Source organism: Megasphaera massiliensis, assembly GCF_036305205.1.
In the GTDB taxonomy this organism is placed as follows: Bacteria; Bacillota; Negativicutes; order Veillonellales; family Megasphaeraceae; genus Megasphaera; species Megasphaera massiliensis.
In genome coordinates, this window is the sequence record NZ_JAXIXE010000014.1 from 173015 (window position 1) to 230685 (window position 57671).

Here is a 57671-nt window from a genome sequence, read left to right on the forward strand (position 1 = left end):
GCATGTCCTTGTCATAGGCCATGGGAATCCCCTTCATCATAGTGAGGACGCCCATGAGGTGGCCGTAAAAGCGGCCGGTCTTGCCGCGGACGAGTTCGCAGATGTCGGGATTCTTCTTCTGGGGCATGATGGACGAACCCGTGCAGTGAGAATCGTCTAGTTCAATGAATTTAAATTCCGAGCTCGACCAGAGGATGAATTCTTCCGACAAGCGGCTGAGGTGCATCATGAGAACAGCGGCAAATTCCAAGAAAGCAATGATATAATCCCGGTCGCTGACGGCATCGAGACTGTTGTCATAGAGCTTCCCAAACTTGAGCGTCTCAGCGACAAAGGGCTGATCAAGGGGATAGGTCGTCCCGGCCAGGGCACCGGCGCCAAGGGGCATCATATCGGCCATCTCCCAGGCATATTTCAAGTGGATGAAGTCACGGGACAACATCGAGAAATAGGCCATGAGATGGTGACTGAAGAGGATCGGCTGAGCCCGCTGCAGGTGCGTATATCCCGGCATGATGACGTCGCTGTACTTTTCAGCAGCCTTCACCAGGGACTCTTGGAGCTTGACCAAGAGGTCGGCAATGGCAGCGATTTCCCGGCGAATATAGAGGTGCATATCGAGGGCTACCTGATCGTTGCGGCTCCGCCCCGTATGAAGGCGTTTTCCCGCTTCGCCAATGGCATCGGTAAGTCTCTTTTCAATATTCATATGAATATCTTCGAGTTCGACAGAAAAATCAAAATTCCCGTCCTCGATTTGCTGGAAAATAACCTTCAAGCCTTTTACGATGACGTCCTTATCCGCTTCCGAAATGATGCCTTCTTTGGCCAGCATCGTCGCATGGGCGATGCTGCCGCAAATATCTTCGGCGTACATCCGGCAGTCGAACTGAATGGATGCATTGAAGGCTTCTACACTTTTATCTGTGGCCTTAGTGAACCGGCCGCCCCATAACTTCATATCATTCGCTCCTTATTATTTACCCTGCTTTTCAACATGCTGCTTCATCAGGGCCCGCATCTTGAGGGGCAGTCCGAAGAGGTTGATGAACCCTTCGGCATCGGTCTGGTCATAGACATCGTCTTCACCAAAGGTGACGAATTCTTCATTGTATAAAGAATAAGGCGACGTCGAACCGGCACTGATGATATTGCCCTTGTAGAGTTTCAAAATAACCTGACCGGTAACGGTCTGCTGCGTTTCATCGACGAAGGCCGAAAGAGCTTCGCGAAGCGGCGAGAACCATTTACCGTCATAGACGAGTTCGGCAAACTTGTTGGCTGCCGTTTCTTTATAGTGGAAGGTGTCGCGGTCGAGGCAGAGGTATTCCAATTCTCTGTGAGCATACATGAGGATGGCACCGCCCGGGTTTTCGTAAATACCGCGGCTCTTCATGCCGACCAAACGGTTTTCAACGATATCGACGATGCCGACACCATTGCGGGCACCGATTTCATTGAGGACCGTAATCAAGGTAACGGCGTCGTGTTTTTCACCATTGACGGCGACGGGAATCCCTTTTTCAAAATCGATGGTAACGTATTCCGGAGCGTCCGGAGCCTGTTCCGGCGTCTTGGTGACCATGTAGACCATGTCTTTCGGGGCATTGGCCGGATCTTCGAGGTCATCACCTTCATGGCTCAAATGCCAAATATTCCAGTCCATGCTGTAGGGATAGGGATTTTCTTCCGATTTATAGTCGATAGGAACGTTGTGGGCTTCCGCATAAGCCAGTTCGTCTTCACGAGATTTGAGGTCCCACATCCGCCACGGTGCAATCAAGGTCATTTCCGGAGCCAGGGCTTTGACCGTCAATTCAAAGCGAACCTGATCATTCCCCTTACCCGTAGCACCATGGGCAATGGCTTCGGCCCCTTCTTTTTTAGCGACTTCAACGAGTTTCTTAGAAATGAGCGGACGGGCAAAGGACGTGCCGAGAAGGTATTTTCCTTCATAGACGGCGCCGGCTTTTACCGTCGGCCATACGTATTCTTCCATAAATTCTTTCTTGATATCCATGACGTACACTTTAGAAGCACCGGAAGCATAGGCTTTCTTTTCAATGGCTTCAAAGTCGTCCGGCTGGCCGACGTCAGCACAGGCAGCGATGACTTCAGCGCCGGGGTAGTTTTCTTTTAACCAAGGAATGATGACGGATGTATCGAGTCCGCCGGAATAGGCAAGGACAATTTTTTTAATCTCTTTTTTCGTATTGCTCATGATAAGTTCCTCCTCTATCGAATGAACGACTGCGATTGTTGGTAAGTTTTGTTCTGTCTACGTTTGATAGTATACATCAGACAGAAAAATTATGCAAGTATTTTGCATAAAAATTTTACATGTTTTTTTTAAGCCGTCTCAAAGTTCCATCGGCCTCTAAAGTATAGTATAATAGGGATGTTTAATAGGAGGAATGTGATGAAACGAAAATACATCGCCATTTTCATCTTGGCCTTTGTCCTCTGCGCCGGCTGGAATATCGTCTTCGACACCACGAAAACGACGAAGCCGCCGACCGGGACAACGAGCCGGATAAAGGAAACAACCGAGCCCCAAGGGACTTGGCCGGCCCCGCTCCAACCTCTTGAAGCCAGTCTTTATCCCTATTTACACTTTCATCAGGCCATGGATGCCAAAATCAAAAAGATCCCCGTCTATGTGGCTATCGGAGCCATCTCAAAACCGATGCAGCACGCCGTCGTCGCCACCGAAGACCGCCGCTTCTATTCCCATGGAGCCATCGACCCCATCGGCATCGGTCGGGCTATTTTGACCAATATTCAATCCGGTGAAACCGTAGAAGGCGGCAGTACCCTGAGCCAACAAGTCGTAAAAAATGTCTTTCTGTCCCAAGACCGGACCATCGCCCGAAAAGCCCAGGAATTCGTCATGGCCTTCTTATTGGAACAGAATTACAGCAAAGATGAAATTTTAGAGATCTACCTCAATACGGCATATTTCGGTGCCAATGCTACGGGCATCGATGATGCCGCCCGGACCTATTTTACAACGTCGCCGGAAAAATTAGACCTGGCCCAAGCCTCCATGCTGGCCGGCCTGGTACAGGCTCCGACCTATTATAACCCCCTGCAAAACTATCAGGCTGCCAAAGCCCGTCAAAAAATCGTCTTGACCCTCATGACCGAACAAGGCTACATCAGCCCGGAACAAAGTAATGATGCTTACAAAAAAGACCTCGGATTACAACGGTAATCTGAGGTCTTTTCACAGCCTTAAGGGCTACTGTTTTTGAACACGGCTCATCGTATCTTGCGCAAAAGCCCGAGCCTGATCGAGGTTCAATTCGCTTTCATCGACGGGAACCTGCATGTATTTATCTTTATCCGTCCAGGTGACATAGGTTCCGATGACGCCACTGCCGGGTTTTAAGAGTTCCACAGCACCGCGCAGGTGTTTCGAAGCCTGGTCCGAATAGGGATCATCATGAAGGGTTGCAAAAACAGCTACGTTGTTGTTTTTAATCTGTCTCAAAGCTTCCTGGCCTTTGGGATCAGCCTGATCTTTATCGCTCCAAAAGCCGACGAAAACGCAGTCATAACCGGAAAGATCTTTCGGCATTTCATCGACGCTGACGCAGGGCGTCCCTTCCGGAAGACCGGATACAACGGCCTCGGCAATCTGTTTGGTGCGGCCGGTCTGGGATGAATATACTACAATGGCGTTCATCTCAACATCTCCTTTTACTATGTAATATTTTAATACTATTTTAATATTCATTGATATTTATTATCGTTTATTGTAGTATATCATGAAATGGCCGCATTTGTCCAATAGTTTTTTTATTAACAATAAGTTTATTTTTTATAATATTAAGTACAAACTTTAAACAATAAAGTACGTATAGCTTATACCTGCTTTATGAAAATAAATTCTCAAAAATTAGAGGGTTGTTCAATAACCTTGCCCGGATTCAATATCCACTTAGGATCTACGGCGCTTTTCAAGGTCTTCATCAGGTCGAGTTCAGCCGGATCCGTATATTCTTCCATATACTTGAGCCGCTTCAAACCGATTCCGTGTTCACCGGACAGACGGCCTCCCAGATTATATACATAAGTATACGCCGTCGACCGGAAGTCCTTCAATTGCTGTTCCCAAGCTTCATCGCTCATGTCACATTTTAAAATCTGGAAATGCAGGTTGCCGTCACCGGCGTGGGCCAGGCAGAAAATACGAAAGTCGTATTTTTTACTTTCGTTGACCAAATGCTGAATGCAGTCAGCAATCTTAGGAACGGGAACGACTAAATCTTCCGACGTAGCGACTTTTGAAAAAGCCCTTGTGCTTTCCAGACAGTTGCGGCGGACCTTCCATACCCGATCGTCGGCTTCGACGATATCTGTCGCTCCGCATTCTTCACAGACGGCCGCCAGTTTTTCCATCTTGTCGTCCAATTCATCTTCGTTGAAGGTTTCAATGGAAATGATGTCATAACAGCCGTCTTCGTAATGGGGCAGCTTCAAGTCACTGTAATCGCTGGCGCTGCGGACGAAATTGTTGTCCATGAATTCGACCGACGTCGGATTGAGGCCGGCCTTAATGAGTTTCGGGACCAGGGCTGTCGCCTTGGCAAGGTCGGTAAAGACGGCCAGGACATCGAGTTTATACGGCGGCAGAGGCACGAGTTTCAGCGTCGCTTTGGTAATGATGCCCAGCGTCCCTTCGGAACCGATGATCAGCTGATCCAAACAGAATCCCGTAGAACATTTCTGAAGATTCGCCCCAAGGTTTACGATTTTCCCCGTCGGCAAGACGGCTTCGATGGCATAGACCTGGTGGCGGGTCGTACCGTAACGGACGGCCTTATTGCCGCCGGCATTGGTTGCCAAGTTGCCGCCAATGAGGCAGCTGTCGGAACTGCAGGGGTCACCGGCGTAGAGCAGTCCCTTTTCGCGGGCTGCATTTTGAATGTCAATCGTCCGAACGCCGGCTTCAACAGTCATATACATGCCGTCTTCGTCCAGCTCAAGGATTCTATTCATCCGTTCCATGAGCAGGACGATGCCTTCATAGGCCGGAACGGCACCGCAGCTGACGCTGGTACCGGCACTGCGCGGCGTGACCGGGACGCCAAATCGGTTGGCAATCTGAAGGACCTCAGAAACCTCTTCGGTATTCGCCGGCAAGACGACGACTTCCGGTGTCCTCCAAAAAGACGGCGCCAGGCTTTCATCCGATTTATACACGTCGAGGATGGCCGGATCGGTCTTGACGTATTTATCGCCAACGGCATTTTTTAAAGCTTCTAACACTTCATCCGTAACCGGATTATATTTTTCCATCGTAAAATCCCCTTTGCTGTTTCGCAGAAATGGAACTGAGGTTTCGCCCAGCGCAACTGCTTTTTTTAATTTTATGACTATTATAGTACAGGCGCCCCTATTTGTCTCTAAAATTTCAAAAAAAGGATATATCCCTTTATCATTTTATTTATATCTTCCCTATATCTTAAAGAACGGTTAAATCCATGGGTTTTATATAAAAAAAAGAAGCTGTCTAAAAAGACAGCTTGCTGTATCTATCGTGCGCGACGGCAGATGCTGAAAAAGATTCCTTATAGTACGGGAAAGGTCGCTGCCGCATGGCCCATGACGGTAACGGTATAATCTTCAGGAAGGTTTTCCTGTGCTTTTGCCCAGGCCTCTTCCAAAGACGCCGCCGGGATGAGACCGCTCTGACGAATGATATCAAAGTTTTCAGGCCGGGTTACGACATAGACAGCCTGCATGGAACGGAAAATACAGTGTGACTTGAAGGCTACAAAGGCCGGAATGGAAAAGTCGGCCCGCAGGTCCCGTTCAAAAGCCGTCATGTCGCTGCGGAAGAACCAGTCCGTAAAGACGGCCGGTTCTTTGATATCGGGGCAGTCGAGGGTGAGGATCATCGTGCCGCCGGGTTTCGTCGCAAAGACGGCATTCATAGGAGCCTTCATGCTCTGATAGAGGTTCATATCCTTAGGATAGCCGCCGGCCGAGGCCAAGGTGATATCTGCCCTTTCAGCAATAGGCACGCTGGCAAAGGAAAGAAGGTCATCACAGCCCTTCTTCCAGGCGGTATACCAGTGACCGCCGACGACTTCAGCCAGCTCCCCGTCTGCCGAAAAGACGGTATTGACCAGGAAGCAAGGATTCAGCAATGCCGCTGCCTGCTTCATATCGTCGTGAAGGGGGTTATCCTCTAAGAGGCTCGTTTCACAGCGTTCATTGCAGCCGCCGCCAAAATCTTCAGTAAGCGCCAAGGCATGGTTGCGCATAATCGTTTCATAGCCGGCAATTCCCGGCAAGACAGCTTTACGGCCGCCGCCAAACCCGGCCATAGGATGGAAGGATACGGCACCGGTCACGATAACCTTATCGGCCCGAACGGCTTCGGCATTAAGCCAGACCTCATTGCCGTGCGTCGTCGTCCCGACTTTTAAGAGGTTTTCCTTATCGCGGCAGTCATGATTGATGATGGTAAGACGACGTACCATTTCTTTACCGCAGACCACTTCATCTTCTTCCGGCGTATGAGCCCGGTGAGTCCCTTGGGCCGTAATGACCTTAATCTGCTCATCAGGAATACCGGCCAGATTCAATTCGTTTACAATGACCGGCAGCATCTGTGCCGTATGGACGGGGCGGGTAATGTCGCTGACGATGATGGCTACGGTGTCCCCGGGTGCTACGACGTCAGCCAAGGGAAGGCTGTCAATGGGTTGGCGCAGGGCCTTTCGGACAGCGGCGGCCTCATCGGAGACGGCTTTTACATGATTCCCATGTAAATCATATAATATGTGTGTTTCATCAAGGAAAATCTGCTGTTCCCCTTTCCCAAAAGGAAGTGAATAGGTTTTCATAAAAATATCCTTCTATTAAAATAGATTCCAATGTCCCATATACAAGGCGACAAGGGAGCGAATGAATAAACAGACAAACAAAATATAGGTCAAAACATAGAGAAAGTTTTCAAAGTCTTCCATGTGCTCAGAACGTTCATGAATTTCGTGAAAATGGTCGAGTAAAAAATGTCCCATTTGAAAGTCCCTTCCTTATCCGTCTTGATGAGGGAATAATTCATGGACGCGTCGAGCCGATTCTTCATCTTGGCGAATCCCTTTCAGCAGGGTGCGTTCTGAATTTTCCATATGTTTTTTAGCCACTTTTCGCGCCATGGCGCTATTATGATCGGCAATATTTTCTACCATCTGCCGATGTTCCTCCCAGGTCGCCGCCAGACGGCCGGGATAGTGCATGGAAATAGAGCGAAAGCGAAGCATCTGTTCGCGTAAATTGTTCAAGATATCAACTAAACGCTGATTGCGGCTGGCGTGGTACAAAACGTCGTGGAAGCGAATGTCAGCATCGACGATCTTATCAAACTGGTCATTATCAATATATTCATTGATTTCGACGAGGATCCGTTCCAAATATTCTAATTCATCCGGCGTAATTCGCTCGGCAGCAAGGCCGGCTGCCAGTTCTTCCAAGGCGCTTCGGATTTCGAAAACCTGCGCGATATCCTTTAAAGAAATATCGGCTACATAGGTTCCGCGCCGCGGCACCATGACGACGAAGCCTTCAAGTTCCAATTTTCGGATAGCCTCGCGAATCGGCGTCCGGCTGACGCCCAATTCCTCAGCCAGTTGAATTTCCATCAGCCGCTCACCGGGCTTCAATACGCCATCTTTAATGGCCTGACGCAAGGCCTCGCTGACGACTTCCCGCAGCGGTCGGTAAGCATCTAATTTTATCGGTTCTAAGGCATGCCTTTTCGTTTGCTTTTGCATCGATCAGTATTCACCATCCTCTCGTTTCACTATGGTAGTCATATAGGTATCAACATCAGTCCATGTCATCACCTGACGTCGTACGTCCTCTTCCCGCAGTGGCGGAACCAAAGCAAAGACCGTAGGACCACTGCCGGCCATGAGCGGCTGCAGTCCCAGAGAAGCAAGGCGTTCCCGGCACCGGATCACTTGAGGCACGTCGGGCATCACCAGTTCCTCAAAGGTATTTCCCATGGCGGTCGTCACAGATTCGAACTGCCCTTGACGGATAGCGGCTTCGACGGCGTCGACATCAATGGTGCCGGTCTTTTTTTTGCCGTCAAAGAGGGCATAGGCTCGTTTCGTCTGTACCGCAACGCGTGGGTGAAGCACGACGACAGGCCAGGACGGCAGTGACGGAAGCCTTCGAAGCTGCTCGCCAATCCCGGTCCCGCGCATGGTCCCGCCGCAGATGCAAAAAGGCACATCGGCGCCGAGTTTAGCACCGATACGGCATAGTTCCTGCTGCGATAAAGAGAGCTCCCACAACCGATTCAGCCCGCGCAAAACAGCGGCACAGTCCGTACTGCCTCCGGCAAGGCCGGCGGCAATGGGAATCCTTTTTTCAATATGGATAGCCACGCCATGATTGTCCTTTTTATATGGACAGAGCGCCTTCCATGCCCGGTAGGCCAAATTCGTTTCATCGCAAGGCAGTGACTCGACGGAACAGGTTAACTGAAATTCCCCCACTTCCCTTAGCGTTACCGTATCACAGAGACCGATGGATTGAAAGATCGTATCGATATTGTGATAACCATCCTCTCGAGCGCCTGTAATCGCCAACGCTAAGTTAATTTTTCCATATCCGGTTTCTACTATTTCAGTCATACTGTCACTCCATGTATAAAATGTGCCCTGCCTTATTGATTAAAAAATTCTCTATGTTATAATGAGACAAAGCAGGGATTTACTGCCTTCACAGCATCCTGTACGAATGCACAGAAACTTCAATTATGCTATCATGATTATACCGTTTTTTCCTTTGCTTTACAATTGTTCATTCAAACTGGGGGAAAAATTATGAAAAACTTACTACCGGCACAAAATTTGTTACCAGCCCAGACTCTTTGGGAATTAGCGGTTCCTTACATTGCTTCCTTCGTCGGAAGCCTGGTCGTCGTCGTCGGGATGAATGCTTTCTTCATCCCCTTCCATTTATTGAGCAGCGGCATCAGCGGCGCAGCAATCATGATTTATTTTGCAACGGGTCTTCCTGTCGGGACCGGGATATTCATCCTCAACATCCCGATCATGATCGCCTGCTACAAATTCATGGGGCGCCGTTACACCCTCCTCAGCATCGTCGGCACCATTATGCTTTCGATTTTAGCCGACGCCACGGCCTTCTTATCGACGTGGAAGATCATGGATGATCCCATGCTCTCGTCCATTACCGGCGGCATCCTGTCGGGTATCGGCTTTGGCATCATTTACAAATATAACGGCAACAGCGGCGGCCTCGACGTCATCGGCGCTATCGTCAAAAAATACTATTCCCTGGAAATGGGTACGGTCACGATGATTCTCAACCTGGTCATCTTGTCGGCAGCAGCTTACATGTTCTCCTTGGAACGAGCCGTCCTGACCTTCGTCGCCATCTATATCGCCGCCTTCATTACCAATAAAGTCGTTCTCGGCCTGAAACAGCGAAAAAGTGTTCTCATCATTTCCAACCGCTCGACACCCATCGCCCAGGTCCTCATGCGCTACATCGGCCACGGCGCCACCTATATCCACGGCCAGGGAGCCTATACCATGCAGGACAAGCGAGTCATCTACGCCGTCATCAAATTGACGGAAGTAGCCAAGGTCAAAGAAATCGTCAACAAACTCGATCCCCAGGCCTTCATGATCATCAGCGATGCCTCGGAAGTCGTCGGCCGCGGCTTCACCTCCTCTCCGGTCAAATATCACCAATACCCGGGCGATGCACTCTCCATGCCCCATACCCAAAAGAATATGCCTCCGGAATATTGATTAAAGCCTGATCTGATTGGCGCCAGCCCCCATTTATAGTGCCCCAAAAAGGTAGACCTAACCACCGCAGCAAAAACGCTGTGGTGGTTTTTCTATGCAGCAGAATGACGAAAACAGTATGCTGCCGGTCTGCAGCACCAGCCAAGGTTTCCTTTCTGCTTCGTTCATTATAGCATTTGATAGAAGACCGAAAAGCTTTTTCATGATGCTTATGCTGTTGTAAAAATAAAAAACGGATCAAGGTAAAGCTTTTTCGTGACTATGCGTCCTTTTCAGTGCTGACTTACAATCATTTCTACGTCAGAATTGTATTTCCGACTCCTATGATTAAGGTTGCGACGTGAAGTCCCACCTTCATACTCGTAGTTTTATGAATGAGTTTAATTATTTCAAGCAGCATCTTTTGAAGAGCGATTAAAACTCTTCGGTGTTGCTTCTGCCTCTAAACGCAATCGTCTCAATCAAAAAAACAAACAGGTTCTAGCCTTAGATGATTATTTTCTTTTTTCAATTGGTTCAGATAGTCTTGCTGTTCATTTTTCGTTTTCTTACTCTCGATGGTTTAACCATTGGAGGATTTCCACCTTTTCCCTGAAGATGAAAGCTCTATGCCAACAGACCGATAGCAGCTGACATAGCACGCAAGAACGGATAGAACTTTCATACGTAAGTCAAAGGTGAAATTCTCATAGCGGGTCTCTGTGCTTAAGTATAATTTTACCGCATGACGTTAAAACTTAAAAGTGTGCTTTGCCAAAAAACGTCTCCTGAAGCTAGATTTTCAGGTCCCCTGCAAGGGCTCCGTTCAGTTCCGCTCCGGATATCCTCCGAATTGAGCACCTTAAGACAAGAAGAACCTTTTCTAATATATTCGGAACAAAATGAAGAGAACCGCTTCTGTAACAGGAGCGGTTCTCTTTCCGTTATACCTCAGTTATGATTGAGTATTAGAGGAGTTTATAGCCATTGTTATACATCTGGTCTTGGAGTTTACGCGTCTTATACAACTGCGTCGTCGTATCCAATTCAACCATATCCAGTGTCAAGAGCTGACCTTTTTTAGCATCCTTCTTCATTCTCGTATTTTTGTTGATCAAACCGTATACGACATAGCCTTTAGCATAGCAATCTTCTGCCGTTGTAATGGAGCCGTATGTAGTATAACCGCCGATACCGTCAATGGTCTGACCGGCTTTCAAATCTGTCTTAGCTACGGTAATGACTTCACTGACCGGCCCGTCAAGCGGTACAATTGTCGGTTCATGGTCAAGAATAGCTTTAGCAACCGTCAACGGAGTTTCAAGATTGCAGAGATGGTACGGACGGTACAGCGTCCACAACGGGCCAGGGCCCATGCTGTGATACTGCATCTGATAAGCAATTTCTTCATTCGGAGTCGAAACGGTAACAAAGACGCCCGGTGCAATGCCATTTACATATTCTACGACACCGTGTTTATTAAGAATACCACCGTCTTGTTTCAATTTGAAAATCTGATTCAACTCAGCGCAGCGATCTTTAGGTGAAGCTTCCGGACCATGACCACCAACTACATCAGGAATCAATCCGGTAGCATTCGACATAGCCGTCATTTCAACCATTGTCTTTGTGCCGTCTTTAAACGAGCAAAGCATGCGCGGGCTCATCTTACGTCTCGTAGCTTCTTCTAAGACAGTATCAGGATTGCAATCATAATCGAGTTTATTATTTTTACCCTTGCCCATAACTTCTACGGTCATTCCCATAGCCCGTGCAAAGGAATACAATTCCATGACGGCACCCGGTTCGTCACCGGCAGACCCGGTATAGATGACACCATTCTGGTCGCCCAGTTTTTTCAGATAGGAGCCGATAACAACATCGGTTTCAACGTCCATCATGACGACGTGTTTATGGTTGTTCATGGCATCAACGGCAATTTTTACACCGACTTCAGGAACACCGGTAACATCAATCGCGCAGTCAACTAAATTAGCCCGAGCAATGATGTCCGAGTTATCGGTAGCAACAAATTTGCCCATTTCCATGTACTTATTGGCTTCTTCTAACGTATGCGCTACAGCAATATCTTCATCTTTAATTCCTGCATAGTGGAAAGCATTGATTACATTTTCAAATTTAATATCGGAAACGATGGCCGGCATCATCCCTTTCATAAGAGCCATCTGCGTAACCATGCCACGTCCCATCTGACCGGCGCCAACAATACCGGCACGAATAAGCTTACCTTCTTCTTCCAGTTTTTCTAACTTCTTGTCCATGTTTAACATATGAATTAGCCTCCTTAAAATTGGATCTTATATATTTAGTGAAATGTAACTACTACCTAATGAATTTCAATGGTTGTACCGACTTTTATATCAGCTGCAAGCAGTGCTTCATCTCCTTCCACCATAATGCAGCCCGGTCGTTCAGGTTCATTTCCACCTTTGAAAACAATCGTGCAATGCCCCAACGTACGAAGTGTCTCTTTGGCTTCCTCCCCGACAGCCGTAATGGTAAAGATTTTATCGCCAATGATAAGCGTGTCATCCGGAGCCGGCACCTGCGTCAGATTCCCGACTGTATGAAGTATCGAAATATCAGCCAGCTCTTCTGGAGCATTTTCATTAAAGAGAATGATGAAGTTTAAATCCGGTTCCTGCAAAAACTGAAGCGCTTCATCTCCCCAGCCCGTTACACTGCAGTGAAATTTCATAGACATTATCTCCTTCTATAAATTTATGAATACATGCCAATACTGGCAACATAAGCAATAACAACAGCAATGGGGCCCGTCAAAACGCGAGAATACAATACGGCCGGCACACCTAATTCAATCGTTTCCGGTTCAGCTTCTCCCAAACTTAGGCCAACCGGGACGAAGTCACAACCGGCCTGTACATCGATAGCGAAAAGTGCCGGCAGGGCATACTGCGGAGGGATATTCCCCAAACCGATCTGAGCACCGAGTAATGTTCCGACAACCTGCGCAATAACGGCACCGGGGCCAAGGACCGGAGAAATAAACGGCATGGCACAAATGAAGGAAATGATCAACATCCCCGGAAGCGTACTTGCAACAGGCGAGATGACGTTTGCAATGACATCACCGATACCGGACGCTTGAATAAGCCCTAAAATCATACTTACGAAAGCCATAAACGGCAGGATGCTCTTCAAGGTGACATCGATGGTTTCACGGCCGGCAGCATAAAACTTACTGATGATACTGCCTATGCCAATGCCAATCCGAGTAAAGATATTTTTCTTGGCTTCCGGAGCCTTTTCCTGTGCGGGAGCAGCCTTCACTTCCGGTGCCGGTGTTGCCGGCGTTTCCACCTTCGCAGCTTCCGCTTCATCAAGATAAGCAAAGCACGATTCATCGACAGCCGATACGTAGATATCTTCCGTAATATATTTGGCTAAGGGCCCTGTCTTACCGACAGGCATTACATTCAATGTATTGATTCGTTTTTTCGGATAGACCCCGCAGCGAGCCGTACCGCCGCAGTCAACAACAACCGCTAAGATTTCATTATCCGGCACCCCGTTCGTAAATCCATCGATAACGTCACAACCGGTCATCGTCGCCAGCGACGTCGCTACCGGGTGAATGCCACCGCCTGTAATACTGACAATTTTATGTCTTTCGTCACTCGGGACCAACGTCAGAGGGCCGCCCCAACCGCCTTTACCAGCTACAATCTTTACCGCTTTATACATAACTTATTCACCTCCGACAGCTTTTTTCTTCTGCTGACTATTGTACATATAGCTGTAAATCCGTTCGGTAATGACCCCTCGAATAAAAATGACGACAATACCGACTAAAAAGTAACGAACCGCTAAATCCCCCAACGACAGTCCCTGCTGCGTTAATCCGGCTGCAATCCCCATGTAGACGAACAATTCTGCGGGATTTGCATGCGGGAATAGGCCGGTTACCGGATGTATAAAGCTTACAGTTGTATCATAGAAAGCCGGTTTATATTTTTCTTTTACAAACCGTCCCAACGTATAGCACATCGGATTTCCCAAAAATACAACCGCTAAAATCGGCAAAATCGTGTATCGAGTAATCATATATTTCGTCGATTTTTCGGCTAGCCGATTGACTTTGTCTTCCCCGATCAACTTAATCAAAGAGTTGAACGCTGTCATCATAACGATAACCAGCGGGATGATCCCTGCAACCCATCCGGCAAAAATTGTCGCACCGGATTTAAATAATTCAATAAACGCATTTGCAAACCAAGCAATTGATTCCATAAAAGCCACCTTTCTTTCTCAAAATACTATCCGTTCAGTTAATCTTTCCGAATCCCAGCGGCAATCACACCTCCTGGCAGCCGGGCAATCCCAATCGCTCTTCTAAAACATCAAGAGCTTGTATATACCCTTTATAGAGATTTTGTTTGCGCTTCGATAAGTTCATGTATTCTTGCTTCAATTGAGAGATATGTTTTCCAACAATCCCTTTTTCTTTTTTGAAATGACTGAAGATGGTCATCCCCTTCATGATTTCCGAATCGATAATCATGCCTTCGTTATCACAGGCTATGATGATGACATAACCGGGACCTAACTTTCCTCGTCGTCCTCCGATTCCGACATTGCCTTGTCGGTGCAGACGCCGTATCGCCTTATGATAAGCTCGAACTTGTAACCTCATACCGATGAGCTGCATTAAGACCAGTAGGAAAAAAATTCCAAAGATCGTATAGATGTCCATTATTGCCTCCTTTACATAGGATCTTTCGTTTGATTAATTATCATCTCGTTAATGATAATATATCATTTATTTTTAATTTTTACAATATCTTCGAATAGAACATATGTAAAAATGTAAACAATGGAGGATTATTTTTACATATGTTCAGATTAGGAAATATTAAAATAAAAAGCCAGGGTATCACTTGTCAGAAAAATTCATCCTTCAAGTCATATCCTGGCTTCCTTATTATTTTATTCACTGATTTCCAACAATCGTTGAGCGCAATCAATATCCGTAATCAAGACGTTGATGTATTTTCCCCGAATAGCTCCGAGAACAGCCGCAGCCTTTTGCGGCCCGCTGGCAACCCCTACGCGATACGGCACTTCGTTCAGCTCCTCGATCGATATACCTGAAACGCGGCTGTTAAATTCGTCAAAGGGCTCCATATTTCCATTGATATCAAAAAACCGGAGGGCAATGTCTCCGACTGCACCATTTTCGGTAAAAGTCTGGAGAATCCTTTTATCGACATATCCGGTTCTTAAAATAGTCGAATTCTGCGTATTGGGAATGCCGATGCCCATAATGACCAAATTCAGTTTCTTATATAGCTGAGTCACGTGACGAATGGTCTGTTCCTGCAAAAAGCCTTGAAGAACTTCTTTCTGTGAAAATACAGCCGGTGAAAAAAACTGTATGCATTTCCCTCCAAAGAGTGATGCAAAGCGTTGTGTCAAATAATTAGAATGTATTTCTAAGAGGCTGTCGCCGATGCCGCCTAAAATGGGAATAAAGGTACAGGGGATTTTTTCACTGATAAAGTAGTCCGTCCGCACGATGTTCTGAATGGCAAACCCCATAGAGACCCCGACATAATCTCCCTCATGCAAAACACGTTCCATATAGTGGAGCGTCCCTCGCCCCAACTCAGAATTAATCGGTTTACTTCCCCCGACCAGCGGACTCGACGGCACAATGTTAACTTCTTGCAGCTGAAACCGCTCTTCTATATCTCGTTCCAGTTTTCCATACATGACGTTCTCCGGATTCTTCAGCTCGATTTGCACGATCCCCAATTCTTTGCCACGATTGAGCATCCGAGAAACAGTAGGTCTGGAAATGCCTAACTGATTGCAAATCTGCTGTTGACTCTTATTGTCCTGATAGTATAAGTAACAACATTTGTAAATGAGCCGTACGTCATCAATTAGTTTTTTCATACGCACCAAAATCCTTTGCAAGTGATTCACACACCTAAAAATCATAACCCATATATATTTTTATTATATACGAAATCCTCTAAAAAATGGATAAAAAAAACATCTCATTAATTTTGCCGACAAATTGCCAGCAAAAACAACGAGATGTTTCTAACCAAACGTATGCTTACTCTCCCATGACGACAATGTGGCACTTTCTCGTCCGACTCCGTGTGCGGTCAAAATCGACGAAGTAGACATATCCCGTCGTGCCGACGCCCAGTTTCCCCTGGTCAACTAAAAAGGTTTCACTCGAGCCGATCAAAGTCGCTTTCAAATGAGCATCCCCATTCAGCAGCGCCGTCCGATCGCCGTTCGGCAAGTAGGCCTCCGCATCCGGCCAGGATGCAACAGCCTGATAGTGCTTTTCTCCTGGATAGCGATATTGACCTTCCTTCAATTCATCGGGAATCAGCTTTTTCAATATATCGTTCAAATCAAGCTGCAAAAATTCGGTTCCCTTTTCATCCGTATCATGGACATATTCTTCAAAAAATACAGCACAAGTCGTATGCGGTGAAATAATCGTGCAAGTCCCTTCCTGAATGCCGCTATCGGCAATAGCCGCCTTTACTTCATCCGTAATATTAATAAAAGTCGGTTCGCCGCCATTAGATTGAAGCTTAATCGTCGTCTTGTATACACTCATTTTATACAGCCCCCTTTTCCTTTTTATCACGATTGGCTTGTACAATAGCCTTTGTCATTTCTTCTACACGTACAGCCGGATCCGGCGCATTTAAAATACCACTGGTCGCACCGGTGCCCTCAGCCCCTAGGAAAATGACGCGATAACAATCTTCTGCCGTCGTAATACCGGAAGCAATCATGACAGCAATATCCGGATTTACGGCCTTGATTTTACTGCAAGAATCAAAAATGTAGTTGTCCCCGGCTGTTTCTCCCGTTCCAATCAAATCGGTCGGTTCACACAGCAGTATATCAGGATTGAATCGTGCGAGGGCTTCACCTTCCGTAACGGAATCTGCACAGACAATCGTCAATAATCCTAATTCCTTCGCCCGCTGAACAGCCGCATACAGTTCATGAACGGTCAACGGATTTTCTGCATGGTTCAAAACAACAGCACCTGCACCGGCAGCTTTCAGTGATTCGGGGAGTACATGCCCCATACCTCGTCCCGGTTTTAAGGATTCCATATGCTGAGCTGTAACAATAATGTGTTTCGTATGCTCCTTAATATAACGGATATCCGAAAAAGGGCAGGAAAAGAACATCGTTAAGCCGTACTTTTCAGCAATCACATCAGTCGCCTTGGCCAGTGCTAAAGATTCATCGCCATATAAATAAGATTTAGGGTTCACTAACAGAAAGGGATATAAACTTTTTTCCATGAAGAGCACCTCCTATTTTTTTACCTTTGGTAATTTAAATATACCAAAGGATAAAAAATAAATCAAGGTTTAAAAAAAGTAATTTTAATATCACCAGTGGCTATCTATTTTCCCTACATCCATGGTAAAATAAATGTAATACGTAGCATCAGACTATATTCATCATTCGATAATAGAGGAAAATCCATGAAAAAAGAATTACTTCACACGCAAATACAGAAAAGATTAAAGGAAAAATTCGATGAACTTCCGTATATGTCCCCATTGACTAGTGAAAGAGAGCTTTGTCAAGAATATCAAGTAAGCCGACCAACAATTCGAAAAGCCTTAGCTGCCATGGAAGAAAATGGCCAAATTATCCGTATTCCGGGAAAAGGCTCCTTTTACATCGGCAATAAAATCCCTATAGACTATTCTAATGAAAAAAGACACGGCTTCGGATTGTCTCAAACCCTGATGTCCGTTGGTAAAGTCACGCACAGCCGTGTTTTGCAGCAAGTTATCGAAATTGCCGATGAAGATATTGCCGGCCATCTTCATATAGAACCGGGCGATCTCGTCTTTCACCTACAGCGTCTTCGGTATGTAAATAACGAATTATACTCCTTATCTAATGACTACCTTCCACTGGCATTGTGCCCATCATTAATGGAAATCGACTTTTCTAAAAATTCACTGATGCAGACCCTTCAGAAGAATCAAATTCATCCGAGGCGAACAGACAACATTATCGAATTCTCCAAAGCGGATTCTCAAACGGCCGCTTATTTACGCTTAAAGAAAGGAGCCCCTGTTTCAGTAACACGCATCACCATTTATGATGATAAAAATAAAATCATACAATATGCCATTTCACGATCGGATGCCTATAAAAGCCGCTTCCACGTCATATCTACACTGACAGACTGATTCACATATTTCAAATCCCATATTGACATATTACCACTGGTAAATTATTATATAGACAAATGGTTATATATTGTTCAATAGTGAGGTGGCTTATATGTTAACAAGTGCTAAAGAAATACTTACCCACGCTAAGGAAAAAAAATATGGCGTCGTTGCTCCTGATTTATGGGATTTAAATACAGGACGTGACTATGTGCAAGTCGCAGCAGAGTTAAACGCTCCTCTTATCTTGTCTTTTGCCGAAGCACATCAACACTTAATCTCCCTGGAAGAAGCTGCTGCCATTGGCAACTATCTAGTATCTTCCGTCAAGATTCCCATAGCGCTTCACCTAGATCATGGTACTGACTTTGAATATATCAAAAAAGCCATCAGTCTGGGATTTAATTCAGTTATGATTGACGCTTCCATGCACAGCTTTGAAGAAAATGTGCGCCGTACAAAAGAAGTCGTCGATTATGCGCACGCACACAACGTATCCGTTGAAGCAGAAATCGGCCATGTCGGCGGAACAACCGAAACCTTGGTAGAACAAGCATCAGGAGAATCAGTCTACACCACCGTCGAAGAAGCTGCCGCTTTCATTGAACAAACCCATGCCGATTCCTTGGCCGTGTCCATAGGAACTTCCCATGGCGTATATAAAAATCAAAAAAATCCAACGTTAAACTTTGAACGGCTTCATGAATTAGCCACAGCCGTTCCGGTACCCCTAGTCCTTCATGGCGGATCCGGAACCGGTGATGATAACCTAAAAAAATGCGTCGCCGGAGGCATCACTAAAGTAAACGTTTTTACCGAATTCACCACAGCCGCTTTAACCGGAGCCCAGAATGCTATTGCTGAAGGCAATCTGAAAAGTTTCATGCGCGTACAGGAACTGGCTGATACGGAAGTAAAAAAAGTACTCCACCACTATATTAAATTATTGACGTTGAAAGAAATCTAGAATAAAGAGGTACCTTCGTGGACTTAATCAAAGAACGGATATGTGAACATGCAGCAATATTAAATCAAGTTCATAACTTAATCCCGCAAATAGAAGCAGCAGGAAACATCATCACAAAAGCCATTCAACAAGGCAACAAAATCATCTTTTGCGGTAACGGAGGCAGTGCTGCTGATGCCCAGCATTTAGCGGCCGAAATCGTAGGACGCTTTCAGAAAGAACGCCAGGCATTACCGGCACTCGCATTGACAGTCGATACCTCAGCACTGACAGCAATTTCTAATGATTACGGCTTTGAAAATGTTTTTAAAAGACAGCTGGAAGGCCTTGGAAGAAAGAACGATGTCCTTATCGGAATCTCTACCTCGGGCAATAGTATAGACGTAATTCGAGCTGTAGAATACGCAAACCAACATGAAATCGTCACAATTGGTTTCACCGGAAATGGCGGAGGCGCATTAAAAGACATGTGTGATATTTCGATTGACATTCCCAGCAAAAAAACTACACACACTCAAGAAATGCATATTATGATTGGTCATATTTTATGTGAAATAGCCGAACTCGCCTATTGAGACAAATTTCAAAAACTTCAATTTACAAAGGCCATCCAAAAGGAAAAAAAGAATCCCCCATAAGGCACTACGAACGTGCCTTATGGGGGATTCTTGCTTATCAAAATCCGTATCTCTTAGATTCGAATTTCGTTGGTATCGCGATAGATGAGCCATTCAGCAATGTTGTTTGCATGGTCAGCCATTCGTTCGATGTACTTAATAACCAAGACTAAGTCGATGTAATCTTTGGAATTTTCCGGATGCTTGGTCATTTCGGCCGACAGGTCGAGCATCAGGTTGTTGAAAGCCTGGTCGACGATATCGTCTTTATCCCGCATGAATTCTGCCTGGGACGACGTGCCGCGTTCTTTGTAGAAGTCGATGACGTCACTGACCATAGAGGACATGACACCGTACATTTCCTTTACGCCTGCCGGCAAGGGTACGTCATGGTTAGTCTGTTTCAAGTGGATGACGTAGTGGCTGATATCAGCGCAATGATCGGCAATGCGTTCTAAGTCGGAGAGGATTTTCAGCGTCGCCATCAAGCTCCGATAATCAGCCGCCACGGGACCTTGCATCAAACTAATCGTCAAGTCTTTTTTCATGCACGATTTGACCAGTTCATCGATGGCATCGTCGCCATCGAAGATACGCTGAGCCAATTCGACATCTTTGCGTTCCAAGGCCTTCCACGTGCTTTCTACGGCCTGTTCTACTTTCATGCCCAAGCCGATCATATCCTGCTTCAGCTCGGCCAATTCTTTTTCATAAATTTCCAGCATAAGTCCCTTTCCTCCTCTTAGCCGAAACGGCCGGTAATATATTCTTCTGTCTTGGGATTCGACGGATTGGTGAACATATCCAGTGTATTATCGTACTCAATAAGTTCCCCTAAGAGGAAGAATGCCGTTTTATCAGAAATACGGCGAGCTTGCTGCATGCTGTGGGTAACGATGACAATGGTATATTTTTCTTTTAATTCCAAGGCCAGATCTTCGATTTTCTGCGTCGAAATCGGGTCCAAAGCCGAAGTCGGTTCGTCCATGAGGATGACCGACGGATCTGCCGCCAAGGTACGGGCGATGCACAGACGCTGCTGCTGACCGCCGGACAAGCCGAGGGCGCTCTTATTAAGACGGTCCTTCATTTCATCCCAGCAGGCAGCCTGGCGCAGGCTTCTTTCAACGATTTCATCGAGTTTCTTCTTATCGTTGATGCCCTGGACGCGGGGACCGTAGGCAATGTTTTCATAAACGCTCTTCGGGAACGGCGTCGGCTGCTGGAAAACCATGCCGACACGGTAGCGAAGGGCCAAGGGATCGACTTCTTTGAAGATATCCTGACCTTCAAAGCGGATGTCGCCGGTGACACGGCAGCCTTCAACCCAGTCGTTCATACGATTCAAGGTTTTGAGAAAGGTCGATTTCCCGCAGCCCGAAGGGCCGATGAGAGCCGTGATTTCATTTTTACGGATTTTCATGTTGATGTCTTTTAATGCCTGGTACTCATCGTAGAAGAGATCCATGTTGCTGACATCAAAGGTGTATTCCGCTGCACCGGTCGTGCTCTGTGCGCCGTCCTGTACAGCGTCAGCAGCCTGTTTCTTTTCAATAGTAGCTGCCGAAAAACCCGTCAGGGTCGTAGTAATTTCTGACATTAGTTGTTTCCTCCCATTTTCTTATCGATTCGATAGCTTAAATAGCGTGCCAGTAAGCTGAAGACCAAGACCATGATCATCAGGATTGCAGAAGATGCCGCAGCCTGCTGCGCTGCATCAGGATGAAGGGCTTCCGTACGCAGAGCCCAGATGTGCAGGGCCAAGGTTTCGCCGGGACGGAAGGGGTTAAGAGGACTCGACTTGGTCGTAATATCCCAGTTGGTCCAGTCAATATCCGTCGACATACCGGCGGTGAACATCAAAGCAGCAGCTTCACCGAAACCACGGCCGGCAGCCATGATAAGGCCAGTCATGATACGGGGGAAGCAGGCCGGCAAGAGAACGTGCCAAATGGTCTGCCAATGGGAGGCGCCGAGGCCCAAACTGCCGTTGCGGTAGCTCGGCGGCAAGTTGCGCAGAGCATCTTCTGTAACCGACGTAACCAAGGGCAAGGTCAGAATGGATACGGCCAAAGCACCGGCCATGAGGTTCCACTGGGAACCGGTCATGACGATGAAGACCAAGTAACCGAACAAGCCGACGACGATAGACGGCAGGGATGCCAAGGTTTCAACAGCCATGCGGACCCAATGGGTAATGCGTCCTTTTTTCGCGTATTCAGCCAGGAAGATACCTGCAGGAATACCGATAATCGCACTGGCAACCAAGGCTAATACGACTAAATAGATCGTATTAAAGAACATGTTTCCTAAGCCGGCACCGGTAAAGGATAAGAGTTGCGGTGTCATGCCGCTTACGCCGCTGACGACGACGTACAGAACGAAGGCAATCAGCAATACGACAGCAAAGGCTGCGCCACACGTAAAAAGTGCGGTCATCATTTTATCTTTACTTTTTTTGGTTTCAATACTTGTCATATTAACTCCGTCCTCCTTTTAATTCGGAAGCGGCATTGATCTGGTGGATAATAAAAATGAACAGGAACGACAACAGGAACAAGAGCAAGGCCATCGTCCACAATGCGGCATTGTATTCGCCGCCTTCCATCGCGCCCCCCATATCCGCAGAGATTGCCGTCGTAAGCGTGCTGGCCGGCAGGAACAAGGACGTCGGGAAGACTTTCATCTGACCGATAACCATAGCAACAGCCAAGGCTTCGCCCAAGGCACGGGCCAGGCCCAGGATAATGCCGGTGAAAATACCGCTCTTAGCCGCAGGAAGTACGACGTGAGCAATCGTTTCCCAGCGAGTCGCGCCGAGGCCGTAAGAAGCTTCGCGCCACGATTTGGGAACAGCCGCCATCGCGTCGGCAGACATCGTCGTAATCGTCGGGAAAATCATGACGGCCAAGACGATACCGGCAGCTAAGACAGAAAAGCCAAACGGCATGGGGAATATATGGCGCAGGGCCGGAATGAGCACTGTCATGCCGACAAAGCCATAAACAACAGAAGGAATGCCCGTAAATAATTCGATAGCCGGCTGAATCAGGCGGCGCCGCTGGGGCGTCGCGATTTCAGTCATATAAATTGACGAGGCCAGGCTGAAGGGCAAGGAAATAAGTAACGCCAACAGACACGTAACCAGTGAACCTGCCAAGAACATAGCAGCCCCGATTTGACCGCCGCCTTCGGCCGTATCGCTCGGTTTCCATTGACCGGAAAAGAGAAATTCAGTTACGCTGTGGCCAAAAGTGAAAAACGTATCTGTACCTTTAACAAAGAGAAAAGCGCCAATGAGAAGCGGCACCAGTGCCATACCGATGCCGCAAATGGTGATGAACGTTTTGGCTGCTTTCTCGTTACGATGGGCCCTTTGGACCACCGTTTCGATTGCATTCATACCCGTTCCTCCAATAAATTAATGAACTTCTTTCGTCTGCATCTTCGAGCTTACGCCGTAGCCAAGTTCTTCGATACGTTTGCCGTATTCGGCACCTGTGATGTATTCGATGAAAGCTTTAACAGCCGGTTTCGGATCTTTGCTCGTGTAGATATGTTCGTAGCCCCATACGCTGTATTTACCGTTGTAGGTATTTTCCAAAGTAGGTTCTACGCCATCGATGGAAACGACGCCGACGGAATCATTGTTCAGCAAGTACGGCAATGCGACATAGCCGATAGCACCGGGGTTCTGGGAAACGCTCTGAATAAGAATGCCGGAGTTATCCGTTTCAAGGGATTTGTTATCGGCTTCTTCAGCACCGTTGATAGCATATTTCTGGAAGAGTGCACGAGTACCGGAGGTCTTCGGACGCGTTACCAATACGATCGGCATATCCTGACCGCCAACATCTTTCCAGTTCGTAACTTTAGCCGTGAAGATGTCCTGCAGCTGCTGACGCGTCAAGTTTTTAACGCCTACGTCTTTATTGATGATCGTAGCAACGGTCATAACAGCGACTTTATGGTCTTCCAATTTGTCGGCTTTTTCTTTATCGAGTTTCGTTTCGGCCGGTACGTCGGAGTTCCCCATATCAACAGAACCATCAGAAACCTGTTTCAGACCCGTACCGGAACCGCCGGCATTGAGGGTAATGGTGACGTCTTTGTTCGTTGCCTTGAATTTTTCAGCTGCGTCTTTAACTAAAGGCAGCAAGGCCGAAGAACCAGAGCCAGTAATACTTCCGGAAACGCTCGCTTGTTTGGACGAATCACTACTCTGCTGCTGACTTCCGCAACCAGCGACGCCAATAGCCATAGTGGCTGCCAAAGCGATGAGAACTAATTTTTTCAACTTCATAACGAAATCCTCTCCTTTAAATAAAAGAATCTGAAAGATGTTCCTGATTCTGAATACAGTCTTATCCTATCAACAGGATGTAAGGTTTGGATGTATGTATTGTAAAATATTGTAAAAAAATCACCACTCCCCGCCAGGCCTGATCAGGCCTGGAAGGTAATGGTGATTTCAGTTCCTTCGTTTTCTTTACTGGTAAGGGCAATCGTGCCGTGATGCTGTTCGACAATGTGTTTGACGATGGCAAGACCCAAACCGGTACCCTTGATTTTCTGAGAGCGACTGGAGTCAGCACGGTAAAAGCGTTCGAAGACTCGCTTCTGCTTATCTTCCGGAATGCCGATGCCCGTGTCGCGAACAATCAAAACGGCACGGTGACCGTCATGACGGACGGTAACGTAAACGTGACCGCCCGGGCGGTTGTACTTCACGGCATTGTCGAGGAGGTTCATAATGAGTTCCCGGCACAGGCCGCGGTCGCCGAGGATCGTCGTATCATCCATCGTACAATGGATGGTTACCTTTTTCTCCATGAGGACCGGTTCCATAAATTCGACGATTTCTTGAATAAGTTCGCGAAGGTCTACGTCTTCCATCTTTATCTGGCGTTTACCATCTTCGATGCGGGCCAGGTGCATGATTTCTTCAATCATCTGCAAGAGGCGCAGGGCTTCTTTGCGAATGAGGGTACCAAAATGGACGATATCGTCCTTATTAGTACAGATCCCCGTCGACAGCACTTCGGCAAAGCCGCTGATCGACGTGAGAGGTGTCTTTAATTCATGGGATACATTGGACGTAAATTCCCGCCGCAGCTGTTCCCGCCGTTCTTGTTCCGTCACGTCGTCGACGATAAACAGCATCCCATAAAAATCATCATCTTTATAGACCGGCTGAATCGTCAAGAGATAATGGCGGTCCGCTCGGATCAATTTTTCTTCGCAGACCCCTTCCAAATGCTGCAAGTGGCTCCACGGCGCATCGGGCATGAGTTCCTTTAAGTTGCGCTGCAGCAGCGCCTGGGTATGATCGGCGCCTAAAAAGTGAGCAGCCCTCAGATTGAGACCGGCAATGCCGTACGATTTGTCGGTCAGGATGACGCCTTCCTGAAGGTTTTCCATGATAAGGCGCATCATGTTCCGCTGCTGCTCCAAACTTCGCAAGTTGTCGGTAATGGTCTGACTTTGGAAGAAGATCTTATCGACCAAGGGCTGCAGCTCATGATCGACCGACGGCGGTTCCGTCATCTTAACGTTAACATCATTGATTTGGCGAATAAAAAGTGCCGTCTGCCGCAAAGGACTGAGAAGACTGGCTGTCAGAATACGCGACGCTCTGACACAGGCCAGGGCCGACAGACCTAAGAGAAGCAGAGTCCAAGGAAGGAGGTTCAAGAAGTGGGCATAAAAAGTATCCCGCTCGAGACTGACCCGTAAAATCGTTCCGTCAGGCAATCGCTTGGCATAGTAGTACAAGGCCTTGGAAACGGTCTGCGAATCGCGGACGGCCATGCCTTCCCCATTGGCAATAGCGGCTCTTACCTCAGGACGTTCTAAATGATTTTCCATGACGCCCTTATCATAATCTGATTCAAAGAGGACGACACCATACGTACTGATCCAGGTAATGCGCAGGCCGTCATTATTATGAAAGCCCATTTTTTGCAGGTACAGCGTCGTATCATTGCCTTCTTCAATCGTCGTTTCCACGACATTCATCGTCATTTCCAATTCCTGCTGGATTTGGCGTTGCGTAGAGTTCCAAAAAAACCAAGTCGATATGAGCAGCGTGACGGCCATGCAGGCCAGCCCCATGACCAGCAGGCTGGCGTAGACCTTACGCTTCATAGGCCGCCTCCGATGACATAGCCTACGCCGCGAACGGTATGGATGATCTTGCCGCCGTCCCCGAGTTTCTGCCGCAGGCTCTTGATATGCATGTCGATGGTCCGGCTTTCCCCTTCATAGGTAAAGCCCCAAACGGCTTCCATGATCTGTTCTCGTTTCAAAACGATGTCCGTATTGACCAAAAGGTACCTGAGAAGTTCAAACTCCTTAACGGTCAGATGACAGGGCTTCCCGTCGACGGAAACGGTATGTTTTTCCTGATCGAGGGTCACCAAGCCATAGGTATAGACGTTGGTTTCCGTACTCTGTCGTGTCGACCGGCGCAGGACGGCGCGGATACGGGAAATGAGCTCGACGATTCCAAAGGGTTTGCAGACGTAGTCATCGGCACCGCCGTCAAGGCCTTTGACGATATCATATTCGCTGGTCTTGGCCGTCAGCATAATGACCGGCAGAGACTTATACTGCGGCGATTTATGCAGTTTGTCGAGGATGTCATTGCCGCTTTCACCGGGCATCATGATATCGAGCAGCAACAGGGCCGGCATCCGATTTTCAAGAGCCGGCCAAAATTCCCGGCTGTCGGCAAAGGTTTCTACCTCAAAATCCTGGCTGCGCAGGGCATAACCGACGAGTTCACGGATATTTTCATCATCTTCCACACAGTAAATCAAAGGCATAGGAACACATTCCTTTCATAAAAACAATAAGGCTATTTTATACTTATTATAACCTAATCGCGAGAAAATCGGCTGTAAAATTACCGTAAAACTACAAATAAAGGGACTGCCTTCATCGGACAGTCCCCCTCTATAGCTTTTTACTTCCATATCTTACAAGTCAAAGTCCTTAGCCTGTACCTTAACTTGCCACTCTTTTTCAACCTGCTTGTAGGTAATGATGGCGATAAAAGAGTGGAGGTCGCGGACCCACGTATAATTCCGGGTTGCAATATCATTGTTATCGAGATTCTGAGCCAAGGAGAAGATGACCGTATCCCGCGGGGTCAGGACATATCCGACGGAAAAGCCTTTCTGTCGCGGCTTGTCCAGTGTATCGAAGCGATACGGTGTGTAGCCGCTGACATTATGCTTCTTGTACCAGAAACTGGTCCACAGACGATCGTTGATGCCTTGGTTCAGGATGACCCCTGAATAAGGATCGCGGCGCTGGGCATCTTTGGTCGAGTACAAGTCCTTACGGTAGCCGGCAAAGAACCTGAGGTTCGCCTTGGTCCACAAGTGAATGGGAACGTGAGTGATTTCCGTCCGGAACCCCTTGTGAGTGCCGGTCTTGACGCCGTCTTCGGCCCAGCGGCCCCAACTGGCTCTGGAGTCGATGTATATCCCCGTCGAGCCGAGATTGATGCGAGGCGCAAAGTACTCGAGTTCCGGCCACTTCGTAGCCCAGATATTATCGTCGTTATCGGTACTTTCTTCTTTGCTGTAGCCAAAGCGGAAAGTACCGTACTTTGTGTTCTTTTGAATACGCGCTGCCGGTTTGAATCCAATCTTGCTGCCTAAGGCATAGCTGGCATAGAAGCTCAGATCCCCGGACTCATTGAGGGGTATATTGGCATAGCCTCGGACGCCAAATCCGTCATCGCTGTTATAGGTCGGACGGGGCAGCAAGGTAAAGAGATAAGGCCGCGTATTCTGTCGATTATCGAGACGGCCTTCGTAGTGTCCATACGTAAACAAGCGGACGTGTTTAAACCACAGTGCCGTATTTTCAGACGTAAACTTTTCGCCGGGATAAATGCGGATATCGTCACCGGTAATGTAATAGTCCGGCGTCTTGGCGACGGCATGAGGCGTCGTAATGAGGCCGTGCTTCACATAGCCGATGTTGTCGTACATTTCGGCATCGGTGCCGCGAATATACGTCGTCGGGCCGATAAAGCCTTCGATGTTATCCATATTCATGCTGCTGGTCTTACTGTTATAGGTAACATCTTTGCCCGTCAAGGCGTTGGTCTCGTTGACATAGACGACGGGACCTGTCGTATGATAAATGCCGGTATTGGTATTTCCTTCGACATAATTCGCATGGACTTCTTCCATCCCCTGCTGAATATCGACATTGCCCCGGCTTTTCACATACCCATCGGAATTGCGGACTAAAAGGTTATCGGCCGTCATATGGACCGGCTGCTGAGGCAAGACGACATCCTGAGCCGTCGCAGCCTTATCTAAATCGACGGGAATAATCGTCTTTTCCGTCACCGGAACGGCCATGGTCTTATCGGTATAAAGTTGATCCGTATCGGCTGCCCTGATAGAAAAAGTCAGCGGCAGCAAGGCAGCGACCATTGCCGCTGTCCATGTTTTATTCATTCGCGTCACCTGCTGTATTCGATTGAATCTGGACGACTGTTTCATCATCGTGGCCGGTATTTTCTAAATCGACAGGCGTGACCGTCCCTGCTTTGAGGCCGGCCTGCAAATCACCTTCACTGCTGTCTCCGTCATGTTCGGCCTCTGCACTGTCATCAACATCGCTGTCACTGACGGGATTAAACGACGGAACGGTTACGCCGCTGGCCGCCATATCGGCCGTTTCCATATCGTCCATGACACCGTTTTCTTTAAAACCGACGACTTCTGTATTTTCCTTCGTTTCGGCATACATCGTCGTGCCGGTCGGAATATCGACTTCATTGCCGTGGACAAAGAGACCTCCGACTAAGCCGACAGGGCCTAAGATGACGGCACCGGCAGCCGAAGCACCGACGGCACCGGCTGTCCGTTTGTATTGATCCTTGGTCTTGTCGCCGACCATGAGGGCCACGGGCGAACCGTCCGCTGCGCGAACGTGGTCGTACATGATTTCGATTTTGCCGTCTTTGCCAAAGCGTCCTGATTTACGGGCTTTGGTAACCGTCCCGTTTACTTCCATGCCGCGGGGAATGGCAATGACATCGCCGACGAGGACGTCATCGGAAACGGTAAAGCGTACGACATCGCCTTCTTGAATCGTCTTTGAGTTGAGTTCATCAAGATTGGTCATGGTAACTACCATATTGGCCGGGATGATGACTCGCTGAGAAATATATTTCGTATTGCCCAAGAGTGCCCGCCGAAGAGCCATGACTCGCCCTTCCAAGGAACCGGTCATGACCTTGCCGTCGATATCCTGTTCCATCGATTCGACGCGGACTAAAATCGGTTCCGCCGTAATCTGACCGGAGTACTGCCACTGCAGGAGATTGACCGCCGTGAGCAGAGATAAATCCGCCCCGGAGTTACCGTATACATCTTTATATAACGAATTGGCTTTGTCCTGTAAACTGCCGGAAACAGTTGACTTTCCGTTGAGCAGTTTATCGACCGACGCAATCCGTTCATTCAAGGAACCCGTCTGAGTCGTCCCATAAATCGTCGTTTCTACTTTATCGGCCTTTTCCAAAACCGTATAATCTGCTGCACCGGCAGCCATGGTACCGCACAGGGCCAGCACGGCTAACAGGCAAGAAACTTTTTTATTCCACATAGGCGTACCTCCACGTCAAAATTTACATCTATATACGAACGGCATCGTTCTCTGTTTTATGGATACTATCCTTATTATATAAGACTGATGTATAAAATGCAATAAAAGGCTTTTTCTCTGTCCCTTAGCTTTCATTATTTAATCAATAACGCTTATCAATTAAAATTATTTACAAATTATCCTTGATTTTGCCCGGTCCCTTTGTTATAATAATTCCGTAACAAATACGTTCTATTTGTTACGATTACATGAATATACAACCATAAAGCAATTCAGGAGGAATGAATGATGAAAAAATTTGTATGCAGCATCTGCGGTTTTGTTTATGAAGGTACGGAAGCTCCGGAAAAGTGTCCTCAGTGCGGTGCTCCGAAATCGAAATTCACAGAACTCGTTGCCGGCGTTAAAGAATATGCAGACGAACATCGCGTAGGTGTCGCTGAAGGCGTTGACGAACGCATTATCGAAGGTCTCCATCTCAACTTTACCGGCGAATGCAGCGAAGTCGGCATGTACCTCGCTATGAGCCGCGTTGCGGACCGCCAGGGCTATCCGGAAGTTGCTGAAGCTTACAAACGCATCGCTTTTGAAGAAGCTGAACACGCTGCTAAATTTGCTGAACTCCTCGGTGAAGTCGTTACCCCGGATACGAAGAAAAACCTCGAACTGCGTGCAGCTGCTGAACAGGGTGCCTGCGCTGGTAAAAAAGAATTGGCAACCCTTGCAAAACAGCTCAACCTCGACGCTATCCACGATACGGTCCACGAAATGGCAAAAGACGAAGCTCGTCACGGCCGTGTCTTCGATGGCCTCTTGGCTCGTTATTTCGCAAAATAATCCGATTCAACCGGATTCTAAAGAACTGTCGCTGCGCGGCAGTTCTTTTTTTATGCCGTTCCCACTTCCGGAAAAGGAAGGTAAACGCCTTGCATCGAAAAAAAGCGCTGTCTTTGAGAGACAACGCTTTTTTAGGACCGTTCTTTACTGCAGTAAGGGCGCTTTTTTTTGATGTATCGCTTCCGCCACCAGATAATGCCGTAAATAAAGGCGACGATAGCGACCAGGACGATAAGGCGGCCCCAATGTTCCTGAATGCGGAGCAAATCATGACCGAGCCACACTTCGACTAAGACGGCCGGGAACTTCCCCAAAACGTTAGCAATGAAGTGGTCCCGGTAAGAGATATGGCTGAGGGCGCTGAAAGCCGTAACGACGACATTCGGTGCATACGGAATGGCCCGCCCCATCATGACCGTCTTGATACAGCTGTACGAATCGAGTTTCTCGAGCATCTTACTCCGCGAAATAACCTTCTGTGCCTGTTTACGGAGCAAGGTCCTCGTCAGGCGGAAACTGATTTCAATCCCGATGACTTCGCCGACCCAGGAGATGAGGATCCCCGGAATGAGGCCGAAGATGATGCCGTTTACCGTCAGGAAGGGAATCGACGGCAGGCCGATGGCATTGACAAAGGCAATCAGGAAAATACTGAGCCCGACGGCATAAAATCCGAAGGAATCAATATAGTCCGCCAAGCCATCCAAATCACCACTGACCGTCAAACGGTACATGATCGAGTAGAAATCAGGCGCCATGAGTTGAATCGACAGCAACATTAAAATGACTAATAAGCCCCCACCGATATGAAGGAGCCAGCCTAAATATTTATCATTCATAGAAATGCGATCCTCACGTAATAATCAAATTTTCATTACCCTTCATTATATCATATCTTCAGGGTCTCTGTCTGCTATGATTTCCATTTTTTCAGCCTCGCCCAGGCGATGGCTCATGACGATGAAGTCGTCCAATTTCTGGCGGGCCGAACCGCTGTCGATGAGTCGGGCCGCTTTACGGACACCGGAGGCAAAATCCTGCGCTTGCCCGCCGATATAAAGACCGGCACCGGCATTGAGGAGAACGGCCGTCCGGGCACCGCTCTTTTCCCCATCAAAAATACGCCTGGTAATGAGGGCATTCGTTTTCGGAACCCCACCTTCCAAATCCTGGCGCGAGGCCACGGGCAAGGTAAAGTCTTCGGGCCGCACTTCATAAGTGGAGAAAGAGCCCGGTGTAAATTCACAAATCGTCGTCGGTGCCGCAGCCGAGATTTCATCACTGCCGTCCTTACCGTAGACGACCATGCCGTGACGGACGCCGAGAGCGGCTAAGACGTGCGCCATGGGCTCGACTAAATGGGCTTCGCTGACGCCGAGGATTTCATAAGCGGCATGAGCCGGATTGGTCAAAGGACGAAGGACGTCAAAGACCGTGCCGATTCCCATCTGTTCACGAACGACATCAATGCGCTTCATCATATAGTAATAGTACCGCGTATAAAAGTAGCAAAGGCCCAGATCTTTCAACATAGAAAGGCAGCTTTCGGGACTGAGGAAGATATTAGCACCCAAAGCCTCGAGGAGATCCGCCGACCCGCTGCGCGACGTCTTCGCCCGATTGCCGTGTTTTGCGACGCGAACACCGCCGGCAGCAATGACAAAAGCGGCCGTCGTTGAAATATTGAAGGTCTTCATACGGCCGCCGCCAGTGCCGACGATATCGAATACATCGTCGCTGCAAGGTACATTCATGCTGTATTCCCGCATCGTCCTGGCGAGGGCGATCACTTCCCGCTGAGAGGCTCCCTTCGTCGTCAGGGCAGCCAGGAATGCCGCCAACTGAATATCTGACATGGCGCCTTCCATGATTTGTTCCATCACAAAAGAAGTTTCTCTATCGCTAAGATCCTGTCCCTTAGTGATAGCAGCTAATAAACTCGTCAGCATGTTCCTCACCTCCGGCAAAAAAACGGGATTGTTCTATTTGCATTTATTATACCATATTATTTTGTTATTTTGTTTTTTATTGGCAAGAAATACCGCAAAACAGCCATAAATGATTAATTTTCCAGCGATTTGATACGCAAAGTCAGTTCCTGTTCATCATAAAAGACCGTTTCTAAGCAAAGTCCCTGAGCCGGCGCCGTGGCACCGAGCTGTGTCCGGTCGCCGCTTTCCAAGATTTCCCGAAACCGCACCGGCGTAATTCGATGGAGTCCCAAATCGACGAGACCGCCGGCAATGTTGCGCACCATATGATATAAAAAACCGTCGCCGACGACATCGATATCGAGGAGATGTCCCCGCTCATGAAAGGTGATGGAATAGAGGGTCTTTACCGGATTCATGGGCGTCGTATTCTGCCCTTCAAAGGCCGAAAAATCATGGGTGCCCAAAAGGACCGCTGCTCCTTCCTTCATGGCCTCCCTGTCGAGGGGCTTGCGAATGAACCAGGCGTAGCGCAGGCCAAAGGGATCGTGCATCCGATTGTTGTCGATGGTATAACGATAATGCTTGCCGACGTTGTTATGACGGACACTGAAGTGTTCCGGCATTTCTTTCGCCGAGAGGACGGCAATTTCCGGCGGCAAATAGCCTTTCATGGCATAGGGAATCTTTTCGGTCGGAATCGAACCTTCCCCGTAAAAATTGACGACCTGACCGCGGGCATGGACGCCGGCATCTGTCCGAGCCGCCCCGTAAATCGTAATCGGCGACTGGAAGATGGCCGACAGTCCCTGTTCGATACAGGCCTGGATCGAAGCGGCATTGGTCTGGCGCTGAAAGCCGTGGAAATCCGTGCCGTCATAGGCAACGACGAGGCAAATATTCTTCTTGGCCATTACAGCCACCGCATGGCCGCCAGGATGGCCGTCACGATCAGCACGGCCGCCATGGCGATGGCATCACGATAGGTGCAGGACAATTCATTCATCCGCGTCCGCCCTTCCCCGCCGCGATAGCAGCGAGCTTCCATGGCTGTCGCCAGGTCATCGGCCCGCCGAAAGGCACTGACAAAGAGAGGTACCAAGAGAGGAATCATGCTCTTGCCGCGCTGAATGAGGCTGCCGCTGGTAAAGTTAGCTCCTCTCGCCGTCTGGGCTTTCATGATGCGGTCCGTTTCTTCCAACAGGGTCGGAATAAAGCGCAGAGCAATGGTCATCATCATAGCCAGTTCATGCGCCGGCACACCGATTCGCTTAAAGGGATTCAAGAGATGTTCGATGCCATCGGTCAATACGATGGGCGACGTCGTATACGTCAACAGGGATGAAAAGACGATGAGGAAGACTAAACGGGCCGTCATCAAAGCGCCCTGATACAGCCCTTCTTTGGTAATGTGCAGTACACTGTACTCCCAAAGGACTTCGCCGGGCGTCGCAAAGACGTGGACGGCCATGGTAAAGATAATGATGACCCACAAAGGCTTTAAGGATTTAAAAATAAACCGAACAGGCAGACGGGAAATGGCAAAATTCAAGGCCACAAAGGCTGTGACAATACCGTAGGACTCCAAGGAATTGGCCAAAAAAATGGCGACGATGAAAATCATAACGGCGATTATTTTTACCCGCGGGTCGAGTCGGTGCAGGAAAGACGTCCCCGGGAAATACTGACCCAGTGTAATATCAGTGAGCATGACCCGTCCCTCCCTTCAGGCAGTCATAGATAGCCGCGGCGCCTTGTTCTACCGTCCGTACCCGGTCGTCAACGGCAAGGCCCCGGCCTTTCAGATATTGAAGCACACCGTTCACCGGCGGAACGGCTACGCCGGCTTTTTGCAGTTCATCACCGTGCTGCGCAAAAATCGACAAGGGGTCGCCGTCAAGGACGATACTTCCTTGAGAGAGGACCAAAAGGCGGCTGGCCATCTGGGAGATATCTTCCATATTATGGGACACCAAGATGACGGTAACGCCTTTTTCCTTATGCCAGCGCTGGATTTCAGAAAATATTTCCCGCCGCCCGACAGGATCCAGACCGGCAGACGGTTCATCGAGAATAAGGTAAGCCGGATGAATGGCGATGACGCCGGCAATGGCAACACGCCGCATCTGACCGCCGCTTAACCGAAAAGGCGAGCGATTGGCATAGGTATCGTAGTCAAGGCCGACAAAATCCATGGCTTCCTTGACCCGGTCCTCCACTTCTGTCTCGCTAAGGCCGAAATTTCGGGGCCCGAAGGCGATGTCGCGAGCAATCGTTTCTTCAAAGAGCTGATATTCGGGATACTGGAAGACCATACCCACTTTATGGCGTACCGCCAGGGCTTCTTTCGTATTCTTCCCGATATCGGTACCGTCGACGGTTACGGAACCGTTCGTGGGCTTTATGAGGCCGTTTAAAATTTGAACCAGCGTCGACTTGCCCGATCCGGTATGGCCGATGATACCGATGAATTCACCTTCATGAATCTCTACATTCGTATCGCTGAGGGCCGTCTTTTCAAAAGGCGTTCCCAAGCCATATGTATGGGTCACGTTCGTTAACTTAATTGACATAATGCGTCTCCCAATTCCTTTTCCGTTATAATCGATGCCGGAAGGGGTATCCCTTTTTGGCGCAGCCGTTCCGCAAGTTCAGCGGCAACAGGCACATCAAGGCCCATATCTTTCAGTTCCTTGACCTTTGAAAAGACGTCCCGCGGCGCGCCATCCATCTTGACTTCCGCCTTGTCGATGACGACGACCCGTTCCGCTTGGACGGCTTCTTCCATAAAGTGTGTAATGATGATGACCGTAATACCTTCACGGTTCAACTGATGGAGGGTATCCATGACTTCCTTACGGCCTACGGGATCGAGCATAGCCGTCGGCTCATCGAGGACGATACAGTCACACTGCATAGCGAGGATGCCGGCAATGGCAATGCGCTGTTTTTGGCCGCCGCTCAAGAGGTGCGGGCCGTGTTTAGCATAAATCGTCATCTTGACCCTTTTTAAGGCATCGCTGACACGGGACTTTATCTCATCGGACGGAATGCCCAGGTTTTCCGGCCCGAAGGCTACATCTTCTTCGACGACAGCCGCTACGATTTGGTTGTCCGGATTTTGGAAAACCATGCCGACGTGCTGGCGTATCTTCCATATATTCTCAGCCTCGTCAGTCCGCATACCACAGACTTCACACGTGCCTGACGTCGGCGTCAGCAGGACGTTAAAGTGCTTGGCAAGGGTCGACTTACCTGAGCCGTTGGTGCCGATAATGGCGACGAACTCCCCCTTATCGACGGTCAGCGAAATGTCCTTTAAAGCATAGACGACCTTGCCGTCCTCATCTTCATAGGCATGGCACAGGCGGTCTGTCTTTATCATAGGTATTGTCATACTACGTCTCCTCACGTAAGAAAAAAGGCTATATTCTTGAATATTATACAGTCAATAGCAGTCCCTGTCCATAGATACACGCAAAAAGGCCGCGCCTCATGACGCACGGCCTTTTCAAATCAGCTTATAAACAAGGGATCATACAGATTATTACCGCGCCCGTTCGGGACCATAGGCATTGTCACCGTCAGTCCCCTTCACCGTCGCCAGCCCTAAGTAGCAAACGGCCATGATCGACTGTGCCGCCAAAGCTGCCGTATCCAAAGCAAGGACCGGCAGTATATAACTTGCCAAATAAGCCATATACGGAACAGCAAACAAGGCCCCCGGTTTATTGAGGTCGTGGAAGCGCCGGGTACCGAGGGATATATGGGCCCACACCGTGGGAACCGTCAATACCAAAAAGATGAGCCCGAAAATAATGGCATAATCTTCATGACCAATTAAAATGGATTCGATGATTTTGCTGTAAAGGATAAGGGAAAACATAAATTGGGCCACCATCAAAATCAAAGTCCGCGCCAAAAAGGGGCGGCGCTGAATGCGGCCGGTAAAACGGAAATATTTAGCCTTCAGGTCGGCAAAGTCGCGAAAGCTGACCAAACTGTTTTCACTGCCGGGACCGACAGGCATGGCAAAGCCGCGATGGATCCGGGCCGACTGGCGGGAACGTTTCTTTAGTTGAATCTTTTTGTTTTTTTGAGCCACCAAAACTACCTCCTACATAGGATTCTCCTTACTATCGTACTATATTAAGGGGCATGATTCAATTCATTTCTGCTAAAATATGGTATAATGAAAAAAATTACCCTCAAGGAGGCTTCCATGGAATCTACTGTTTTTACGAATCTGAAGGGCTCAGAAGGAGCCCTGACCTTCAATTTTTTCTGCGAATCCCTGATTACATCGCTCCACACCTTGACGCACATCATGGAGGACGAAGGACTTACCGTCCCGGACAATCTCGCCGATGTCACCGATGCCCTCAGTGAGATGGGCGGACACCTCATGGACGATTACGCTCGGGGAGAGCTCGATTTAGACCGCTTCAAAAATGAAATCCTCGATTTTTATGACCTGAACTTTGCCGTCAATGACGCCTTATCGGCAACCATCATGAGTCATGACGATCTGCAGTATTACTACTATATTTACATGCAGGGACTCTATATTTTCTTCCCCAATATGATGGAAGCCTTTCATGCCGACATCGATGACGACAACGTCGCCTCCGTCTTAAACCAACTCATTGCCGAGTTCGAACAGTTATCGAGCAGCGGCTCCTAAAAACGCCATCAAAAAAGACTGCCCCCGGGAAACTTTATCGGTAAAGATAGAGTTCCACAGGAGGCAGTCTTTTTGGTTAAAAGATAAAGAAATAAATGAAAGAAATAGCGGCAACGATAAACCGATAGTAAGCAAAAGAGGCCAGCGTCGACCTATTCATGAATTTAAGGAACCACAAGACCGATACATAAGCTACGATAAAGGCCGTAATAAAGCCGATGACAATCATGATCAAATCATTGCTGTTAAGATCGCTCAGGCTCTTCAACAGGTCGTAGAAACAGGCCACGATCATGACCGGTACAGCAATAATGAAGGAAAAGTCGGCCGCTGCCTTACGACTGAGGCCTAAGAACAGACCGCCGGCGATGGTCGATCCGGACCGGGAGAAGCCGGGCCACAAAGCCAAAATCTGAAAGATTCCCGTTAAAAAGGCTTGAGCAACGGTCATCTTTTCAACATCGTCACAGACCGTTTTCGTACCGTGTTTTTCAGCCATCAGCATGAACAGACCGCCGATAATGAGGCCGATGATAACCGTTCCGGTCGAGAAGAGATAGGTCTTGATGGCATGATGAGCCAGATATCCGATGCCCATGACGGGGATGATGCCGGCAGCGATATGAGCCAAAGTCAGGCCGGTATCATTGCGGAACCAGTTTTTCGGCTGCAGGAGGTTCCAGCAGCGGTACTGATGGAGCATACGGGTAAATTTTTCTTTATAAATAATGACCACCGACAGAATGGCACCTAACTGGATAAAAATCTCAAACACGCTGGCCCGGGGACCGGTAAAGCCTAACATATCCCCGACGAGAATCATATGTCCCGTTGAAGATACGGGCAAATACTCGGTGAAGCCTTCAACAATCCCCAAGATAATGGCAATAATAGAATCACTCATTGTTTTATCTCCTTTTCGCTTTAATCGTCCTACCAAAAGCCTTACAATACTAAAAGAGTATACCACACTAGCTGACAAAAAAAAAGGCTGTCCGCGAAGGCAAACAGCCTTTTAGACAGCCCTTATTCTACATGGGATTTATGAAAAAACGATTGCGAAAAGGTAACTATTTTTTAAATTACAGGATCATCTTAGTCGTCAAGAGAAATGACGTGATTGGGATTGTCGATGACAAACTTGGCGTACTTGGGATCACCATTGTGTTCGAAATACAGGGTATTGCCTTCCAGACTGCCGCGCCAGCTGACGATGATCGGGCATTCGCGGCTCAGTTTCTTCAGCATTGCTACAGGATCGAGATTCAAAATAGGCGCAAACATAAATTCAACGTTATCAATCATAACAACACGGGCATTGAGACGATGAATCGCTGCGGAGACAAGGGTAATGGCTTTATCCGGACGGTCGGCACGAGGTATTTCCAAAAATTCGTCATCAAAGAGTTCACGGGCTTCACAAATTTTCCAACCGTCTTGATACGTCAGTTCACGGATGAGCTGGCTCTTACCCGAACCGGGACTGCCAATAATAATTAACAGTTTTTCATCGTCCTGGGCAATGTACTTCCATCGTTTTAAAACATCTGCATCTGTAACCATGAAAATCACCTTCGTTTTCTTAAGATATTTAATTTATTTATTTTATTATACCGAACTTTCATCATATAAGTAAAGCATTTTTACTATTTTATTGACACATATGCCAAAACGGTACGCATCCCTACTTCAATCCGTAACGCTCCATCGGGTCTTGGATATTCTTAATCGGCGTCGACGTCAGGATGACATCGTCGACATAAGGCTCATTGTGGCGCATGATGATGACCAGGGATACGCCTTTTTGGTAAGGGCTGTCATAATAATAGGCGTCGACGGACTTTTCCTTATCCGGGCCCCATTCGACGCGGTCCGGACGGCCGTATAGCGCCAGGATGGTCGATACGTGATAGCCCAGGGTCGCACCGCGGCTGGTATAGCCATTGTTGGTCAGAAGGAATACCTTCTGCACCATATTGCGCCGGTCTACTTCGACACCATAGTCACCGTAGAGCCAAAAGCTGCTGTTGTTGCGCTTGACCAGTTTGTTCCACATATTGTACTTATTGGCTTCAAACGGTTGGTTGAGGCCAAAACCCATGAGGGTGAAGTCCTTCTCGGTCAACTTCATCGGATCCTTCGACGGCTCACCGGTAATATAAGGCGGACGAACCGGCATGAGGGCCACTCGTTCAATGCGTCGATTGCCGACAGCAAAGACGTACATGGCATCCTTTTTGGGGCTTTCATAGGTCACGTAATAGACGTTGGCATCAGTATCGCGCAACACGGAATCGGGAAGGCCGAATTGGCGCAAAAGCACTTCAATGGGATACTTCAAACGCATGTCACGGCCGATGAGGATATTGGTCCCCGTCGTCAAAAAGGCAGACTCGACACCGGGACGGACGCTTTTTCGCGAGTCGCCGCTGGAGCGCAGGCTGTCGGCCAATTTATTGCGAATGACAAAGCGCAGCTTAAGATCTTTTCCCGTATACTGCATCGACGTGTAGTGCATGCTGGTCGAGTATTTACTGGGATTGCCGAAAATCCGCTTCACCTTCATCGGACTGTCACCGCTGTGGATGCTGCCAATGTAAAAGTCACCGGCTTCTAAGGGGGCAATCTTCAACGTATCCAGCGAATCGAAGACGCGCTGATCGTCTGACGTCAAAGCGTGGACACTGGCTGGTGCAGCGTTGTGATAACCGGCTTTTTTACCGTCTTTGGCATCGTCTTTTTTAGCATCATCAGCCTTGTCCGGTTCCGTTTTCTCTTTGGCGGTAGAAGACGGCTGAACCTTATCGGATTTTGCCGACTTTTTAGCTGCGTCTTTTTTGGCGGACTCTTTCGGTTCGGCTGACTTCGACGGCTTTTCAAGCGATGCCGTTTTATCGGCACCATCGGCATTATCGAGAAGAAGTTCTTCCCCAATCGCTGCTGCAAGGGATGTCGGCGCATTTTTCAGAGAGCTTTCCCAGTTCTCTGTCGACACAGCACCGGCTGCCGAATTGCAAGCTAGAAAAGCAGAGCAGACCAATGCAGCTAATGCGGTACGTTTCATAGCGTTCCTCCTTTTTATGGGTTGTGATAAAAAAGGGCTGTCCTACGACAGCCCTTTTCTTGCCATTGACATGGGCAAAGGGTGCAAAAATTATTTATGCTGTTCCGGACGGCTCAAGGGGAAGAGCAGTACGTCGCGGATAGACGGACTGTTGGTCAAGAACATGACTAAGCGGTCGATGCCGATGCCAAGGCCCCCTGTCGGCGGCAAGCCGTATTCCAAAGCGCGGCAGTAATCTTCATCCATCTGATGGGCTTCGTCATCGCCGTGTTCGCGTTCCTTCATCTGTTCGATGAAGCGGTTGCGCTGGTCGATAGGGTCATTCAATTCCGAGAAGCCGTTCGCCAGTTCGCGGCCGTAGATAAAGGCTTCAAAACGATAGGTAAGAAGCGGGTTATCCTGGTCCTGTTTGGTAAGCGGCGAGATTTCCAAGGGATGGCCGGTAATGATCGTCGGCTGAATGAGGTTTTCTTCAACAAAGGCTTCAAAGAAAGCGTTGATGATCTTGCCGACACCATCATACTTACCGTATTCGACGTGATGTTCATCGGCCATTTTGCGGGCGACTTCGACGTCGGTAACGTTTTCAAAATCGGCACCGCTGAATTTCTTAACGGCTTCGATCATGGTCATACGGTCCCAAGGCGGAGTTAAGTCAATTTCTTTATCGATATAGGTCAACTTCATCGTACCGTAGAGCATATCGGCCAATTTCGAGACCATGTCTTCCGTAATGTTGATGACGTCTTCCAAATCGCCATAAGCCTGGTACAATTCGACCGTCGTAAATTCCGGATTATGGCGGGTATCGATGCCTTCATTACGGAAGCAGCGGTTCATTTCAAAAACCCGTTCCAAGCCGCCGACGAGGAGGCGTTTGAGGTGGAGTTCCGGCGCAATGCGCAGGAAGATATCCATATCGAGGGCGTTGTGATGCGTCTTAAACGGACGGGCTGCGGCACCGCCGGCAATGGTATGGAGCATCGGCGTTTCAACTTCGAGGAAGTTGCGGTCATCGAGGTACTTGCGGATGCCCTTGATGATTTTCGAACGCTTAACGAAGGTATCTGTAACTTCCGGATTGACGATGAGGTCGAGATAACGCTGACGATAGCGTGTTTCCTTATCCGTAAGGCCATGGAATTTTTCCGGCAGCGGACGGAGCGATTTCGAGAGGAGCTGCCACGATTCAACGCGAATCGTCGTTTCACCGGTATGGGTAACGAATACCGTACCGCCGACACCGACGATATCACCGAGATCGAGGAGTTTAAATAAGTTGTACGATTCTTCTCCAAGGACGTCTTTACGGAAGTAGAGCTGGATTTCACCGCTCAAATCACGAAGGACGCAGAAGGCGGTCTTACCGTGACGGCGAATGGCCATCAGGCGGCCGGCGACACTGACGACGGTTTCATTTTTTTCTAAGGCTTCTGCCTGGTCCTTTACTTCCTGGGCATGGTGGTCCCAATTATATTTCTGACCGAAGGGATAGACGCCGGCATCGATGAATTCCTGCATCTTTTCACGGCGAACCTGCATCTGGTCATTTAATTTTTCTTCTTCCATCATGGGCATTTCTTTTTCTTTCGTATCCGACATGAATATTCCTCCTACAGTTTATTTTGCATCAGGCGGCAAGATCCGGTACTGGAGTTCACCAGCCGGTGCCTTTACGGTAACGACTGCCGGATTGGATGGATTGATGTTCTGACCGAGAATCGCTTTTCCTACCGGAGATTCATTCGAAATCCGGTTGTTGAAGGGATCGGCTTCAGCCGTACCGACGACGGTATAGTCGAAGCGGTCACCGGTTTCGACGTCTTCCAAAATGACGTGAGAACCGATGCGAACTTTAGCAGCGCCGTCTTCCGTTTCCTGGATAATTTTTGCCGTCCGGATCTTTCCTTCCAATTCGGCAATACGGCCTTCGATAAAGGCCTGTTCATTTTTAGCATCATCGTATTCCGAGTTTTCGCTCAAGTCACCGAGGGCAATCGCTTCTTTAATACGCTGCGAAACGTTAATACGGCGGACTGATTTCAGTTCATTTAATTCATCTTTTAATTTCTGCAACCCTTCTTGGGTAATCAGCGTTTCATTGGTCATTGTCTTCCTATTCCTCCTGCGATAGAATCGCGTCTCACTGTTATAGCTTAATTTATACCGTATCTTTAATTATATTCACATCTGTCTTTTATGTCAACAAAACCGCGGCTTCACCGTCCGCGCAGCCGGTCCATCATCTCGCCGACGACAAGGCGAAATTCCTCAGCCGACCGGGTCCGGTTGATCCGCTCCCGAAGGGCGGCTGCCCCGTGAAGGCCGTGAGTATACCAGGCCGCATGAGTCCGCATTTCCCGTATACCGATGTATTCTCCCTTATAAGCCAAAAGGGCTTCAAAGTGAGCCAACATCTGGGTGTACTTCTCTTCAGGAGTCGGCGGCGGCAGGACTTCTCCCGTTTCAAGATAATGGCGTATTTGTGGGAAAATCCAAGGATTTCCTTGAGCCCCGCGGCCGACCATAACGGCCTGGCATCCCGTTTCTTTCATCATGGCAGCTGCAGACGGGCCGTCGATGACATCCCCATTCCCGATAACCGGAAGGGATACGGCGTCGACGACGGCCTTGATTTTCTGCCAATCGGCCTTACCGCTGTAAAACTGCTCCCGCGTCCGACCATGAACGGCAACGGCAGCCGCACCGGCAGCTTCAGCACGCTTTGCCAGTTCCGGGGCCACAAAAGAATGGTCATCCCAGCCGGTGCGCATCTTAACGGTAACGGGAATGGACACAGCCTGTACGACGGCGCGTATAATTTTTTCTGCCAACGGCAGGTCCTTCATCAAAGCCGAACCATCGCCGTTTTTAACGACTTTCTTTACCGGACAGCCCATATTGATATCGACGATATCGGCACCGGCTTCTTCAACGACGGCAGCGGCCTCGGCCATGACGTCCGGGTCAGAGCCGAAAATCTGCATAGACAAAGGGTGTTCCCCGTCTTCGATGTGGAGCAGTTCTGCCGTATGCTGATTGCTGTAGCGGATGCCCTGGGAGCTTACCATTTCAGCGCAGACTAAAGCTGCGCCATAGCGGTGAGCAATAACCCGATACGGCGCATCACAGACCCCTGCCATAGGTGCTAAAATAATCGGCGCGTCGAGGACGACATTACCGATGGCAAAAGGCTTAATTGTTTCGGTCATAAATGATTTTCAGCCCTTCCAGCGTCAGCATCGGTTCGACGACATCGATGGCGTCCGTCGCCGGTGCTACGATGACGGCAAGACCGCCTGTCGCAACGACCTTTGCCTTACAGCCCAACTCCCGTCTCATCCGGGTAACGATGCCGTCGACTTGGCCGACGAAACCGTAAAAGACACCGGCCTGCATGCTTTCAACGGTATTGCGGCAAATCACTTTCTCTGCCTGGACGACTTCAATACGCGGCAGCTTAGCCGTACGCTGTACGAGGGCATCCGTTGAGATTCCGATCCCCGGGCAGATAGCCCCGCCGAGGTAGGTTCCCTTCTTATCGACGGCGCAAAAGGTCGTCGCCGTCCCGAAGTCGATGATGATGACCGGACCGCCGAACTTTTCATAGGCTGCGACGGCATTGACGATGCGGTCGGCACCGACTTCACGAGGATTGTCATATTTGATATCCATGCCGGTCTTGACGCCCGGGCCGATGACCAACGGCGTCAGGCCAAAATAGCGCTGGCACATCCGTTCGAGAGTCGGCATGACCGGCGGAACGACAGAGGAAATGATGATGGCATCGATTTCTTCTGAATTGACGCCGTTCAAATAAAAGAGATGGCGAATAAGGACGCCGTATTCATCGGTCGTGCGAAGCCGATCCGTCGATACGCGCCAATGGTCCACGAGTTCTTGATCTTTAAAGATCCCGAGGACGATATTCGTATTCCCTACATCAATGACTAATAGCATAACTTTATCTCCTGCTTAATCTAAGTTGATAATACGCCTATTATAATAACAGAGTTTGCCCGTCTTGAATAGTCTTTCGGCACAATTAGACGGGACGAACATGGACATCGCCGGCCATGACCTTCTCCATCCCGTCCTCCGTTTCAACGATGAGATTGCCGTCGTCATCGATATCGGCTGCCGTCCCCGTAAAGGATCGGTTGACAGAACTCACAGAAACCTTCTGTCCGAGCATGCACGAAAGGATTCTCCACTGCGCCAGGATCGGGGCAAAACCTTCCTGACAGACCGTATGATACAACTGCTCTAATTCAAAAAGAATCGTCTGCAGGAGTTCGGCCCGATGAACGGCAACGCCTTCCATGGCAAAGCTGGTAACGATATCTTTTAAGTCTTCCGGAAGATCACCTTCCGTGATACCGGTATTGACGCCGATTCCCATGATGATGTAGTTGACCTTTTCCGCCGAGCCGTTTAATTCCGTCAAGATGCCGACCATCTTACGACGGTGGATCAAAATGTCATTGGGCCACTTGATACCGCAGTCCGAAAGGCCGTGAGCACGCAGAGAGCGGGCCAGGGCGACAGCTGCCAGCAAGGTCATCTTAGAGACTTCCATCGGCGGAATCGCCGGCCGCAGGATGACCGAGAACCACAACCCCTTGGCAAAGGGAGAGTGAAAAGAACGGCTTAAACGGCCGCGGCCGCCAGTCTGTTCTTCGGCAATGACGACAGTCCCTTCGGTCGCTCCGTCGTCGGCCAGTTGTTTGGCGACGTTATTCGTCGAATCGACCCGTTCCCGATAGACGATATGCTGTCCGAATTCGGACGAAGCCAAGCCTTTTTCCAGGGCTTCCGGAGACAAGAGTTCCGGTGCTTCGCGCAGGCAATAGCCCTTTTTCGTATACGATTCAATGACGTATCCCTTCTGCTTCAAGGCCCGTATATGCTTCCACACCGCCGTCCGAGAGACGCCCAGCTGCTCAGAAATCTGCTGGCCCGATACGAATTCATTTTGGTGTTTTCGTAAAAAGTTGAAAATATCTTCCCGCATATTCATTCGTCCCTCCTACTGCCGCTTTTCAGACCATGCCCATGAGGTATCGTATAGCGGCCGTAACATGCTCATCATTTATTTAAAAATTGTATCATACCCCATATGCCTGTCAAGGCGTCACGCAAAAAGACTGCCGCATGAGGATAAAGCTCATACGGCAGTCTTTAAACGGCCTTGAACTAAGCCATGATAAACTTATTTATTCGTATCTTTGTCAGACTTTTCATCGTCCGAATCGATTACGCCATCCGTCAGACCGCCCTTAGGAACGGGGTTGCCCCAAGGACTGATCTGGACTTCCGTCTGTTCCTGCTGAGGAGCTTCATCGACAGGCGTTTCACCTTTCGATTCCGAAGCCGGTTCTTCTGCAGTCGGTTCGGCATCGGCGGCTTTTGTTTCGACAGTTTCTGCCGGCTGGGCTGCCGTATCGGCAGGTTCCGCATCGACGGCTTCGGTCGTTTTTTCTTCGGGGGCTTCGAGGGTCCCGTATTTGACCAAATTATCGACTTGCTGACGGTTGATCGTTTCGACTTCTATGAGGGCGTCGGCCATCTTATTCAGTGTATCGAGACGTTCGTGCAGCATATGGAGGACATCGGCATAGGCTTCCGATACAATATCGTGCATTTCCTTGTCGATCAGTTCAGCCACACTGTCGCCGTAATTGCGTTCGTGGCCGAGACTCTTGCCAAGGAAGACCTGATCCTGCTGTTCGCCAAAGACCATGGGGCCCAATTTAGGACTCATGCCCAGGCGGGTGATCATCTGGCGAGCAATGCGGGTAACGCTCTGGAGGTCGCCCGATGCACCGCTGCTGATTTCGTTGAAGACGATTTCTTCAGCAGCCCGGCCGCCGAGGGCGACGCGGATCTGTGCCAGGTAGTAGGATTTCGTTTCATACGACCGGTCTTCTTCCGGCAGCATCATCGTATACCCGCCGGCACGGCCTCGAGGAATGATCGTGACCTTGTGTACCGGGTCAGCGTCCGGCAAGAGGTAGGCAATGAGGGCGTGCCCCGATTCATGGACAGCGGTCAGGCGTTTTTCCTTATCGCTGATGACGTGGCTGCGCCGTTCCGGCCCGAAGCTTACCTTTTCACTGGCTTCTTCCAGTTCCGGCATGTTGATGATTTTCTTATTGGCTCTGGCAGCAAGGAGCGCCGCTTCATTGAGCAGGTTCCCCAGGTCGGCACCGGTAAAGCCCGGTGTCTTCTTGGCGATGATGTCGAGATCGACGTCCTTGCCTAAGGGCTTACCTTTAGCATGGACTTCGAGGATAGCCCGACGGCCGCGTAAATCAGGACGGTCGACGGTAATCTGACGGTCAAAACGGCCGGGACGAAGAAGGGCCGGGTCAAGGATATCCGGACGGTTCGTCGCAGCAATGGTAATAATGCCTTCGTTGGAACCGAAGCCATCCATTTCGACCAACAGCTGATTCAAAGTCTGTTCGCGTTCGTCATGACCGCCTCCGAGGCCGGCACCGCGCTGGCGGCCGACGGCATCGATTTCGTCGATGAAGACGATACAGGGGGCATTTTTCTTGGCCTGTGTAAATAAATCACGGACACGGGATGCACCGACACCGACGAACATTTCGACGAAGTCAGACCCGCTGATACTGAAGAAAGGCACACCGGCTTCACCGGCTACGGCACGAGCCAAGAGGGTTTTCCCGGTGCCCGGAGGGCCAAAGAGAAGGACCCCTTTCGGAATCTTGGCGCCAATGGCATTATACTTGCTGGGGTTGCGCAGGAATTCGACGATTTCAGCCAATTCTTCCTTGGCTTCATCTTCACCGGCAACATCTTTAAACGTGACTTTGATCTTTCCTTCACCATGCATCTTGGCATGGCTTTTGCCGAAGTTCATGACCCGGCCGCCGCCTCCCTGGGTCTGCTGCATGATGAAGAACCACACGGCGATGAGTACTAAAATCGGCAGGACTGCCGTCAGCATATTCATCCACCACGACGGTTGTTCAGGCGGCTTGGCAATAACATTGACATCAGCATCTCGCAGGGCCGGTAAGAGCGCTGCATCCGTCGGGGCATACGACGTAAAGGACGTTCCGTCTTTCAGTTGACCGACGATGGCGTGATCGGCGGTAATCTGGACGGCATCGACTTTTTTCTGCTGGACCTGACTCATGAAATTCGTGTAAGAAATTTCCGATTTATCAGTCTTGTTGCTCGTAAGGGCATCTATAATCGATACGGCGACGATGATGATGAGTAAGTATAAACTTACATTCCGCACAAATTTACTCAAAATACTGCTCCTTTCACCTAGTTTATGACATTTTTTTCTTTATTCTAACCAACACAATTTTATATTACCACACTTCTTTAAAAGCAACAACTTATTTTATACAAAATAGGTAGACTTCCTTACTTGGAGTATACTTCTTCCTTCAAGACGCCGATGTAAGGCAGGTTGCGGTAGCAGCTGTTATAGTCGAGGCCGTAGCCTACGACGAAGGCATCGGGAATTTCAAAACCGTTGTAGTCGACAGGGACTTCAACCTGGCGCCGAGCGGGTTTACTTAAGAGGGTAGCTAATTTCACCGAGCGTGCCCCCCGTTCTTTCAGCATCGGGACGAGATGGCTCAAGGTAATGCCCGTATCGATGATGTCTTCAACGATGAGGACATCCTTCCCTTCGACGTCGTTATCGAGGTCCTTACGAATTTCGATGTCCCCCGACGATTCCGTCGAAGCGCCATAACTGGAACAGCTCATGAAGTCGAAATAGACAGGTCCGTCGATGGCGCGGGCCAAATCGGTAAAGAAGGTGACGGCTCCTTTCAAGATGCCGCAAAGGAGGATCGTCTTTCCGGCATAATCTTTCGTAATCTCGGCGCCTAATTCGCGAACGCGGGCAGCAATCTGTTCTTCTGTAAGTAAAATTTCTTTGATATCCTGATGCATCTTGATTCCTCCGAAAAAAATTAAATTACCGTCGCCCCTTTTGGCGGGGAACGGCCGGACCCATGCAGAGTGCGGTCCGTGTCGTATAAGCACAAGCTTTGCCGCACTGAAACTGTTTACCTGTTTCCTTGGCAGCTAAAGCCCGTATAATTTCAACATAATGAAAGGGAAGGTCCTTAAAAGACCCGGTTGCCTCCTGCCAGAGCCGTCGTATCAATCGCCGCTGCAAGGCGAGAGGCTGAGACAGTAATTTGCGTCTGTCCAGGGCCGGAACGCCGTGATCCGGACAGGCAATATCCCGATAGACTTGCTCGGTACAGTCCTTTAAAAAAGCTTCATCCGCCCGGACTGTATCAGACAGGCGGTTGAGGTCGGCCGTAATGGCCGGGTTATATCGTGTTAAGGCAGGCAGTAACTCTAAGCGAATGCGGTTGCGGTGGTAGCGTGTACTGTCATTGGTTTCATCGTGACAAGAGGGAATCCCTTGTTCGGCAGCATATGAAGCAAGCTCGGCTTTCGTAAAGCCCAACAACGGGCGTATGATGTCCCCCCTTCTCGGCTCCATGCCACACAGGCCTTGAAGGCCGCTGCCGCGAAGGAGGTGGAGCAATACCGTTTCGGCTTGATCGTCACCGTGATGGGCGACGGCAATCGCCGAAGCGCCGCAGGCCCGCTTCACAGCGCGTAAAATTCGGTAGCGTTCCCGCCGTCCCACCGCCTCTTCTGACATTTTTTCACGACGGGCGAGAGCCGGCACATCGACGTACTGCCAAGCAAAACCGCAATGACGCTTCAAGGCTTCGCGGCGAACAAAGTCGACTTCGGCATCAGCAGCAGCCCGAATGCCGTGGTGGACGTAGCAGGCCGTCAGGCGCAGGCGATATAACGGGGCCAGGCGGCTCAATACATCGAGGAGGACCATCGAATCCGGTCCGCCCGAACAGGCAACGAGAACGGCACTTCCCGGCTGCCACAAGCTGTGCTGCCGGTTGTAGTCCGCAACGTCTTCGACGAGGCTCATAACCGGCCTTCCTTCGAGTTCCAGGCCGCATCGTGAAAGGAATGACGAAAGAAGATGCCCTCCATGATGTCCCGTTCACTGGCCATGACGGCCGGAATTTCATAGCGCTTTAAGAACGACTTGGCAATGATTAGACCGGCTAAGATGATTTCGCTGCGCTTGGGCTGAAGGCCCGGTACATGGCGCCGTTCTTCCGGCGTCATGACACGCAGTTTCTCAATGTGCTGACACAAGGATTCATACGACACGACGTGACCTTCGACCTTTTTGGCGTCGTAGACGTCGAGCTTTAAATCCATGGCGGCCAACGTCGTCAAGGTACCGCCGACACCGATGAGGACTTGCGGCGTCTCACTCATAGGGATGGGAAGCCACATCTTATGACATCGGTTTTCCAGGTGAAGGACGTCGTCTTCCTTGAGGACGTCCTTTTTCGTGAACCGGACGGCGCCCATGGCATAACTGTGAGACCAGCATAAAATCCCTCGTTTGCCGACGGCGACTTCACTGCTGCCGCCGCCAATATCGAGAATGGCCGCCGTCTTTTCGGGATCGATAAACTTCGTCGCTCCCGTAAAACAGAGGGACGCCTCTTCAAGGCCTGAAATGGCCCGGCAGTGCCAGCCGAAACGGGCTCGTACTTCTGCCAAAAAGGCCTGGCCGTCAACGGCTTCACGAACGGCACTGGTAGCGACGGCACAGACGGGTACGCCGGAAAGCTTTTTCTTCCAGCCTTCCATGGCAGCAAAAGACGCTTCCATTCCGTCAGCCGACAAATGGCGTGTTTCGTCGATGCCTTTCCCGAGCTGGGTCGTTGCCAATTCTTTCGGCGAAAAAGTCCACGTCCCGGGAACTTCCTGCCAGCCCGTCATGAGGCGCAGGGAATTGGAGCCAATGTCGATGACGGCATATTTCTGATACTCCATAACGTCTCCTTTCAAATCAAAAAGAGGCCGTCGCACGATACGTGCGGCGCCTCTTTCTGCACTCCGCTATTCAATACTTATCAATCAGCATGGCGAGCGCCGCGGCCGCCGCGTTTCGATTCTGTATTGCGCTTCAAATCCATCAGGCGTTCATCGCTTTCCTTCAGGAATTTGCTGAGCCGGTCTTCAAACGACAGCGAACCTGACGAGCGGCGTGAATCAAAACCGTTATGCTGGCGGAATTCGTGTTTCTGCCGCATATCACGTTTCGGGCGGAATTCCTTCTTTTCAGGAGCCGCCTGGGTCTGCTTAATAGACAAGGCAATCTTTCCCTTATCATCGACAGACAACACTTTGACGCTGACCTTATCGCGAACTTTCAAAAAATCATTTACATCTTTGACATACTCATTAGCGACTTCAGAAATATGTACAAGACCTACTTTCTTATCCGGAAGTTCTACGAATGCGCCAAATTTTGTAATCCCCGTAACGGTACCTTCTATCACACTGCCTACTTCAATTGTCATGCTGTTTTAATTTCCTCCTTGTGATATTCAGCATAGCTGTTGAACTTCTCTTACTTATAGAAGTGAAAGATTCTTAAGAAGTTTGATACACGGACTAACGCCTGATAGATTTATCCCGAAGGAACTCACTATCAGGATACCCTTATTCTTAACGGGCTGTCCAAAAGCCCGCTACACGGTCGTTAAAAAACTTCCGCTTACTTTCGTTTTTGTACCCGTCATGATCCACGTTGTGTCACGCTGCGGCCAAGGCAAGTATTGCCCGAGATAGCGCTAAGGCTATTGTTTTGTTATCGTTTTTGGTTACGCAGAAGACTAACTGCGACCATTCATCCACCATCTTAGAGATGGTGCCTTCTGATAGATACTTTGATAAACGTATATGGTCATTATACTCATAATTTCCCAAAAATTCAATTCCCAAAATGGAAGAATCGACAAACTTTTACGGCTTATAAGGGATTTCGTCAGGCTTGGCCAATCCAAATTGTTCCCGTGCTTCTCGTGAGACTTCCTCGGGATCGTTGAGCTTATCGTACTGCGCTTTAAGCCGCGTATTTTCATCCCGCAAGAGCTGTTCCTGCTGCAGCGTTTGATTCATATCCTCCCTGATTTCCCAGACTCGGTAGAGCCGGACCCCAATGAGATAAAAACCGACAATAATGATGCCTATGAGAAACAGATTGTACCAGCTCAGCTGCCGAAACCGACTGAACAGACCGGGACGGCGCTTTTGACGAATCCGGCGGCGCTTCTTCCGACGCACAGGCGGCCGATACTCTTTGGACTCCACCCAATCACCCTTTCTAAAAAATGATAGTCTAAGAAAAAAATCTTATCCTATAGTATACATGGGTTTGGGAACAAGATAAAGTTTTTTTGTAAAATTCCTTTTAAAATACCGGCAGGTTATATATAATAAAAACACGTATATTGTATCTTTATCCGAGGGGGAACTATTATGACATACGAAAAAATCACACCGGAAATCATAGAAAATTTGAAATCCATCGTCGGCCCGAAAAACGTCGTCACCGACACGGACGCCATGCAGCCCTATTCCCATGACGAAGTAACCGACCCGGCTTATCACCGGATGCCGGAAGCCGTCGTCTTTGCCGAAAAAGCAGAACAAGTCAGTGCCGTCTTAAAACTGGCCAACGCCTTTCGCTTCCCCGTCGTCCCGCGCGGTGCCGGTACCGGCCTTGCCTGCGGCGCCGTCCCGGAATACGGCGGCATCGTCTTGTCCTTAGAAAAGATGAATAAAATCCTTGAAATCAATCCCGAAGGCCTCTATGCCGTCGTCGAACCGGGCGTACGTACATCGGACCTTCAGGATGCCGCCGAACAGCAGGATCTCTTTTATGCCGGCGATCCCTGCAGCGGGGACTCGTGCTTCATCGGCGGCAATATCGCTACCAATGCCGGCGGCAACCGAGCCGTCAAATACGGGACAACCCGCCACCAGGTATACAGCGTCGAAGTCGTAAATCCTAAAGGCCGCATCGTAACCCTCGGTGCCCGCCTGCAAAAACAGTCGACGGGCTACTCCTTAGACCAGCTCATCATCGGCTCAGAAGGCACGTTAGGCATCATTACCAAAGCGACTTTGAAATTGGTCCCCAAGCCGAAATACGCCCTCGATTTACTGGCTATTTTCGACGACCGTAAAAAAGCCATGGGCGTCGTCACAAAACTCATCAAGGCCGGCATTACACCGACCTGTGTCGAATTCATGGACAATATCACCATCAAATCCGTCGAAAAATACCTCAACGAAACGCTTCAAGGCAGCGACAACGGCAACTACATCATCGTCGAAGTCGAAGGGACCAATGAAGACGACCTTGACGACAAAGCCGTCATCCTCGACGAAATCTGCACGGAAAACGGAGCTTCCTCGGTCCTCGTCGCCGACCACAATAAGATTTGGCAGGCCCGCAAGGCCTTTGCCGAAGCCGTCCGCGCCGAAAGCCTCATCGTCTGCAAAGAAGACGTCGTCGTCCCCGTCGATCAGGAATCCCTGCTCCTCGATGAAATCCTGCGCCTTGCCAAAAAGTACAACCTCATTACCCGCATCGCCAGCCACGCCGGCGACGGCAACATCCACCTGAACATCTTAAAAGGCGACGATGAAACCTATGAAGAATGGGATGAGCGGGTCAAGGCCAACCAGCAGGAACTGTACACCTTCATTTATGCCCACGGTGGCCGCCTGTCCGGCGAACACGGCATCGGCTATAAGCGAAAAGCCCTGATGAAAGAATTCACGGATCCCGGTGAACTGGAAATGATGAGGGACATCAAACGGGCCCTCGATCCGAACAACATCTTAAACCCCGGAAAGATCTTTGACATCGACGAAAAAGCCTGAGAACCAGCGCCATGGCTATGACTTGCAAAAATCACGACTACCGTGTATAATACAAAACAGAACTGAATAAAACGTATATCTTCAGGGCAGGGTGAAATTCCCGATCGGCGGTACAGTCCGCGAACGCAGCAGCGTAGGAGCCATAGGGCTCGTGATTTGGTGAAACTCCAAAACCGACAGTATAGTCTGGATGGAAGAAGATGTGGCGTGCTGCTTTGGCAGCCTGCCTTACATTGCATAGAAAAGCCCTGAGCCGTTATCGGCGCAGGGCTTTCGTTATAAGGAGGTCTTTATTTTGACGACAGAAAAACGTAAATTCAACACCATTGAAGAAGCTATCGAAGAACTGCAGGCCGGTCATATCGTCATCGTCACCGACGATCCGGACCGTGAAAATGAAGGGGACTTCATCTGCGCAGCTCAGTACTGCACGACAGAAAACATGAACTTCATGGCCAGCCACGGCAAGGGCCTGATCTGCATGCCTATGAGCATCGAATATGCCCATAAATTAGGCCTGCCGCCCATGGTCAGCGAAAATACAGATAACCACGAAACGGCCTTCACCGTTTCCATCGACCACGTCGATACGACGACAGGTATCTCGGCTGTCGAACGGGCCCTCACAGCCCGCAAATGCGCCGAAGAATCAGCTCGTCCCGAAGATTTCCGCCGTCCCGGCCACAACTTCCCCCTCATCGCAAAAAGAGGCGGCGTTTTGACCCGCAACGGCCATACGGAAGCAACGGTCGACCTCCTGCGCTTGGCAGGCCTCAAACAAGTCGGCCTGTGCTGCGAAATCATGGCCGACGACGGCACGATGATGCGCACGCCGTCCCTGTGGGAAATTGCCGATAAGTACCACTTAAAATTCATCACCATCCACGATTTGCAGAACTACTGCCGCCGCCACGACAAACACGTCATCCGCGAAGCCGTCGCTAAGATGCCGACCAAGTACGGCGAGTTCAAAATCTACGGCTACATCAACGACCTCACGGGCGAACACCACGTCGCCCTCATCAAGGGTGACATCGGCGACGGCAAGAACCTCTTGTGCCGCGTCCACTCCGAATGCCTCACCGGTGACGTCTTCGGCTCGTGCCGCTGCGACTGCGGTGAACAGCTGGCAGCCGCCCTCAGCCAGATCAACGCCGAAGGCCGGGGCATCTTGCTCTACATGCGCCAAGAAGGCCGCGGTATCGGCCTCATCAATAAGCTCAAAGCCTATGTCCTCCAGGAACAGGGATACGATACGGTCGAAGCCAACGAAAAACTCGGCTTTGCCCCCGACCTTCGCGAATACTGGATTGGCGCTCAAATGCTGCAGGATATGGGTGCTAAGGAAATCCGCCTCCTGACCAACAATCCGGAAAAGATCTACGGCCTCGAAGGCTTCGGCGTAGAAATCGTCGAACGCGTCCCCATCGAAATGGAACCGCAAAAATTCGATGAATTCTATTTAGAAACCAAGAAGAATAAGATGGGCCACATCCTTCCCCATCTCCACTGATCCTTAGATATACAAAACGGCAGGGATTGCCGATATTCCGCAATCCCTGCCGTTTTTTCTTCCCTTATAACAAGGAAAATTGATCTTTATGATAATCGATGAGTCCGTCTTTTTTCATCTTACTGAGTTCCGCCGATAAGGCGCTGCGGTCGACAGATAGAAAATCGGCCATCTGCTGGCGGTTAAAGGGCAGTGAAAAGGTCGACGCACCCTTATCCCGCGCCAAGTTCGACAAGTAGAGCATGATTTTCTGCCGCGTCGAGCGCTGGGTCAAATAGCGCATCTTTTCTGTAAGGAGTCGATTCTTTTCAGCCATGAGGCCCAAGAGATTTCCCGTAAACTGTGCCTCAGCCGGCGTCAAGAGATGGCCGCCGTGGAGGACATTGGCCACATAGATCTGAATGATGACCGCATCAGAGGCCGCCACGACATCGACCGTCGCCGGCGCCTCGGGAAGACAGGCAAAGGCTTCGCCAAAAAAGAAGCCTTGTGGGATTTGAGACAGAATATTCCGATTGCCCCAATAATCTTCCTGAATGATATGGACCGAACCTTCGAGAACCAGCCCGATATAGGTGACCGGATCTCCGGAATAAAAGAGAAACTCCCCTTTTTTATAGTTTTTCTGCCTGACTTTTAAATCCTGCAAAAGCGGCAGGACATCGTCCTTGGCGACGCCGCGAAAAAGAGGCGATTTTTCGATAAGGGAAAGATGTTGTTCCATTAGCAGCACCTCCTGCTGAATAAGTTGGAAAAACAACGGCAATATCCGTCAACATAACGTATACTAACATTATCAACGAAACTGCCGATGGAGGAAATGACTATGATACGTAAAATTATACAAATTGATCAAGAAAAATGCAATGGCTGCCGTGCCTGTGTCGACGCTTGTCACGAAGGAGCCATCGCCATGGTAGGCGGCAAGGCTCAGCTCATGCGCGACGATTACTGTGACGGCTTAGGCGACTGCCTTCCCAACTGCCCGACCGGGGCCATCACCTTCGTCGAACGCGAAGCCGCTGACTACGACGAAGAAGCCGTCAAAAAGAACATGGCCGCCCAGGGCCGTATCTATAAAGGGCGCTGCCCCGGAAGCGAAGCTCATGCCGTAACCCCGGAAGCTGCAAAAGAATCCCGTCAAGGAGAGGCTTCACAACTCCGTCAATGGCCGGTCCAGCTCAAACTCGTCCCGCCTCATGCCCCTTACTTTAACGGCGCCCGGCTCTTGATTGCTGCCGACTGCACAGCCTATGCTTATGCCCGTTTCCACGACGATTTTATCAAGGGCCATATCACCCTCATCGGCTGTCCCAAGCTCGATGACATCGACTATTCCGAAAAACTGACGGAAATCATTCGCCAGAACGCCATTCAAGATGTCACTGTCGTCCGCATGGAAGTCCCCTGCTGCCGCGGCCTGGAAATGGCCGTAAAAAAAGCTCTGGACCAGAGCGGTAAATCCCTTGACCTTCAGGTCAAAGTCATCAGTCCCGACGGAAGGATAACGGCCTGACCGATAACGCTATATAGAGACAAAAAGATGCTGCCGCAAGTGCGACAGCATCTTTTTTGTTAAACGTTCCATTCTTCTTTCAGTGTGGATAAACACATGAACGTCTGCGAAGAAGCGACCGTCGGAATTTCATTCAGTACCTGCATGAGGAAATGTTCCAAATCATCCGGTGTCTTTACGAGCACTTTTAACAAGTAATCGAAGGCGCCGACGACGTGATGGCATTCCAACACTTCAGAATACTGAACGATTTTCGCACGGAAATCCTCGTCATCGCCCGACCGTTCCAGGTTGACCATAATGAAGGCGGTCACGTTGTATCCCGTCTTGCGGCGGTTTATCTTCGCACCGTAGCCTTCAATGATGCCGTTGTGTTCCATCTTACGAATTCGTTCGGCAACGGCGGGAATGGACAAGCCGACAACTTTACTTATTTCTGTTGCCGATGCTTTTCCATTTCGTTTCAAAATCATTAAAATCTTGTCATCAATATGATCCATCTGCCAATACTACCCTCCATAGCTTTAAAATCTATTATACCTATATTATCTTACAAAGATCGCAAAAAGTAAATAGACTTAAAGTTATTAATTATTTATTCACTATACTTTTTACTTCTATGGAAGTCTTTTTATTCTGAAATATGAAAATCAGCATTTAGATCAGAGAAATGATCTCGGAATCCGGGTGTCATATAAATGGCATTATCCGTTCCGGTAATTTCACAGTCCACACCTTCCATACTGTGGACCAAATCGAGGCCTTTCTGGGGCCCCAAAACGAAGACGATGGTCGTCAGCATATCACTGAGCATGCCGGCATGGGGCACGGACCCATCGATAATGATAGAGTCGCTCATGACACCGGACCGAGCCGGATAACCCGTACGAGGGTCAAAGATGTGATGGTAGCGGACACCGTCTTGGATGAAGTAGCGTTCATAATCACCGGACGTGGACAAGGCCTGGTTTTCAATGGCGACGATCCCCAAAAAGTCCTGGTTATTATCCGACCGGGGATGCTTGATACCGATGTTCCACGGCTTTCCCTTGGTCGTCTTGCCGACAGCATACATCGAGCTGGCTCCGAGGTTGATGAGGCCGCTTTCAATGTGATGCTTTTCGTAAATCTTGCGGATTTCATCGACGGCATATCCCTTGGCGACACCGCCTAAATCGATGGCCATCCCCGGTTTTGCCAGCATGACGCTGTGGTCTTCCGGCCGCAGGAGGATATCTTTATAATTTACCTTCATCAAGGCCTGGGAGACCTCTTCCGGCGACGGCACATGCTGGTCGGCATTGCCGATATGCCACAAGTTGGTCATGACCCCGATGGTGATATCCCATTCGCCCTGACTCTTGGCCGAATAGTCCTTGGCGTATTCAATCATTTCATAAATAGCCGGATCTACCTTTACATAGTCCTTACCGGCAGCGGCATTGATGCGGCTGACATCGCTGTCTTCATTTTGACCGGCCAATTTATCTAAGACAGCCAGCCGCTCGAAGCCTTCATCAACGGCTTCTTTCGCCTCCTCCCCGGTCGCCCGGAGAGAGACCGACGTATCCATGGCGACGCCGCTCCTATCAAAAGAAGACTCCGGATGCAAGGTGCATCCGGAGCTGCTTAATACGATGAGGAACGCCATGGTGAGAAGAACCCATACATACCGTTTCTTACCCATCTATTAACCTACTTTTTCTTCTTTCTTGAAAGAACCTTTGATCATTTCATTGATAGCGCCTGTCGGACACTTGGTCATGCACGTAGCGTTGTCGCAGTTGTGGCAGACAGCCTGATTGACGACGGCCAAATGGTCGACGATCTTGATAGCGCCTTCTTCCTGATGGGAGCAGTTACGCATGCAGGAACCGCAGCCGATACACATAGCTTTGCAGTTCTTCATGGCAGCAGCGCCAAAATCTTTGGAGCTGCAGCTAATAGCAACTTTGGCACTGATCGGCAGCAATTCGATGACGTGGTTCGGGCAAATGGAAGCGCATTTGCCGCAGCCCGTGCAGAGACGTTTGTCGATAACCGGCAGTCCGTCTTCACCCATGTGCATAGCACCGAAGGGGCAGGAACGGGT

At 49.2% G+C, this 57671-nt stretch carries 59 protein-coding genes and 1 riboswitch (2 of these 60 running past the window's edge); of the genes, 10 read left to right on the plus strand and 49 right to left on the minus strand.

Going from position 1 to position 57671, the window contains the following annotated elements:
• Together argH and UCI88_RS02900 are read right to left on the minus strand one after the other, a co-directional pair.
• Positions 1–961, minus strand: partial view of an argininosuccinate lyase gene (gene argH / locus UCI88_RS02895; RefSeq protein WP_256179747.1) — the 5' portion only. It extends 473 nt beyond the left edge of the window; only the first 961 of its 1434 coding nucleotides appear in the window; it begins with the start codon at positions 959–961; its stop codon lies beyond the left edge, outside the window.
• Positions 962–976: 15 nt separating this feature from the next.
• Complete coding sequence (locus UCI88_RS02900) at positions 977–2221, minus strand: argininosuccinate synthase (RefSeq protein WP_044504529.1); 1245 nt, start codon at positions 2219–2221, stop codon at positions 977–979.
• A 198-nt stretch (positions 2222–2419) separates the two neighbouring features.
• On the opposite strand from UCI88_RS02900, the gene UCI88_RS02905 reads away from it, so the two are divergent.
• The gene (locus tag UCI88_RS02905) at positions 2420–3214 is read left to right on the plus strand and encodes a transglycosylase domain-containing protein (RefSeq protein WP_044504530.1); all 795 of its coding nucleotides are present in this window, start codon (positions 2420–2422) and stop codon (positions 3212–3214) included.
• Positions 3215–3241: 27 nt separating this feature from the next.
• Here UCI88_RS02905 and UCI88_RS02910 read toward each other — a convergent pair whose 3' ends face one another.
• The 5 genes from UCI88_RS02910 to ispE all read right to left on the minus strand — a co-directional run bounded on the left by UCI88_RS02910 (position 3242) and on the right by ispE (position 8660).
• The gene (locus tag UCI88_RS02910; RefSeq protein ID WP_044504531.1) at positions 3242–3688 is read right to left on the minus strand and encodes a flavodoxin family protein; all 447 of its coding nucleotides are present in this window, start codon (positions 3686–3688) and stop codon (positions 3242–3244) included.
• Positions 3689–3894: 206 nt separating this feature from the next.
• The gene (locus UCI88_RS02915) at positions 3895–5304 is read right to left on the minus strand and encodes an FAD-binding oxidoreductase (RefSeq protein WP_044504532.1); all 1410 of its coding nucleotides are present in this window, start codon (positions 5302–5304) and stop codon (positions 3895–3897) included.
• Between the two features lie 272 nt (positions 5305–5576).
• Positions 5577–6860, minus strand: a complete 1284-nt coding sequence (gene larAH10 / locus UCI88_RS02920) for an NPN-dependent 2-hydroxyacid racemase, LarAH10 family (protein WP_256179746.1) — start codon at positions 6858–6860, stop codon at positions 5577–5579.
• Between the two features lie 192 nt (positions 6861–7052).
• Complete coding sequence (locus UCI88_RS02925; RefSeq protein ID WP_044504534.1) at positions 7053–7790, minus strand: GntR family transcriptional regulator; 738 nt, start codon at positions 7788–7790, stop codon at positions 7053–7055.
• A 3-nt stretch (positions 7791–7793) separates the two neighbouring features.
• Positions 7794–8660, minus strand: a complete 867-nt coding sequence (gene ispE / locus UCI88_RS02930; protein WP_256179744.1) for a 4-(cytidine 5'-diphospho)-2-C-methyl-D-erythritol kinase — start codon at positions 8658–8660, stop codon at positions 7794–7796.
• A 192-nt stretch (positions 8661–8852) separates the two neighbouring features.
• Between ispE and UCI88_RS02935 the strand changes: the two genes are divergently transcribed.
• A complete protein-coding gene (locus UCI88_RS02935; protein WP_044504536.1) occupies positions 8853–9809 on the plus strand; it encodes a YitT family protein in 957 nt (318 codons plus the stop codon).
• A gap of 947 nt (positions 9810–10756) precedes the next feature.
• On the opposite strand, the gene UCI88_RS02940 is transcribed toward UCI88_RS02935, so the two are convergent.
• From UCI88_RS02940 to UCI88_RS02975, 8 genes are all read right to left on the minus strand, one after another.
• Positions 10757–12079: an NAD(P)H-dependent oxidoreductase gene (locus UCI88_RS02940; RefSeq protein ID WP_044504537.1), complete on the minus strand. Its 1323-nt coding sequence runs from the start codon at positions 12077–12079 to the stop codon at positions 10757–10759.
• A gap of 56 nt (positions 12080–12135) precedes the next feature.
• A complete protein-coding gene (locus UCI88_RS02945; RefSeq protein WP_044504539.1) occupies positions 12136–12507 on the minus strand; it encodes a PTS glucitol/sorbitol transporter subunit IIA in 372 nt (123 codons plus the stop codon).
• 23 nt (positions 12508–12530) lie between these two features.
• The gene (gene srlE, locus UCI88_RS02950; RefSeq protein ID WP_330023991.1) at positions 12531–13514 is read right to left on the minus strand and encodes a PTS glucitol/sorbitol transporter subunit IIB; all 984 of its coding nucleotides are present in this window, start codon (positions 13512–13514) and stop codon (positions 12531–12533) included.
• Between the two features lie 3 nt (positions 13515–13517).
• Positions 13518–14060: a PTS glucitol/sorbitol transporter subunit IIC gene (gene srlA / locus UCI88_RS02955; RefSeq protein WP_044504542.1), complete on the minus strand. Its 543-nt coding sequence runs from the start codon at positions 14058–14060 to the stop codon at positions 13518–13520.
• A gap of 64 nt (positions 14061–14124) precedes the next feature.
• Positions 14125–14523, minus strand: coding sequence for a transcriptional regulator GutM (locus UCI88_RS02960; protein WP_044504544.1), 399 nt, complete (start codon positions 14521–14523; stop codon positions 14125–14127).
• A gap of 233 nt (positions 14524–14756) precedes the next feature.
• The gene (locus UCI88_RS02965; protein ID WP_044504545.1) at positions 14757–15728 is read right to left on the minus strand and encodes a sugar-binding transcriptional regulator; all 972 of its coding nucleotides are present in this window, start codon (positions 15726–15728) and stop codon (positions 14757–14759) included.
• 166 nt (positions 15729–15894) lie between these two features.
• Positions 15895–16416, minus strand: coding sequence for a YjbQ family protein (locus UCI88_RS02970; RefSeq protein ID WP_256179742.1), 522 nt, complete (start codon positions 16414–16416; stop codon positions 15895–15897).
• Position 16417: 1 nt separating this feature from the next.
• Entirely contained in the window at positions 16418–17122 is a 705-nt protein-coding gene (locus UCI88_RS02975) for a triose-phosphate isomerase (protein ID WP_256179741.1), read from the minus strand.
• 186 nt (positions 17123–17308) lie between these two features.
• On the opposite strand from UCI88_RS02975, the gene UCI88_RS02980 reads away from it, so the two are divergent.
• The 3 genes from UCI88_RS02980 to UCI88_RS02990 all read left to right on the plus strand — a co-directional run bounded on the left by UCI88_RS02980 (position 17309) and on the right by UCI88_RS02990 (position 19555).
• Positions 17309–18031 carry a GntR family transcriptional regulator gene (locus tag UCI88_RS02980; protein WP_044504548.1) on the plus strand — a complete coding sequence of 241 codons (723 nt, stop codon included), beginning with the start codon at positions 17309–17311 and terminating at the stop codon, positions 18029–18031.
• A gap of 94 nt (positions 18032–18125) precedes the next feature.
• Positions 18126–18980: a class II fructose-bisphosphate aldolase gene (locus tag UCI88_RS02985; RefSeq protein ID WP_256179740.1), complete on the plus strand. Its 855-nt coding sequence runs from the start codon at positions 18126–18128 to the stop codon at positions 18978–18980.
• 17 nt (positions 18981–18997) lie between these two features.
• Entirely contained in the window at positions 18998–19555 is a 558-nt protein-coding gene (locus UCI88_RS02990) for a D-sedoheptulose-7-phosphate isomerase (RefSeq protein ID WP_044504550.1), read from the plus strand.
• Positions 19556–19671: 116 nt separating this feature from the next.
• On the opposite strand, the gene phoU is transcribed toward UCI88_RS02990, so the two are convergent.
• From phoU to UCI88_RS03035, 9 genes are all read right to left on the minus strand, one after another.
• On the minus strand, positions 19672–20322 hold the full coding sequence (gene phoU, locus UCI88_RS02995) for a phosphate signaling complex protein PhoU (RefSeq protein ID WP_044504552.1): 651 nt from the start codon (positions 20320–20322) through the stop codon (positions 19672–19674).
• A 17-nt stretch (positions 20323–20339) separates the two neighbouring features.
• Positions 20340–21197 (minus strand): phosphate ABC transporter ATP-binding protein PstB, encoded by an 858-nt coding sequence (gene pstB, locus UCI88_RS03000; protein ID WP_044504553.1) that lies wholly within the window; start codon positions 21195–21197, stop codon positions 20340–20342.
• Positions 21197–22075 (minus strand): phosphate ABC transporter permease PstA, encoded by an 879-nt coding sequence (gene pstA, locus UCI88_RS03005; RefSeq protein ID WP_044504554.1) that lies wholly within the window; start codon positions 22073–22075, stop codon positions 21197–21199. The genes pstB and pstA overlap by 1 nt, the downstream gene beginning before the upstream one ends.
• A 1-nt stretch (position 22076) precedes the next feature.
• On the minus strand, positions 22077–23000 hold the full coding sequence (gene pstC, locus UCI88_RS03010; protein ID WP_044504555.1) for a phosphate ABC transporter permease subunit PstC: 924 nt from the start codon (positions 22998–23000) through the stop codon (positions 22077–22079).
• A gap of 18 nt (positions 23001–23018) precedes the next feature.
• Complete coding sequence (locus UCI88_RS03015) at positions 23019–23900, minus strand: phosphate ABC transporter substrate-binding protein (RefSeq protein WP_044504557.1); 882 nt, start codon at positions 23898–23900, stop codon at positions 23019–23021.
• 143 nt (positions 23901–24043) lie between these two features.
• The gene (locus tag UCI88_RS03020; protein ID WP_330023992.1) at positions 24044–25744 is read right to left on the minus strand and encodes a sensor histidine kinase; all 1701 of its coding nucleotides are present in this window, start codon (positions 25742–25744) and stop codon (positions 24044–24046) included.
• Positions 25741–26424, minus strand: coding sequence for a response regulator transcription factor (locus UCI88_RS03025; RefSeq protein WP_044504559.1), 684 nt, complete (start codon positions 26422–26424; stop codon positions 25741–25743). The genes UCI88_RS03020 and UCI88_RS03025 overlap by 4 nt, the downstream gene beginning before the upstream one ends.
• Before the next feature lie 153 nt (positions 26425–26577).
• On the minus strand, positions 26578–28080 hold the full coding sequence (locus UCI88_RS03030; RefSeq protein ID WP_044504560.1) for an LPS-assembly protein LptD: 1503 nt from the start codon (positions 28078–28080) through the stop codon (positions 26578–26580).
• A complete protein-coding gene (locus UCI88_RS03035) occupies positions 28073–29236 on the minus strand; it encodes a hypothetical protein (protein ID WP_256179739.1) in 1164 nt (387 codons plus the stop codon). The genes UCI88_RS03030 and UCI88_RS03035 overlap by 8 nt, the downstream gene beginning before the upstream one ends.
• A gap of 288 nt (positions 29237–29524) precedes the next feature.
• Here UCI88_RS03035 and UCI88_RS03040 point away from each other — a divergent pair, with 288 nt between their 5' ends.
• A complete protein-coding gene (locus UCI88_RS03040; protein WP_044504562.1) occupies positions 29525–30073 on the plus strand; it encodes a ferritin family protein in 549 nt (182 codons plus the stop codon).
• Positions 30074–30204: 131 nt separating this feature from the next.
• Here UCI88_RS03040 and UCI88_RS03045 read toward each other — a convergent pair whose 3' ends face one another.
• The 7 genes from UCI88_RS03045 to UCI88_RS03075 form a co-directional block, all read right to left on the minus strand.
• Positions 30205–30912, minus strand: a complete 708-nt coding sequence (locus UCI88_RS03045) for a TVP38/TMEM64 family protein (RefSeq protein ID WP_256179738.1) — start codon at positions 30910–30912, stop codon at positions 30205–30207.
• Between the two features lie 45 nt (positions 30913–30957).
• Positions 30958–32022 carry an anthranilate phosphoribosyltransferase gene (gene trpD, locus UCI88_RS03050; RefSeq protein WP_256179737.1) on the minus strand — a complete coding sequence of 355 codons (1065 nt, stop codon included), beginning with the start codon at positions 32020–32022 and terminating at the stop codon, positions 30958–30960.
• A 113-nt stretch (positions 32023–32135) separates the two neighbouring features.
• Positions 32136–32918 carry a tRNA pseudouridine(38-40) synthase TruA gene (gene truA / locus UCI88_RS03055; protein ID WP_256179736.1) on the minus strand — a complete coding sequence of 261 codons (783 nt, stop codon included), beginning with the start codon at positions 32916–32918 and terminating at the stop codon, positions 32136–32138.
• Complete coding sequence (locus tag UCI88_RS03060) at positions 32918–33715, minus strand: energy-coupling factor transporter transmembrane component T family protein (protein ID WP_044504567.1); 798 nt, start codon at positions 33713–33715, stop codon at positions 32918–32920. Before UCI88_RS03060 ends, truA begins: the two co-directional genes overlap by 1 nt.
• Positions 33705–34577: an energy-coupling factor transporter ATPase gene (locus tag UCI88_RS03065; RefSeq protein ID WP_256179735.1), complete on the minus strand. Its 873-nt coding sequence runs from the start codon at positions 34575–34577 to the stop codon at positions 33705–33707. The genes UCI88_RS03060 and UCI88_RS03065 overlap by 11 nt, the downstream gene beginning before the upstream one ends.
• A complete protein-coding gene (locus tag UCI88_RS03070; protein WP_256179734.1) occupies positions 34562–35401 on the minus strand; it encodes an energy-coupling factor transporter ATPase in 840 nt (279 codons plus the stop codon). The genes UCI88_RS03065 and UCI88_RS03070 overlap by 16 nt, the downstream gene beginning before the upstream one ends.
• Positions 35402–35551: 150 nt before the next feature.
• Positions 35552–36109 (minus strand): DUF805 domain-containing protein, encoded by a 558-nt coding sequence (locus tag UCI88_RS03075; RefSeq protein ID WP_044504572.1) that lies wholly within the window; start codon positions 36107–36109, stop codon positions 35552–35554.
• 117 nt (positions 36110–36226) lie between these two features.
• Between UCI88_RS03075 and UCI88_RS03080 the strand changes: the two genes are divergently transcribed.
• Positions 36227–36688: a hypothetical protein gene (locus UCI88_RS03080; RefSeq protein WP_044504573.1), complete on the plus strand. Its 462-nt coding sequence runs from the start codon at positions 36227–36229 to the stop codon at positions 36686–36688.
• A 76-nt stretch (positions 36689–36764) separates the two neighbouring features.
• On the opposite strand, the gene UCI88_RS03085 is transcribed toward UCI88_RS03080, so the two are convergent.
• The 14 genes from UCI88_RS03085 to UCI88_RS03150 all read right to left on the minus strand — a co-directional run bounded on the left by UCI88_RS03085 (position 36765) and on the right by UCI88_RS03150 (position 50942).
• The gene (locus UCI88_RS03085; protein WP_044504574.1) at positions 36765–37592 is read right to left on the minus strand and encodes an undecaprenyl-diphosphate phosphatase; all 828 of its coding nucleotides are present in this window, start codon (positions 37590–37592) and stop codon (positions 36765–36767) included.
• Between the two features lie 191 nt (positions 37593–37783).
• On the minus strand, positions 37784–38251 hold the full coding sequence (brxF, locus tag UCI88_RS03090) for a BREX-3 system P-loop-containing protein BrxF (protein WP_044504575.1): 468 nt from the start codon (positions 38249–38251) through the stop codon (positions 37784–37786).
• Positions 38252–38372: 121 nt separating this feature from the next.
• Positions 38373–39752: a hypothetical protein gene (locus tag UCI88_RS03095; protein WP_256180333.1), complete on the minus strand. Its 1380-nt coding sequence runs from the start codon at positions 39750–39752 to the stop codon at positions 38373–38375.
• A gap of 90 nt (positions 39753–39842) precedes the next feature.
• Positions 39843–41354, minus strand: a complete 1512-nt coding sequence (lysS, locus tag UCI88_RS03100) for a lysine--tRNA ligase (RefSeq protein WP_044504577.1) — start codon at positions 41352–41354, stop codon at positions 39843–39845.
• 18 nt (positions 41355–41372) lie between these two features.
• Complete coding sequence (greA, locus tag UCI88_RS03105) at positions 41373–41861, minus strand: transcription elongation factor GreA (RefSeq protein WP_044504579.1); 489 nt, start codon at positions 41859–41861, stop codon at positions 41373–41375.
• Between the two features lie 110 nt (positions 41862–41971).
• Positions 41972–42964, minus strand: a complete 993-nt coding sequence (dusB, locus tag UCI88_RS03110; protein ID WP_044504582.1) for a tRNA dihydrouridine synthase DusB — start codon at positions 42962–42964, stop codon at positions 41972–41974.
• Positions 42948–43712, minus strand: a complete 765-nt coding sequence (locus UCI88_RS03115; protein WP_044504584.1) for a type III pantothenate kinase — start codon at positions 43710–43712, stop codon at positions 42948–42950. The genes dusB and UCI88_RS03115 overlap by 17 nt, the downstream gene beginning before the upstream one ends.
• 85 nt (positions 43713–43797) lie before the next feature.
• Positions 43798–44766, minus strand: a complete 969-nt coding sequence (locus UCI88_RS03120) for a biotin--[acetyl-CoA-carboxylase] ligase (RefSeq protein ID WP_044504905.1) — start codon at positions 44764–44766, stop codon at positions 43798–43800.
• A gap of 198 nt (positions 44767–44964) precedes the next feature.
• Positions 44965–47040, minus strand: coding sequence for an ATP-dependent zinc metalloprotease FtsH (gene ftsH, locus UCI88_RS03125; protein WP_044504586.1), 2076 nt, complete (start codon positions 47038–47040; stop codon positions 44965–44967).
• Positions 47041–47159: 119 nt separating this feature from the next.
• Positions 47160–47699 (minus strand): hypoxanthine phosphoribosyltransferase, encoded by a 540-nt coding sequence (gene hpt / locus UCI88_RS03130; protein WP_044504588.1) that lies wholly within the window; start codon positions 47697–47699, stop codon positions 47160–47162.
• Positions 47700–47724: 25 nt separating this feature from the next.
• Positions 47725–48720, minus strand: coding sequence for a tRNA lysidine(34) synthetase TilS (gene tilS, locus UCI88_RS03135; protein WP_256180334.1), 996 nt, complete (start codon positions 48718–48720; stop codon positions 47725–47727).
• On the minus strand, positions 48717–49646 hold the full coding sequence (locus UCI88_RS03140) for a Ppx/GppA phosphatase family protein (RefSeq protein ID WP_044504593.1): 930 nt from the start codon (positions 49644–49646) through the stop codon (positions 48717–48719). The genes tilS and UCI88_RS03140 overlap by 4 nt, the downstream gene beginning before the upstream one ends.
• An 80-nt stretch (positions 49647–49726) precedes the next feature.
• Entirely contained in the window at positions 49727–50176 is a 450-nt protein-coding gene (locus UCI88_RS03145) for a S1 domain-containing RNA-binding protein (RefSeq protein WP_044504595.1), read from the minus strand.
• A 445-nt stretch (positions 50177–50621) separates the two neighbouring features.
• Complete coding sequence (locus UCI88_RS03150) at positions 50622–50942, minus strand: FtsB family cell division protein (RefSeq protein ID WP_225070030.1); 321 nt, start codon at positions 50940–50942, stop codon at positions 50622–50624.
• 195 nt (positions 50943–51137) lie between these two features.
• Here UCI88_RS03150 and UCI88_RS03155 point away from each other — a divergent pair, with 195 nt between their 5' ends.
• Both UCI88_RS03155 and UCI88_RS03160 read left to right on the plus strand, forming a co-directional pair.
• Entirely contained in the window at positions 51138–52550 is a 1413-nt protein-coding gene (locus UCI88_RS03155; RefSeq protein WP_256180335.1) for an FAD-binding oxidoreductase, read from the plus strand.
• A gap of 73 nt (positions 52551–52623) precedes the next feature.
• Positions 52624–52756, plus strand: a riboswitch (FMN riboswitch).
• Positions 52757–52845: 89 nt separating this feature from the next.
• Positions 52846–54063 carry a bifunctional 3,4-dihydroxy-2-butanone-4-phosphate synthase/GTP cyclohydrolase II gene (locus UCI88_RS03160; RefSeq protein ID WP_044504601.1) on the plus strand — a complete coding sequence of 406 codons (1218 nt, stop codon included), beginning with the start codon at positions 52846–52848 and terminating at the stop codon, positions 54061–54063.
• Between the two features lie 64 nt (positions 54064–54127).
• On the opposite strand, the gene UCI88_RS03165 is transcribed toward UCI88_RS03160, so the two are convergent.
• Positions 54128–54787 carry a Crp/Fnr family transcriptional regulator gene (locus tag UCI88_RS03165; RefSeq protein WP_256180336.1) on the minus strand — a complete coding sequence of 220 codons (660 nt, stop codon included), beginning with the start codon at positions 54785–54787 and terminating at the stop codon, positions 54128–54130.
• A 102-nt stretch (positions 54788–54889) separates the two neighbouring features.
• Between UCI88_RS03165 and UCI88_RS03170 the strand changes: the two genes are divergently transcribed.
• Positions 54890–55579, plus strand: coding sequence for a 4Fe-4S dicluster domain-containing protein (locus UCI88_RS03170; RefSeq protein WP_256180337.1), 690 nt, complete (start codon positions 54890–54892; stop codon positions 55577–55579).
• Between the two features lie 59 nt (positions 55580–55638).
• On the opposite strand, the gene UCI88_RS03175 is transcribed toward UCI88_RS03170, so the two are convergent.
• The 3 genes from UCI88_RS03175 to rnfB form a co-directional block, all read right to left on the minus strand.
• Complete coding sequence (locus tag UCI88_RS03175) at positions 55639–56079, minus strand: Lrp/AsnC family transcriptional regulator (protein WP_044504607.1); 441 nt, start codon at positions 56077–56079, stop codon at positions 55639–55641.
• Between the two features lie 131 nt (positions 56080–56210).
• Positions 56211–57152, minus strand: a complete 942-nt coding sequence (locus tag UCI88_RS03180) for an FAD:protein FMN transferase (protein WP_256180338.1) — start codon at positions 57150–57152, stop codon at positions 56211–56213.
• 117 nt (positions 57153–57269) lie between these two features.
• A protein-coding gene (rnfB, locus tag UCI88_RS03185; protein WP_044504612.1) for an RnfABCDGE type electron transport complex subunit B crosses the window boundary here: on the minus strand, positions 57270–57671 show its 3' end. 453 nt of this gene lie beyond the right edge of the window; the window shows 402 of its 855 coding nt (coding positions 454–855); its start codon lies off the right edge, out of view — the gene reads right to left on this strand; it ends in the stop codon at positions 57270–57272.

Bases quoted from the DNA above. Each gene is read 5' to 3' on its own strand.
- UCI88_RS02900 (WP_044504529.1), bottom strand. From the start codon at position 2,221: ATGAGCAATACGAAAAAAGAGATTAAAAAAATTGTCCTTGCCTATTCC.
- UCI88_RS03155 (WP_256180335.1), top strand. From the start codon at position 51,138: ATGACATACGAAAAAATCACACCGGAAATCATAGAAAATTTGAAATCC.
- UCI88_RS03175 (WP_044504607.1), bottom strand. From the start codon at position 56,079: ATGGATCATATTGATGACAAGATTTTAATGATTTTGAAACGAAATGGA.
- UCI88_RS02935 (WP_044504536.1), top strand. From the start codon at position 8,853: ATGAAAAACTTACTACCGGCACAAAATTTGTTACCAGCCCAGACTCTT.
- UCI88_RS03015 (WP_044504557.1), bottom strand. From the start codon at position 23,900: ATGAAGTTGAAAAAATTAGTTCTCATCGCTTTGGCAGCCACTATGGCT.
- UCI88_RS02980 (WP_044504548.1), top strand. From the start codon at position 17,309: ATGAAAAAAGAATTACTTCACACGCAAATACAGAAAAGATTAAAGGAA.
- UCI88_RS03140 (WP_044504593.1), bottom strand. From the start codon at position 49,646: ATGGAGTATCAGAAATATGCCGTCATCGACATTGGCTCCAATTCCCTG.
- pstA (WP_044504554.1), bottom strand. From the start codon at position 22,075: ATGACAAGTATTGAAACCAAAAAAAGTAAAGATAAAATGATGACCGCA.
- UCI88_RS02960 (WP_044504544.1), bottom strand. From the start codon at position 14,523: ATGGACATCTATACGATCTTTGGAATTTTTTTCCTACTGGTCTTAATG.
- UCI88_RS03085 (WP_044504574.1), bottom strand. From the start codon at position 37,592: ATGAGTGATTCTATTATTGCCATTATCTTGGGGATTGTTGAAGGCTTC.
- UCI88_RS03120 (WP_044504905.1), bottom strand. From the start codon at position 44,766: ATGCGGGAAGATATTTTCAACTTTTTACGAAAACACCAAAATGAATTC.
- UCI88_RS02965 (WP_044504545.1), bottom strand. From the start codon at position 15,728: ATGAAAAAACTAATTGATGACGTACGGCTCATTTACAAATGTTGTTAC.
- UCI88_RS02915 (WP_044504532.1), bottom strand. From the start codon at position 5,304: ATGGAAAAATATAATCCGGTTACGGATGAAGTGTTAGAAGCTTTAAAA.
- pstC (WP_044504555.1), bottom strand. From the start codon at position 23,000: ATGAATGCAATCGAAACGGTGGTCCAAAGGGCCCATCGTAACGAGAAA.
- srlA (WP_044504542.1), bottom strand. From the start codon at position 14,060: ATGGAATCAATTGCTTGGTTTGCAAATGCGTTTATTGAATTATTTAAA.
- UCI88_RS02940 (WP_044504537.1), bottom strand. From the start codon at position 12,079: ATGTTAAACATGGACAAGAAGTTAGAAAAACTGGAAGAAGAAGGTAAG.
- UCI88_RS03165 (WP_256180336.1), bottom strand. From the start codon at position 54,787: ATGGAACAACATCTTTCCCTTATCGAAAAATCGCCTCTTTTTCGCGGC.
- UCI88_RS02945 (WP_044504539.1), bottom strand. From the start codon at position 12,507: ATGAAATTTCACTGCAGTGTAACGGGCTGGGGAGATGAAGCGCTTCAG.
- UCI88_RS03060 (WP_044504567.1), bottom strand. From the start codon at position 33,715: ATGCTCACTGATATTACACTGGGTCAGTATTTCCCGGGGACGTCTTTC.
- pstB (WP_044504553.1), bottom strand. From the start codon at position 21,197: ATGTCAGAAATTACTACGACCCTGACGGGTTTTTCGGCAGCTACTATT.
- UCI88_RS02985 (WP_256179740.1), top strand. From the start codon at position 18,126: ATGTTAACAAGTGCTAAAGAAATACTTACCCACGCTAAGGAAAAAAAA.
- UCI88_RS03040 (WP_044504562.1), top strand. From the start codon at position 29,525: ATGAAAAAATTTGTATGCAGCATCTGCGGTTTTGTTTATGAAGGTACG.
- truA (WP_256179736.1), bottom strand. From the start codon at position 32,918: ATGGCCAAGAAGAATATTTGCCTCGTCGTTGCCTATGACGGCACGGAT.
- UCI88_RS03080 (WP_044504573.1), top strand. From the start codon at position 36,227: ATGGAATCTACTGTTTTTACGAATCTGAAGGGCTCAGAAGGAGCCCTG.
- UCI88_RS03095 (WP_256180333.1), bottom strand. From the start codon at position 39,752: ATGAAACGTACCGCATTAGCTGCATTGGTCTGCTCTGCTTTTCTAGCT.
- larAH10 (WP_256179746.1), bottom strand. From the start codon at position 6,860: ATGAAAACCTATTCACTTCCTTTTGGGAAAGGGGAACAGCAGATTTTC.
- UCI88_RS03020 (WP_330023992.1), bottom strand. From the start codon at position 25,744: ATGAAGCGTAAGGTCTACGCCAGCCTGCTGGTCATGGGGCTGGCCTGC.
- UCI88_RS02905 (WP_044504530.1), top strand. From the start codon at position 2,420: ATGAAACGAAAATACATCGCCATTTTCATCTTGGCCTTTGTCCTCTGC.
- UCI88_RS03170 (WP_256180337.1), top strand. From the start codon at position 54,890: ATGATACGTAAAATTATACAAATTGATCAAGAAAAATGCAATGGCTGC.
- UCI88_RS03030 (WP_044504560.1), bottom strand. From the start codon at position 28,080: ATGAATAAAACATGGACAGCGGCAATGGTCGCTGCCTTGCTGCCGCTG.
- UCI88_RS03045 (WP_256179738.1), bottom strand. From the start codon at position 30,912: ATGAATGATAAATATTTAGGCTGGCTCCTTCATATCGGTGGGGGCTTA.
- UCI88_RS03145 (WP_044504595.1), bottom strand. From the start codon at position 50,176: ATGACAATTGAAGTAGGCAGTGTGATAGAAGGTACCGTTACGGGGATT.
- UCI88_RS02925 (WP_044504534.1), bottom strand. From the start codon at position 7,790: ATGCAAAAGCAAACGAAAAGGCATGCCTTAGAACCGATAAAATTAGAT.
- UCI88_RS03180 (WP_256180338.1), bottom strand. From the start codon at position 57,152: ATGGATACGTCGGTCTCTCTCCGGGCGACCGGGGAGGAGGCGAAAGAA.
- phoU (WP_044504552.1), bottom strand. From the start codon at position 20,322: ATGCTGGAAATTTATGAAAAAGAATTGGCCGAGCTGAAGCAGGATATG.
- UCI88_RS02975 (WP_256179741.1), bottom strand. From the start codon at position 17,122: ATGGAAAAAAGTTTATATCCCTTTCTGTTAGTGAACCCTAAATCTTAT.
- UCI88_RS02970 (WP_256179742.1), bottom strand. From the start codon at position 16,416: ATGAGTGTATACAAGACGACGATTAAGCTTCAATCTAATGGCGGCGAA.
- UCI88_RS03035 (WP_256179739.1), bottom strand. From the start codon at position 29,236: ATGTGGAATAAAAAAGTTTCTTGCCTGTTAGCCGTGCTGGCCCTGTGC.
- brxF (WP_044504575.1), bottom strand. From the start codon at position 38,251: ATGGTTACAGATGCAGATGTTTTAAAACGATGGAAGTACATTGCCCAG.
- hpt (WP_044504588.1), bottom strand. From the start codon at position 47,699: ATGCATCAGGATATCAAAGAAATTTTACTTACAGAAGAACAGATTGCT.
- UCI88_RS03115 (WP_044504584.1), bottom strand. From the start codon at position 43,712: ATGCTATTAGTCATTGATGTAGGGAATACGAATATCGTCCTCGGGATC.
- tilS (WP_256180334.1), bottom strand. From the start codon at position 48,720: ATGAGCCTCGTCGAAGACGTTGCGGACTACAACCGGCAGCACAGCTTG.
- greA (WP_044504579.1), bottom strand. From the start codon at position 41,861: ATGACCAATGAAACGCTGATTACCCAAGAAGGGTTGCAGAAATTAAAA.
- UCI88_RS02910 (WP_044504531.1), bottom strand. From the start codon at position 3,688: ATGAACGCCATTGTAGTATATTCATCCCAGACCGGCCGCACCAAACAG.
- srlE (WP_330023991.1), bottom strand. From the start codon at position 13,514: ATGTATAAAGCGGTAAAGATTGTAGCTGGTAAAGGCGGTTGGGGCGGC.
- lysS (WP_044504577.1), bottom strand. From the start codon at position 41,354: ATGTCGGATACGAAAGAAAAAGAAATGCCCATGATGGAAGAAGAAAAA.
- ispE (WP_256179744.1), bottom strand. From the start codon at position 8,660: ATGACTGAAATAGTAGAAACCGGATATGGAAAAATTAACTTAGCGTTG.
- dusB (WP_044504582.1), bottom strand. From the start codon at position 42,964: ATGACCGAAACAATTAAGCCTTTTGCCATCGGTAATGTCGTCCTCGAC.
- trpD (WP_256179737.1), bottom strand. From the start codon at position 32,022: ATGCTGACGAGTTTATTAGCTGCTATCACTAAGGGACAGGATCTTAGC.
- UCI88_RS03065 (WP_256179735.1), bottom strand. From the start codon at position 34,577: ATGTCAATTAAGTTAACGAACGTGACCCATACATATGGCTTGGGAACG.
- UCI88_RS03070 (WP_256179734.1), bottom strand. From the start codon at position 35,401: ATGACAATACCTATGATAAAGACAGACCGCCTGTGCCATGCCTATGAA.
- UCI88_RS03025 (WP_044504559.1), bottom strand. From the start codon at position 26,424: ATGCCTTTGATTTACTGTGTGGAAGATGATGAAAATATCCGTGAACTC.